This is a genomic window from Janthinobacterium sp. JF4 (genome assembly GCF_059617925.1).
Window position 1 is genome coordinate 54,507 of the sequence record NZ_JCAQAV010000017.1, and the last position, 46,539, is coordinate 101,045.

Here is a 46,539-nt window from a genome sequence, read left to right on the forward strand (position 1 = left end):
GCTGCCAGCGAAGAAGAAGGTGCGCATGGCCGTGTTGTTTATTGAAATCATGGTCTGTCCTTGGTCGTTGCCGGTAAGGCGTGCTCTGCAGTATGACGACGGCAGCAAGCAAAAAGACAAGAGAATTGCAACGGTATGTTACCAGACAGGCCATGCTGGACGCCGGTACGCCGAACATGTGCATTCCCTAACTTTCATTTAAGCTAAGCAAGTTATGCTGTGGGGTGCATGCTAGGCCCTTCTTGTCGTCCGCACCGCAGTCCCCCTTTTTTACTCTTGCCAGGCCCATAATGAAAATGCTCAAAACCCTGCCTGTATGGCCGCTTGCCGCCCCGCTTGCCGGCTGGCTGTTCCTCTTCGGTTCCACCTTCAACGTCGGCGGCGCCTACCAGATCCTGCTGGTGGCTGGCCTGATCGGCAGCGTGCTGGCCGCCGTGTACCACGCGGAAGTGGTGGCGCACCGTATCGGCGAACCGTATGGCACCCTGGTGCTGGCGCTGGCCGTGACCCTGATCGAGGTGGCGCTGATCGTCTCGCTGATGCTGGCCGGCGGGCCGGAAACGACGGGCCTGGCGCGCGACACCGTGTTTGCCGCCATCATGATCATCTTGAACGGCATCGTCGGCATTTGCCTGCTGCTGGGCGCCGGGCGCCACCGCGAGCAGACCTTCGGCCTGCTGGGCGTGAGCGCTTCCCTGGCCACCCTGGCGGCCATCGCCGTTCTGACCCTGGTGCTGCCGAATTACACATCGAGCGCCGCCGGCCCGTATTACAACTCCAGCCAGCTCATTTTCATCGCCGTCATCTCGCTGGTCCTGTACGGCACTTTCGTGCTGGTGCAGACGGTGCGCCACCGCGATTATTTCCTGCCCAAGGAAGCCGTCGGCGATGAAGAGGTGCATGCGGCGCCGCCCACGCCCACCGTCGCCTGGGTCAGCGCCGCCGCGCTGCTGGTGTGCCTGGGCGCCGTGGTGCTGCTGGCCAAATCGCTGGCGCCCGCGCTGGAGACGGCGATTGCCGCCATGGGCGCGCCGAAAACCCTGGTCGGCATCGTCATCGCCGCCATCGTGCTGCTGCCCGAAGGCCTGGCCGCCGTGCGCGCCGCGCGCGCCAACCGGCTGCAAACGAGCCTGAACCTGGCGCTCGGTTCGGCGCTGGCCAGCATCGGCCTGACGATTCCCGCCGTGGTGGTGGTGTCGCTGGCCACGGGCCTGACGATCACCCTGGGACTCGATATCAAGTCGACGGTGCTGTTGCTGCTGTCGCTGATGGTGGCCACCCTGTCGCTGGGCACGGGCCGCACCACGGTCATGCAGGGCACGGTGCACCTGGTGATTTTCGCCGTGTATCTGTTTACCACCATCGTTCCTTAAACGTCGCCGCTGCGCGACTTCTTGTCACAATCCTGTCACGCCGCTGTCATACGATGGGGGTAGTGTGGTAGGATTTTTAAATCGTTTAAATGATTTATATAGTTTAGCAACTGAATTTGCCAACTTTTTTAGTTGGCATTGCAATGACAAGACAAGAGGCCAGTATGTATGCAGCGGTGGACCTGGGGTCCAACAGTTTTCGTTTACACGTCGGCAAGCATGATGGCGACACGATCCGCGTGGTCAAGAGCGTGCGCGATCCGATACGCCTGGCCGCCGGCCTGGATGCCAATGGCGACCTGACCGACGCGGCCATGCAGGGCGCGCTGGCCTGCCTGCAGCGCTTTCGCGCCATTCTCGCCGGCTTCGAACTCGATGCCGTGCGCGTGGTGGCCACGTCGGCCATGCGCGTGGCGCGCAATGGCGCCGTCTTCCTGCCGCTGGCCGAGCAAGCCATCGGCTACCCGATCGAGATCATCTCGGGCGAGGAAGAGGGGCGCTTGATCTACATGGGCGTGGCCAATGCGCTGGCCATTCCTGGTGAACGCCGGCTGGTGATGGATATCGGCGGCGGCTCGACCGAACTGATACTGGGGCGCGGCAACGATATCGAGCGCGTCGAGTCCTTCAGCCTGGGCACCGTCAAGCAAAGCCTGTCGTTCTTCATCGGCGGGCGCATCGACGCGCCGTCGTTCGAGGCGGCCATCCTGTCGGCGCGCAGCCATTTCGAGGATGCCGCGCCGCCGTACCTTCCGCAGCACTGGAAGACGGCCTACGGCTCTTCCGGCACCATCCGCACCATCGCCGACATCATCGCCCGCAACAAGCTGGGCGATGGCTTGCTCACGAGCGCCAGCCTCGACGCGCTGGCGCGCCGCTTCATCGAACTCGGTCACACGAGCCGCATCGACATGCCCGGCTTGCGCCCCGACCGCGCCAGCACCATCGTCGGCGGCCTGGCCATTTTGATTGGCCTGTTCCGCGAACTGGCCATTCCCGCCATGACGCCGATCGAGGCGGGCCTGCGCATGGGCGTGATGTGGGATCTGTACCTGCGCTCGACCAAGCGCGACCGCCGCGAACAGTCGGTGCAGGGCTGCATGGAGAAATTCCATATCGACCAGCAGCGCGCCGGCCGCGTGGCCGAGCAGGCGCTGGCCATGTATGCGCAGCTCAAGCCCACGTCCGACGCCCTGGTGAAATGTCTGCGCTGGAGCAGCCTGCTGCACGAAGTGGGCCTGGTCGTGTCGCAGACGGGCTACCACAAGCACGCATCCTACATCGTGGAAAACGCGGACTTGCCCGGTTTTACCACGCGCGAACAGAAGACCATGAGCCGGCTGATCCTGGCGCAGAAGGGCAATCTGCGCAAGATCGGCGAAGTGCTGTCCGACCCCGATTTCGCCAAGGCCGTGCTGGCGCTGCGTCTGTCGATCTTGCTCATGCATGCGCGCATCGAGGCCGATTTCAGCGAACTGCGCCTGCGCATGAAGAGCCGCATCGAGCTCGACATCAAGCGCGGCTGGGTGGCGCACCACCCCACCGTGTCGTTCTGGATCGAGAAGGAGCAGGAATTCTGGGATGAGGTCGGGGTCGATTTCACGATCCGCGCCAGCGCGTGAGGAGGGGACAATATTGACGCAATTTGATGTGCAGCAAGCAAGGTTTTAAAAAACCGTATATATTGTTTATATTATTTATTAGATTGGAAAATCCATGACCAAACCCGTTCCAGCGAAAAAAGCCGACAGCACGCCCGTATCGATGTTCCCCACCAGCGCCTCGATCAACGCGGCAGCTGCCAAGGCCGCACCGGCCGCCAAGCCTGCAGTGAAGCCTGCCGCCAAGCCGGTGGCAAAAGCCGTCGTCAAGCCAGTGGCCGCAAAGCCGGCAGCAGCGAAACCTGCCGCCGCCAAGCCGGCAGCCAAGGCCGCTGTGGCGAAGCCCGTCGCCAAAGTCGCCGCCAAGCCGGTCGTCAAGGCGGCAGTGAAAGCCGTTGCCAAGCCGGCGGCCAAGGTTGCCGCGAAACCTGCCGCCAAGCCGGTAGCGAAAACCGCCGTCAAACCGGTAGCCAAAGCGGCCGCCAAGCCGGCGCCAGCGAAAAAGGCGCCGCTCGCCAAGGTCGCCGCCGTCAAGGAAAAAGCCCGCAAGCCGAAACTGGTGCGCGACAGCTTCACCATGCCGGAAGCGGAATACGAAGTCCTGGGCCAGGTGAAAAAAGCCTGCCTGAAAGCCGGTTTCGAGATCAAGAAAAGCGAATTGCTGCGCATCGGCGTGGCGCTGATCAGCCAGATCGACCTGGCCACCCTGCAAAACGTGCTGGCCGGCTTGCCGCAGCTGAAAACGGGCCGTCCGAAGAAGGATTGATGGCGCGAGCGGAGGGGCCGCCCCCGCTTGCCCATTCTGGTTTACCATGGGGCCTGTGATAGTTCCCCCATGGTTGCCATGTCAGAAGAAACCAGTATTGAGCGCGCCGGCTTCGTCGAGCGCGCCATCGTCCGCCACCGCGCGGGCGGTTCCATTGCCGCCATCGACCACGTCGCCGAGGAAATCCCCGTCGCGCTGGTCTTCAATGGCATTTCCCACGTCGTCATGATGGCCACCCCGCGCGACCTGGAAGCGTTCGCCTACGGCTTCGCGCTGACGGAAGGCGTGGTCGCATCCGCCGGCGCCATCTTCGACTGCGAAGTGTTCCTGCGCCCCGACTCCGCCGAAGTGGCGTTGAGCATCGCGCAGGAAGACTTCGTTCGCCTGAAGGACCGGCGCCGCCAGCTGACGGGCCGCACGGGCTGCGGCGTGTGCGGTATCGACAGCATCGACATGCTCGACTTGCGGCCCGCGGCGCTGCCGCCATCGCTGATCCACGTCGACCTGCCCGCCGCGCTGGCACGCGCATCAAGCGGCCTGCGCGAACACCAGGCGCTGATGCGGGAAACGGGCGGCGTCCATGCGGCCGCGTGGTGCACGCCCGATGGCGATATCGTGCACGTGTTCGAGGATGTCGGCCGGCACAATGGCCTCGACAAGCTGATTGGCCATCTGGCGCTGCACGGTATCGACATGCGGCGCGGCTTCGTCTTCCTGTCCAGCCGCGGCAGCTACGAGCTGGCGCGCAAGGCGGCGCGCATGCAGATTCCGCTGCTGGCGACGATTTCCGCCCCCAGTTCGCTGGCCATTTCCATCGCCACGCAGGCGGGCATGAAGCTGGTGGGTTTCTGCCGCCAGGATGCGTACGTCGATTACACGCCCGCCATCACGCTCTAACTTCACTGCGCTGCAGCAGCACGGGCACGGACTTCGATGTCGGCGTGCCGGCACCGTCGGCCGTGCTGGCCAGCGGCACCAGCGCGTTCGTCTCCGGATAATACGCGCCCAGGCAGCCGCGCGGAATGTCGTAGGCGACGAGCCGGAAGCCGTCGGCGCGGCGCGCCACGCCATCGTCCCAGGCGCCGATCAAGTCCACCAGCTCGCCGTCGGCAAAGCCCAGCATGGCGATATCTTCCTTGTTGGCGAAGACCACCTTGCGCGTGCCGTACACGCCCCGGTAGCGGTCGTCCATGCCGTAGATGGTGGTGTTGTACTGGTCGTGCGAGCGCGTGCTCATCAGGACCATCAGGCGCTCGCCGTGGCGCGCGCGGGCGCGGTGCAGAGGCGTGTCCAGCTGCAGCGGGGCGACGAGGAAGCTGGCCTTGCCGCTGGCCGTCTTCCACACGCGCTCGCGCGAGGCCACCGTCAGATGAAAGCCGCCCGGCTGCGCCACCCTGGCGTTGTAGTCGTAAAAGTCGTCGAACACCTTCTCGATGTCGTCGCGGATGCGCGCATAGTCGGCCGCGTACGCGCGCCAGTCGACCAGGGCGTTGCCCACCGTCGCTTCCGCCATGCCGGCCACGATGGCCACTTCCGAGCGCAACTGCGGTGAAGCGGGCGCATTGCGGCCGTACGAGATATGCACCATGCTCATCGAGTCTTCCACCGTCACGCCCTGCGCCACGCCGCCCTGCAGGTCGATCTCCGTGCGCCCCAGCGTGGGCAGCAGCAAGGCTTCCTTGCCGATGACCAGGTGGCTGCGATTGAGCTTGGTGGCCACCTGCACCGTCAGCGCGCACTGGCGCAGCGCGGCACAGGTCAGCGGCGTGTCGGGCGTGGCGGCGGCGAAATTGCCGCCCAGCGCAATGAACACCTTGACGTCGCCGCGCCGCATGGCGTCGATGCTGGCCACCACGTCGTGGCCGTGCGCGCGCGGCGGCGCGAATCCATACACCTGGCCCAGGCGGTCGAGGAAGGCGCTGGTCGGCTTTTCCTCGATGCCCACCGTACGGTCGCCCTGCACGTTGGAGTGGCCGCGCACGGGGCACAAGCCGGCGCCGGGCTTGCCGATCTGCCCGCGCAGCATCATCAGGTTCGACAGCATGCGGATGGCCGCCACGCTGTGCTTGTGCTGCGTCAGGCCCATGCCCCAGGTGGCGATGACGCGCTGGCCCTTGACGAAGATGTCCGTCAATGCCTCGATCTGCGCGCGCGCCACGCCCGACTCGCGCAGCAGCAGTTCCCAGCTTTCTGCGCGCAGGTCCTCGCGGAATGCCTCGAAACCACTGCAGTGTTCCAGAATGAAGGCGTGGTCGATGACGGCGGGCCTGCCTGCCTCCTGGGCCGCGTCGTCATGCTCGACGACGCGCTTGGCGACGGCCTTGATCAGGGCGAAATCGCCGCCCAGGGTGGGCTGGACGAACAGGCCGGCCAGGCGCGTGCTGCCCAGGGTCGCCATTTCCAGCGCGCTTTGCGGGTCCGTGAAGCGCTGCAAGCCCCGTTCGCGCAGGGGATTGATGGAGACGATGCTGCCGCCGCGGCGCGCGCAGTCGCGCAGTTCGCCCAGCATGCGCGGGTGGTTGGTGGCGGGATTCTGGCCGAAGATGAGGATGGTGTCGGCCAGTTCGAAGTCGGCCAGGGTCACCGTGCCCTTGCCGATGCCCACCGTGGCTGGCAAGCCGCGGCTGGTCGCCTCGTGGCACATATTGGAGCAGTCGGGGAAGTTGTTGGTGCCGTACAGGCGCGCCATCAGCTGGTACAAGAAGGCTGCTTCGTTGCTGGCGCGGCCCGATGTGTAAAACGCGGCCTGGTTCGGATCGGGCAGGGCGCGCAGGTGTCGCCCCACGAGGGCGTAGGCGTCTTCCCAGGCGATGGGCACATAGCGGTCGCTGGCGGCGTCGTATACCATCGGTTCGGTCAGGCGGCCGTGCTGTTCGAGCGCGTAGTCCGACTGTTGCAGCAGCTGCGTGACGGTATGGCTGGCAAACAGTGCCGGGCCGGCGCGGCGGCTGGTCGCTTCGGCAGCGACGGCCTTGGCGCCGTTTTCGCAAAAGGCGAACGTGGAAGCGTGGTTGCGGTCGGGCCAGGCGCAGCCGGGGCAATCGAAGCCGTCGGGCTGGTTTTGCGCCAGCAGCGCCTTCAGATTGCCGGGCGCGACCCGTTCCTGGCGCAGGCTGATGGCCACGTGTTTCAATGCACCCCAGCCGGCTGCCGGCCTGGTGTAAGGCGTGATATGGATGGCTTCCGGGACGACGTCCGTGTCTTTCATGGTCTCTTTCGGCTGGGCGAGTGTGGTAATTATGCACGATCCCCGAATGCCATTGACTTGCGTCATGGAAATGACATTCGGCTGTCATTTTCCTGACATATTAGACAAGTACGCTGGAGTCGTCTTGATCACAGGGGGATGAAACCATGCAAAACATAATCGCATCAAACGAAGCCAAGGCGCGGCCGGTCCAACTGGTGCTGAGCCAGGCCACGACAGCGGCGGAATTGCGCGAAGTCCAGCGTTTGCGTTACAAGGTGTTTATCGAGACTATGGGATTGACGTCGCTGGCCAACGCCGATGGCCTCGACAGCGATGAATTCGACGCGCACTGCGATCACCTGATCGTGCGCGATGCCGATACCCTGAAAGTGGTGGGCACTTACCGCGTGCTGAGCGCGGCCAAGGCGGCCAAGATCGGCAGGCTGTATTCGGAAAACGAGTTTGACCTGAGCCGCCTGAAGAACCTGCGCGGCCGCATGGTCGAAGCGGGCCGCGCCTGCATCCACCCGAAATACCGGGGCGGCAGCGTGATCATGCTGCTGTGGTCTGGCCTGGCCGAGTACATGCGCCGCGAGCGCTGCGACTACCTGGTCGGCTGCGCCAGCATCAGCCTGGCCGATGGCGGCCACAACGCCGTCGCCGTGTATCAGGCGCTGGCCGAAAAGCACATGGCCCCAAGCGAGTACCGCGTCACGCCGCACCTGCCTTTCCCCATCCACCAGGTGGAAGCGGCGCACAAGCCGCAGGTGCCGCCGCTGATCAAGGGCTACCTGCGTTCGGGCGCGTGGATTTGCGGCGAACCGGCGTGGGATCCTGATTTCGAAAGCGCCGACATGTTCATGATGATGCCGCTGGCGAATCTGGACGAGCGCTATGCGCGCCACTACGGGGTGGCGCCTGCCTAAGGCTGCCGGGGTTAGCGCCGGGGAGTGAGGCTTGCAGCTGGCCAGCCAGCGCCTGTGCGGCGCTGCGCAAGCCGGTGTCCGTGCTGTCGGGCGGCAGCAGTTCGAGCAGGAAGCGCAGCGGTACCGTGATCGCTTCGGGTTCGCCGATGCTGCCGTGGCGCCGCATGGCGTCGTGGTACAGCGCCAGGAAAGCGGCGCGCGCGGACGCGTCGAAGGGCTGGCCGTCCGGCACCTGCCACAGGGCCGCCAGCAGGGCGGCGCGCACGGGGGCGCCTGCGTCGATGGCGCGGTGTTCGTCCGCGTGGCGCTGGCGCGCATAGGCGATGGCATCGTGCAGCAAGTCGCCCAGTTGCGGATCGAGCGCGCGCCAGGCGCCGCTGTCGCCATGGGCTTTCAGCAGCAGGGCGCCCGCCAGCAGCTGGAAAATCAGGTCGCAGTCGGCCACGCCGCTGCGCCGCCGCGCCTCTTCCAGCGCGGCCAGACAGGCGTCCGTCATGGCGCGCAGGGCCGGCGCGCCGGAGCCTCCTTCGGCGCAGGCCAGGCGTGCCTGCAAGGCCCAGTAGCGTCCCAGCAGGGCCAGGCGCTGCGCCGTGGGCGCCAGCGCCACCAGCAGGTCGATATGCCGTTTTCCATCCTGCAGCAACTGCCGTCCCTGCGCTGTGTCGGGCACGGCCGGCACCTCGATGCCGGCGCCCGCATCGAGGCCGCACAGGGCCGCGCCCTGGCGTATTTCCAGTTCCGCCCAGTGCGCCAGCGCGCGCAAGCCCACCTTGCCGTCGGCCGCGCTGTGCGCCGCCCGGTAATGTTCGATGGCGCGCAGGGTGTTCTCCAGTCCCCCGAGGCCGGCGCGCGTGGCGGCCATGTTTTCGCGGACGTCGGCGCAGCCGAAGAAGCGCGCGCGCACGGCTTCCTCGATGCTGTCCAGCTTTTCCCCGATGGCCGCGCGACGCGCAGGATCGGCGCCCGCCAGGCGCGCGTGCAGGGTTTCCAGGTCGGCCAGCAGGTGGCCGTGGTAGTGGTAATCGGGCGCTTGCCAGGGCCGGCTCTGGGTGTTCGGGAAGCGGTAGCGGTCGTCGCCATATGCCTGGTAGGCGCCCCAGGTGTTCGAGGCAGGAAATTGCAGATACGCCGCTTCGCGCGCCAGGCGCACGGCGTCGCCGAAGTATTCGCCGCTCAGCATGGCGTGATAAAAGCTGTGCGCGAAGATGCTGGCCGCCTGGTCGTCGATGCGCCAGCCGGCCGCGATCACCGCCTGCGAGCCCATTTCAATGAAGGCCGTGGCCAGGCTGGCGGCCAGTTTCGACCACGGCGCGACGGCGTCCGGGCGCATGTCGCCCAGGTGGCAGCAATTGATGAAGACGAATTGCGGCACGCGTTTGAGCTTGCCCACCTGCGCCGCCGTCAGCCGCGTCTTCGGCCCCAGCACCAGGCCCGTATGGGCGATGCCGGGTCCCGCCACTTCGCCGTGGCCGGCCAGGTGGATGGCGAAATAGCGCTCGTCGAACAGGTGCACCAGCACGCGCTGCGCCTGCGGGCGCAGCAGCTCGCGCACCTGGTAGCCGTACGCGCCGAACATGCGCGCCACGTCCTGCGCCTCGGCTTGCGCGGCGGGTAGCTCGGGCAGGCCGGAATCGGTGTCGCCGATCACCAGCACGCTGTTGCTGGGCGGGCTGACGGCGGACGGCTGCTCGCGCAGGCTGGCCAGCTGGCGCACCATGCCGATGCGCGTCGACAGCGGGTTTTCCTCGCTGCCCGCCTCGTCGCGCATCAGCTCCCACGGATAGATGGCGGCGCTCTGGTCGACTGCCAGGATCAGGCCGCGCATCTCGGGGATGGCCGCCTTCAGGCCATTGGGCAGCATCAGTTCGTACAGCGCGCGCGACAGGCCCGGCTGGTCGGTGGTGTTGTCGGTGGCATCCATGATCAGGCCATCGACGGCTTGCCGCTGGTTCGGCTCCTCGTCGACGCTGTTGTGGGCGCGGTCCGTCAGCACGGTGAAGCGCAGGGCGCCGGAGAGATCGGCGGCGACGATCTGCACGCGGCGCCAGCCATTGTCGCCGCTCAGGCTGGGCAGGATGCGCCGGTAGCCGCCGGGGCTGTGGCGGATGCGCCGCTCGAACGCGAAGCTGCCCTGGTAGCGCGCTTCGGCCATGATCTGCTCGATGGCCACGGCGGCGGCGATGGCGCGCGCCTCGGACTGTTCGTAGATGGCGATGTGGCCGATGCGGCACGCCATGCCGGCGTCTTCCAGGCGCCGGTTGGCGCTGCGCGCGCCGTCGATCAGGGCCCGCGCGCACAGAGCGATGCTCAAGCCGCCGTACCCGGAACCGGACAGCAGGCTGGCCACGCGCAAGCCGTGTTCGCCCATCGGCGGCGCGGCCACGTGGCCGGCGGCGCGCACCTGCAGGCAGACGCACGCGTATTCGAGCAGGCCGCCGGCAAAGGCGCGCGCCAATTCGCCCGGCGTCAGCTCGCCCAGCGCGCCCAGGCCGATGACGATGGCGCCGCCGGGCCGGCGCGCCGCATCGGGCTGCAGCACCACGAGGGCGGAGTCGGGACGTTGCGGAAAGCGTCCCAGCGCGTGGATTTCCTGCAGCTTGCCCGCCAGCAGGCGGTCGAGAAAACGCATGCTGCCGCGCAGTGATTCGAACGCGTAGCAGCCGCTCATGACGGGCGCGTCGGCCGAGGCCATGCTGCCATGGATGACGGATAGGCGCAGCTGCGGCGCGTGGTCTTCCGGCGCGCTGGCGGGACCGGCGGCGCCGATGGCGGCGTCGAGCAGTTCCTGCGGCTGCGGGTACAGCGGCGTAGCGTAGGGAACGTAGGGATGGAAGCGGGGAGGGGCGCCGCCAGGCGCGTGCGGCGGGCGCCGTGGCAGGCCCGCGCCCTGGCCGTTCTCGAGCAGCTGCGCGATGGCCGGATAGTATTCCTTTTGCAGCAGCAGGTCGCCATGCGCCACCGGCAGGTAGCAGGCCGGCACGCCGTCCGGCACTCCGCCTTGCCAGGCCGTGCGGCCATCGCCGTCCGGCGACCAGGCTGTCTCGATGCCGCCGTCGCGCAGGCGCAGCGCCACCGGCGTGTCGGCGCAGCCGGCCAGGTAGCTGCAGTGGCGGGCGTCGAGCGGGGCCGCTTCCAGCAAGGCCACGGTGGCGCGCGCCGCCGCCAGCGCTGGCGCTTCGGGCGCCTGCCAGCCACCGGGCAGGCCCGCTTGCACGTCGCCGGCGGCCAGCTGCGCCCAGGCGCCGGCGTCGAAATAGTCGATGCCGCCCGCCTGCGGCCACGGCAGCATGTCCAGCACGCCGGGAAAGGCGCGCACGAAGCCGAGAAACTGGCGCCGCGTGTGCTTCCAGCCTATCCAGCAGGCCAGCATCCGCACCAGGCGGTCGCGTCCCAGCAGCACTTGCACCATCGCCTGCGTGCCCCGGTTGGCGCTGCCCACCTGCAGCAATCGGCTGCCGGGCACGGCGCCGAAGCGTTGCCAGCGGTCTTTCAGGGCCAGGCGCGCCACCAGCCCACCCATGCCGTGGGCAACGATGCGCAAGGGGTGGCCACGCTGTTCGGCATCGCGCATGGCCTCGTCGAGCACGGGCAGGAAAGCGCTGCTGGAGTGCTGCAGCGAGAGGCGCCAGTCATAGGTGAAGGGCCGCACTTCCTGGCTTTGCGCGAGAAAACGGGCAAACGGTTCATAGTACGATTCGATCCAGCCGGCGCTGACGATGTGCGGCTGGCCCACGGCCAGGCGCTCGATGCGCCCTTCGACCAGGTTGACGGGGTCGAACCAGATGCGGTTGCTGCCCACTTGCAGATGGCTGCCCATGATGTCGGGCAGCAGCAGCACGATGGGTGCGTGCGCGCGCCGTTTTGGCACTTCGCCGCCGCGCGCCAGCGCGCCGTGCTCGATGCCGGGCAGCGGCTGGTAGGCGGTTTCGTCGCCGGTGAGCGCCTGCACGGCGGCCTGGCTGGACGGCGCGCGTTCGAAGTAGTTCAGGTGGTGCGCCTGCGGCCCGCGCAGCAGCAGTTGCTGTACCGGCGTGCTGCGCGTGGCGCCGCCGGTCATCGAGGCGCAATTGACCACCAGGTCGTTTTGCCCGCCGTAGAGCTGGCCGTCGAGGCAGTCGCCCAGCCAGCCCAGCAGGCCGTCGCCGCTGCACGCACCGGCCAGCACATGCAGCGGACTGGCCACGCGCACGTCGGGCGCGTTGAGCAGCGCCACCAGGGGCGAGTCGGGCATCATCGCTTCGAGCCCAGGCAGGATGCGCGCATCGCAGCGCTGCTGCACCAGGGCCAGCAGGAAGGCCATGGCGCCATCGGGAACGTCGCCCTGGAGCAGCAGGTTGAACATCACGCTGGCCCAGCGGTCGAGCCGGCCCGACATCAAGGTGGTGCCGCGCGCCGGGCAGGCCACGCGCACGAAGCGGGCGATGCGGATGGCGCGCGTCTTCAATTCCAGGCCCAGTTCGCGCAGGCGCGCCGCATCCGCGTCGTAGCCGCCGCGTCCGCCCAGCCGCGCCTGCGCCGTGTAGTGTTCGATATCGTGGCTGTTGAACGCTTCGCCGCCCACCGTGTTTTCGCTCAGTCGCTGCAGGCCGTCGCCAGCCAGGTCGACGGCGCCGCGGCTGTCGATGCGCTGCGCCCGCGCCAGCAATTCACCCACCAGGCCGCCGCGCGAATGGGACAGCAGGTGCAGCACGGCGCCGTGCGGCAGCTGGCGCACGAGGGCCAGCGCGTTCTCGATGGGACTGTCGCTGAGGCTGCGGTGCTCAAAGCCATAGATGCGGTTGCCGTACTGCGCGGCCAGTCGCTGCGCCAGGCCGTTGCGCCACAGGCCGCCAAAGCTGCGCTGGGTCGACGAGGCCGTGCCATGCAACAGCAGCAGCACCGGTTCCGGCCCGGCAGGCAGGCTGGCGACGGCCGTCATGCTGCCCGCCTCGATGCCGCAGCGGTACAGGCCCAGGCGCTGTTCCAGCTGGCGGTCCTGGAAGGCGCCGGCCGCCGCCATCGCCGTCATGGCGGCGGCGCCGCAGCGGTACACGCGCACGGCCCGCAGCATCCAGGCGCCCAGGCCATCGCGGCTGGCGCCGGGCGGCTGGCGCGCCGCCTGCGGACGCAGGGCCAGCCCCACTTCGATGCTGGCGGGCGCGCCGTCGCGCGCCAGCGTGGCCGGCCCCAGGTAGCGTGGCAGGTCCAGGCTGCCTGCCAGCAACGAACTGCCATCGCACAGCAGCAGCTGCACCACGTCGGCCGGGCCGATATCGAGGGCGATGCGGCAGCTGCCGATGCCGCGCGCGCTGGACAGCACATGCGTCTGGCCATGCCAGCCGGGCGCGGCGGCGCAGTCGCCGGCATCGGCGAGGGGATCGCGCGTGAGCGTCAGGCGCAGCACGGGCGGCGCAAGAGGATCGCTGGACATGCGGTTGGGATCACTGGTTAAAAGCTGACCTTGATGCCTGCGCGGACTATGCGTGTTGTGTCAGATCAAGTTTGCGTGGAAATGCAGGGGGAGAAGCTGGGAGGGGGGGCGGGAGCTGGAAGGGCAGAGAAACGGTCAGCATGGTTTGGGCTGGGTCTCTTCGCTATCGTGCTCGGATGTTGTGCGGTGAGCGAACTACGCGAATGGTATGGCAAAAGTTCATGGCGCCGGGAACCTGGGTGCCTGGCATGGCATTACAACAGCGGGTAATTCAATGGACTGGCGTGGTGGACAGTTCCTTCAGTTCGCGGATGGTGATGTCCGATTTTTCATGCATGCGCAATAAAATTGTTGCACCGACCGACAGTTTGCCGTGACGAATCTTGCTGATGATGGGAGGCTGAACTTCCAGGACACGGCACAGTTCCGCATCATTTTTCAAGTTCAACTTCTCGATCAGCGTATCGAGCAGTTTGTTGGGCACAAAACTCGATGGTTCGAGCGCCCGCGCCCGGTTCATCGCTTCAATCATTTCCAGCTTCTTTTGCCGAACGTTCATTTACTCCTCCTTCAGGTTATGCAAGGGACGAGACCACACTTAGGCGGCCCCGGCTATAGTTCGTCATCGCAGTACGGCTGTCTGGGTGACGTGACAACATTCGCATTACAATATTGATAACCAAGCAAGTGTTTTAAATAATACTACGATAACAAAACTTGTGACAGATGGTCAGTTAAATTAACTGATTGTTTGATCAATTTGGTTGACGATTGTTGTATTTTGTAAGCCGCTTTTCGTCAGAATCATGGTTCTGTCCGCCATTTCGGCGGCGGCCAACGAATGCGTGACCATGATCGCGCAACTGCCGTTGGCCTTGATTTCGGCGCGCAGCAATTGCAGGATGCTGTGTGCCGTATCCGGGTCGAGGTTGCCGGTAGGCTCATCGGCCAGCACCAGCGCCGGCTTGTGCACGAGCGCGCGGGCAATGGCCACGCGCTGCATTTCGCCGCCGGACAATTGTTGTGGAAAGTCGCCGCCGCGTCCGCCCAGGCCGACCGCTTCGAGCATGCTGGCGGCACGCTCCTGGGGCAGTCCGTTGAGCAGCAGCGGCAGGGCCACGTTTTGCAGCAGGGTCAGGTGCGGCAAGACGTGGAAGGCCTGGAAAATAAAGCCCATGCGGGCGCGACGCAGCCGGGTGGCGGCGGCGTCATCGAGGCTGGACATGGCAATGCCGTCCACCAGGATAGGGTGCGCTTCGGCACCCGCGTCGGGCGTATCGAGGCCGGCGATCAGGTTCAGCAAGGTCGACTTGCCCACGCCCGAGTCGCCCATGATGGCGATGAATTCCCCTGCCTTGAAACGGCAGGAAATGTTGGCCAGCACGGGACGGGCATTGGCATAGGACTTCGACAGATGGCGCAATTCGAGCATGGTGTTAACGGCTATCGTAAAGGGAGGCACGCGGGGGAGAGGGGGGCCTGGGAACTGCAATGGCGCGCGGATTGTTTGGCCGGCAATGTGTAGTATACGACAGGCTTATGCTTTTTGCTTGGCAATACCACTTTTGTGCGCACACTGCCCGTTTGACTTTGCGTTACCTGCCGCACGGCTGGCTTGCGCGGATTCCGCTATGATAAGAAAAAGTCATCGGCAAGGCGCCCGCACACCGCTATGGCAGGGGCGGCGCGACCGGTGGCTGACCGTGCAAGCCTTTCGTGAACCTAACATTGACGACGCCAGCCCATGACCATGCCACTTGCGCAACAGCAGTCCGATTTCCGCCCCGCCAGCGCGGCCAGCGCCACGCCTGCCACCATAGCCGAGATCAGCAGCGGCCTGCTGGCGCGCGAGGCCTGGACCTCTCCCAAGTACCTGTACGACGCCCTCGGTTCGACACTGTTCGAAGCCATCTGCGCCTTGCCCGAGTACTATCCGACGCGCACGGAAGCGGCCATCTTCGCCCGCCACGGCGCCGAGATCGCCCACGCCGTGGGGCCGGGCAGCACCCTGATCGACCTGGGCGCCGGCAATTGCGCCAAGGCCGCCGGCCTGTTCCCCTTGCTGCACCCGGCCCAGTATGTGGCCGTGGATATTTCCTACGATTTCCTCAGCGAATCGCTGAGCCGCTTGCAGCAGCGCTTTCCGCACATCGAGATGACGGGCCTGGGCCTGGACTTCTCCAGCCGCCTCGACTTGCCCGACAGCGTGCGCGAGGCGCGGCGCCTGTTCTTCTATCCCGGCTCGTCGATCGGCAATTTTGCGCCTGAGCAAGCCATCGCCTTCCTGCGCCGCCTGCGCGCGAATGCGGACGGCGATGGCGGCCTGCTGATTGGCGTCGACCTGATCAAGGATGACGCCATCCTCGACGCCGCCTATGACGACGCGCTGGGCGTCACGGCCGCCTTCAACCTGAACATGCTGCGCCACGTGAACGGGCTGATCGGCGCCGATTTCGACGTGCGCGCGTGGCGCCACCACGGTTGCTTCAATGCGGAAGACAGCCGCGTCGAGATGCACCTGGAAGCGCGCAGCGAGCAAGTTGTCCATTGGAAAGGCGGCCAGCGGCGTTTCGCGAAAGGCGAGCGCATCCATACGGAAGACAGCTACAAATACACGCGCGCCACCTTCGTCGGCTTGCTGGAGCAGGCGGGGTTTTCCACCGTGCAAGTGTGGACGGACCCGCAACAGTGGTTTGCCGTTATCTATGCGCGCGTCATCAGAGACTAAAAGGCGACGATGCTGATCGATCATTACAAGAAAGTGCGCCAGCATTCTCTGCTGCTTGCCGAACCCCTGTCCGACGAGGATTGCGGCGCGCAATCGATGCCGGACGCCAGTCCCGTGAAATGGCATCTCGCGCATACCACCTGGTTTTTCGAAACGTTTATCCTGGAAAGCATGGAAGCGGCGTTTGCGCCATTCCACCCGGCCTTCCGCGTGCTGTTCAACTCGTATTACAACGGCGTGGGCGAGAAGCACCCGCGCGCCCAGCGCGGCTTGCTGACGCGGCCCGGCATGGCGCAGGTGCGCGCCTACCGGGCCAACGTCGATGCGCGCATCGCGTGCCTGCTGGCGGGCGAACTGGCGCGCGAGGAGCGCGAACGGCTGACCATGCTGCTGGCGCTGGGGCTCGAACACGAGCAGCAGCACCAGGAGTTGTTGTTGACGGACGTCAAGCACCTGCTGGCGCAGAGCGCCCTGTTTCCCGCTTACCTGAACAGTGTGACGGACAGTGCGGCGCCATCAGCGCAGCCCACGGCCTGGCTCGCTTTCGAAGGCGGCCTGGCGCAGATCGGCCATGCGGGCGATGGCTTTTGCTTCGACAATGAATTGCCGCGCCATCCGCAATACGTGGCGCCGTTCGAACTGGCCAGCGCGCTGGTGACGAATGGCGACTATCTGGCCTTCATCGAGGCGGGCGGCTACCGCACGGCGCACTGGTGGCTGGCCGAAGGCTGGGACTGGGTGCGCAGTCAGCAGCTGCAATGTCCGCTGTACTGGCAGCGCGACGGGGCGGGCCACTGGCAAGAGTTCACCTTGTTTGGCTTGCGTCCGCTCGACCTGCAGGCGCCGGCCACGCATCTGTCGCTGTTCGAGGCGGACGCGTATGCGCACTGGGCCGGCGCGCGCCTGCCGACGGAAGCGGAGTGGGAGCTGGCGGCGCAAGGCGTCGCGGTGGAAGTGGGCCAGTGGCACCCGGCGGCCGGCGCGCCGCGAGCGGGCTTGCGGCAAATGTTCGGCCACTGCTGGCAGTGGACCAGCAGCAGCTACGCGCCGTATCCGGGCTACCGCACGGCGCCGGGGGCGCTGGGCGAATACAACGGCAAGTTCATGCTGAACCAGTATGTGCTGCGCGGTTCATCGTGCGCCACGCCGGCCGGCCATGCGCGCGCCAGCTACCGCAATTTCTTCCCGGCCGGTGCGCGCTGGCAATTTTCCGGCATCCGCCTGGCGCGCCAGGTGGAATAAGCCATTTAATTCAAGCGCGGGGCGGCAGGCGCGTCAGGGCGGGGTGGCGCTTTACCGCCGGCATTTTGCTCCAGCTTGAACTGGCTGACGAGGGTTTCCAGTTCACCCGCCTGTTCATGCATGGCCGCCGCCGCCGCGGCCGCTTCCTCGACCAGGGCCGCGTTTTGCTGCGTCGTCTGGTCCATCTGCATGATGGCGGCATTGATCTGCTCGATGCCTTCGCTTTGCTCGTGGTTGGCGACGCTGATTTCACCGACGATGGCGCTGACCCGGCCCACGCTGGCCACCACTTCATCCATCGTGGCGCCCGCCTGGCTGACCAGCTGTGCGCCTTGTCCGACGCGGGTGACGGAGTCGGCAATGAGTTCCTTGATTTCCTTGGCCGCCGCCGCCGAGCGTTGCGCCAGGTTGCGCACTTCGGAGGCCACCACGGCAAAGCCACGGCCTTGCTCACCGGCACGCGCCGCTTCCACGGCCGCGTTCAGGGCCAGGATATTCGTCTGGAAGGCGATGCCATCGATGACGGCGATGATGTCGACGATCTTGCGCGACGAGGCATTGATGGCGTCCATGGTGCCGATCACTTCCGCCATGGCCGAGCCGCCGCGCTGCGCGATGGCGGATGCCGAGCGGGCCAGACTGTCGGCCTGGCGCGCATTGTCGCTATTGCTGCGCACGGTGCCCGTCAGTTCGATCATCGACGAGGCCGTCTCTTCCAGCGCGCTGGCTTGCGCTTCCGTGCGGGCCGACAGGTCGGCATTGCCGCTGGCGATCTGGCTCGAGGCCACGGCAATCGTCCCCGTGCCGCCGCGCACTTGCCCCACCAGGGTGGCCAGGTTGGTATTCATGTCGCGCAGCGCCTGCAGCAGCTGGCCCGCTTCATCCTTGCCGTCGGCCACGATCTTGCTGCTCAGGTCGCCTGCGGCCACGGCTTGCGCCACGCGCAGGGCATACGCGATGGGCGTGGTGATCGAGCGCGTGACCCGCCAGGCAAAGAGCACGCCCAGCAGCAGCGCGGCCGTGCCCAGGCTGGCCATCAGCACATTCGCTGCGGCAATATTGTGCTCGATTTGCTGGCCGCCGTGTACGACCACTTCGCGCTGCAGTTCGTTCAGGCGGTTCACCGTCTTTTGCAACTGATTCAGGGCGGGCAGGGTATCGTCGCGCACGTGCACGGCCGCTTGCGCGCGCTGTCCCGCCATCAACAGCTTGTCGGCATGGCTGAACGAGACGACATAGGCCTTGCGCTGCTGCTTCAGCGTGGCCAGCAGCTCCTTGCCTTCAGGCAGCACGACCAGGCGGTCGAGCACCACCAGCGCATCGGTGATGGTGGCCTTGTTGGCATCGATTTCGCCGTGGATGGCGTTGGCGCGGGCTGGATCTTCATGGATGAACAGTTCCAGCACCAGTGCCGCGTTTGAACGCGTGGTGCTGCGGATGGTGGCGATGGCGTCGGCCTTGGCCCAGTCTTTCTCGATGATGGCTTCGCTGAGCGCGCCGATCTTGTCGAGCCGGAGAAGGCCCGTGCCTACCAGCACTGCCATCAGCAGCAGCACCACGCCAAAACCGGCCCCCAGGCGCACGCCTATCTTCATATCCGTCAATTTCATACTGATTCCCTCGGTAGCTAATAATCTGTCTCCGGTGGTCTTATTATGAAACGATTATACGGCCGGCGATACCTGATTTGCACTACTAATTGCCAAATAGAAATGAAAAAAGCGGCACGGCGATCAAGCCGTACCGCTTTTTCTCCCTAGGAGGGATACCCGAACCGTGCTCAGGCGGCGCTGGCAGCCACGTCGGCCGCTGTTGTTTTTTCGGCGTCCGTCTGTTTGATGCGGCGGTTCACGGCAGACAGCACGGCCTTGAACGAGGCGGTGACGATATTGCTGTCGATGGCTGCGCCGAACAGGGTCGGGCCGTTATCGAGGCGCAATTCCACGTAGCAAGCCGCTTGCGCGTTGGCGCCGGAGCCGATCGAATGCTCATGGTAGTCCATCAGCTTGATGTCCAGGCCCAGCGCATTGACGAAGGCATCGATGGGGCCGTTGCCGCCGCCTTGCAGGGCCAGCGGTGTCTGGCGGTGCGACAGGCTGATGTCGATCTGCACGGATTCATCGCTGCTCGTGTCTTCCACCATGCGGTGCGCAGCGTAGGCGTACGGCGCCGTCTGCTCCAGGTATTCCTGCTGGAAGATGGCATGGATATCCTGCGCGGCGATTTCGCGGCCCGTGGCGTCGGCCACGGCTTGCACGGCGCGCGAGAATTCGATCTGCAGACGGCGCGGCAAGACCAGGCCGTATTCCTGTTCCAGCAAGTACGCCATGCCGCCCTTGCCGGACTGGCTGTTGACGCGGATCACGGCGTCGTAGCTGCGGCCCAGGTCGGCCGGGTCGATCGGCAAGTACGGCACTTCCCAGATGCTGTCCGGTTGTTGCTTGGCAAAACCTTTCTTGATCGCATCCTGGTGCGAGCCGGAGAATGCCGTGAAGACCAGGTCGCCCGCATACGGGTGGCGCGGGTGGACGGGCAACTGGTTGCACTCTTCCACGCATTTGCGCACGGTGTCGATGTCGGAGAAATCCAGGCCCGGGTGCACGCCTTGCGTGTACAAGTTCATTGCCAAAGTAACCAGGTCGACGTTGCCGGTGCGCTCGCCATTGCCGAACAAGCAGCCTTCGACGCGGTCGGCGCCCGCCATCACGGCCAGCTCGGCCGACGCGACGGCCGTGCCGCGGTCGTTGTGCGGATGCACGCTGATGATGATGGAATCGCGGCGCGCCAGCTTGCGCGACATCCATTCGATCTGGTCCGCATACACGTTGGGCGTGCTGCATTCCACGGTCGATGGCAGGTTGATGATCATCTTGTTGGCCGGCGTCGGCTTCCAGATGGCGCTGACGGCGTCGCAGATATGCTTGGAGAAATCGAGTTCCGTGGTGGAGAACGATTCCGGCGTGTATTCAAAACTCCACTCCGTTTCCGGGTGCTGCGCCACCAGCTGTTTGACCAGGGTGGTGCCGGTGGTGGCGATCTGCGTGATTTCTTCGCGCGACATGCCGAACACGACCTTGCGGAACACAGGCGCCACGGAGTTGTACAGGTGGACGATGGCGCGCTTGGCGCCGACGACCGATTCCACCGTGCGGCGGATCAATTCTTCGCGCGACTGGGTCAGCACGATGATGGTGACGTCGTCCGGGATGCGGCCTTCATCGACGAGCTTGCGGACGAAATCGAAATCCGTCTGCGATGCCGATGGGAAACCCACTTCGATTTCCTTCAGGCCGATGGCGATCAGCATCTCGAAGAACCGCAGCTTCTTTTCCGCGCTCATCGGCTCGATCAAGGATTGATTGCCATCGCGCAAGTCGGTGCTCATCCAGATGGGCGGTTTGCTGATGATCTGGTTCGGCCATTGACGGTCGGTCAATTTGACGGGAGGAAAGGCGCGGTATTTGGAAGCTGGGTTTTGCAACATCATGATCGGGTACTCCAGAAGATAGGGGGAAATCAATGGTTGTGGCGCAAGCTTGCCGGGCGGCCACGCAACACTAGGCCAGGCAAGCGATCGGTAGCGATAGCAGTGCAGCGACGATGCCAGCGGGGGCGGTCGCAGGGAGAACTACGTGTACGAATGGGGATGGTGCAAACATCATCAAACCTTCCAGGGTTTTTGAAACACGCCGGCGTGTGGCCAAGCGAAGCAATGCGGCAAACGTTATGCGCGTGCTAGCAGTAGTCGCGATAGCGACAGCAGGGAAGGGGAGGAATGTTTGAAGGAGGACATGCAGCCAATGTAAGGGAAGTGGTGGCTGGCTGTCAAGCGTTTCCTGGCGACACCTTGTGTCAAACGTAACGCAGCTGCACCGTCTGGTCCGGCATGTCCTGTGCCAGGCGCGCCAGGCTGCGTTGCAGGATGGCCGCATCGTGCGGCAGGCGTGCGGCGAAGGCTGGCCAGCCGCGCAGCTCCAGCTGTTGCGGCATGTCCACCAGGCCCGTGATGGCATCCCGGAACGCATCCCAGTTCATGCCGTAGAAGGAAGGGAAACCCAGCGCGGCGGCCAGCGCCGCGTGCAGCTGGCGCGGCGAGTTGATTTCGCTCAAGTCGATCGTCACGCGGGCTTGCCGGCTCACAGTATGCCCTTGAGCAGGTTCTGCAGGTTTTGCCGCATGCCGGCGACCACCGTTTCGTGCTGTTCCAGGATGGAGGTAGCATCCTGGAACGGCGCCGGGTCCAGGTACAGGCGCGGCAGGTCAGCCACGGCCACGCCGCGTGGGCCGCCGCGCACGATGTCGTCCGCATGCTGCTTGATCGAGTCGACGGCCGCCTGGATGCGCGGAGTGGCGGACACGGCCAGGCAAGCGGCCAGCGCCGCATCGAGGTCGGCGCGCGCAGGCGCTTGCGGCAGCACGGGCGCGGCGATCTGTTCCAGCGGCGACATGTTGACGGCCGGCTTGCGATACGCGCACAGGGTGTCGAGCGCCATCAGCCGGTGCGGGCCGCCGCGCCGCAGCCAGTCCAGGATGTGTGGCCACGGCGTGCCCAGCAGGGCCGCCGCCACGCCCCATGCTCCCGCCACGGGCGAGCCGACGTTGGCGTCGATCCAGGCGAGGGCGGCCGGATTGCCCGTGTAGGCCAGCAAGATGGCGTTCGACGAGCGCAGCGCGGGCGCCTGCGTGGCGAGGATGGCGGTCAGCCAGGCGAGGGCGCCGTCGGGCGGATAGTTGGATAGCTGTTGCGCGAACGGTTCGGCCAGGGCGCGGCTGTCGGCAAATTGAAGTTCTGACATAGCGGGAGCACGTAAAAAAACAGCTGCCAGTCTAACAGCAGAGCAGAGGCGCACGTTTCCTCTCAATATTGTCATTTATAGCCATTTAAGACTGCCTTCAGTGCCAGCGGCCCCGCTTGCGCTACAATCGGCTCTCCTTTATTGCCACTGCCGCGCGCGGTTCCCCCTCTCCACCATGTTCCCTAAACGCCTGACCCTGCTTGCCCTGGCCGCCTTTGTACTGGCCGGCTGCGATACCACCGCCCCGAAACCGATACAAGTATTGACGCCACCCGAGCCCATCGTCGTCACGCCCCGCAAGATCAAGATCGGCCTGGCGCTGGGCGGTGGCGCGGCGCGCGGTTTTGCGCACATCGGCGTGATCAAGGCGCTCGAATCGCAAGGCATCCATGCCGACATCGTCACGGGCACCAGCGCCGGCAGCGTGGTGGGTGCCATGTATGCGGCGGGCAATTCCGGCTTTGCCCTGCAAAAGATGGCGTTCGACATGGACGAGGCGGCCATTTCCGACTGGGCCTTGCCCCTGTTCGGCAAGTCGTCCGGCGTGCTCAAGGGCGAAGCGCTGCAAAGCTATGTCAACAAGGCTGTCGGCGGCGTGCCGCTGGAAAAACTCAAGATTCCGTTTGGCGTGGTGGCGACCGATTTGAAGAATGGCCAGCCGATCCTGTTCCAGCGCGGCAACACCGGCATGGCCGTGCGCGCCTCGTCGGCCGTGCCCGGCGTGTTCCAGCCCGTGACGATTGCCGGCCACACCTATGTCGATGGCGGCCTCGTCGCTCCCGTACCCGTGCGCTTTGCGCGCGACATGGGCGCCGACTTCATCATCGCCGTGAATATTTCATCGCAAACCGATACCCAGAAGGCCATCAGCTCGATGGAAGTGCTGATGCAGACCTTCGCCATCATGGGCCAGCGCATCAACCAGTTCGAATTGAAGGATGCGGACGTGGTGATCCAGCCCAGCCTGGGCACCATGAAGGGCAACGATTTCAACAGCCGCAACCAGGCGATCCTGGCGGGCGAGCAGGCGACCTTTGCCGTGATGGCGCAGCTCAAGCAAAAGCTGAAAGCCAGGCGCGAGCAGTGAGGGCTGGCGCTGCTGCGCATTTCGTATACAATTTTGCTTCAACATAACAAGGATGCACCATGCAATCGAAACCGATTTTGACCCTGGACGACGTAAAGAAAATCGCTGCCGCCGCCGAAGCGGAAGCGGTCAAGCATAACTGGGCGGTCACGATCGCCATCGTCGACGACGGCGGCCACCTGTTGTGGCTGCAGCGCATGGACGGCGTGGCGCCGATCTCGTCGCACATCGCCCCATCGAAAGCCAAGACGGCCGCACTGGGCCGCCGCGAATCGCGCATCTATGAAGAGATGATCAATGGCGGCCGCGTGTCGTTCCTGAGCGCGCCGGAAATCGACGGCTTGCTCGAAGGCGGCGTGCCTATCGTGTTCGACGGTCACTACGTGGGCGCCGTCGGCGTCTCGGGCGTCAAGTCGGCGGAAGATGCGCAAATCGCCAAAGCGGGTATTGCCGCTTTGACCGCCTAAGTAGTAGCCGCAATTGCAGAACCAGCCGCCCCGCGCAAGCCGGGCGGCTTTTTTCATGGGGCGCAGGATTTATGCTGCTGCGCAAAAAAATGCCGCGCATTCCACATTTTCTTCCTTGTGGAAAAGCTTCCTTTTGGTTATAATTCAAAGGTTTAGCCAATCACACATATACCGTAGCGACTACCCATCCCCTCATTCAAAATGACCGTTGAAACACCCTGAGTGCATCTGGCTCGGGTATCTAGGCGGTCGGTCTGACGTGGCGCAGCTACGGTAACTTTATCAGGAGTTGCCCTTGCCGCCATTTTTTTCTGGCCCTGCCGTTCCAGCCATATTAGCGCTTGCTGATGGAACGATCTTCAAAGGTTTTTCGATCGGTGCCGCCGGTCATACCACGGGCGAGGTTGTTTTCAATACCTCGATGACCGGGTATCAGGAAATCCTTACCGACCCAAGCTATTGCCGCCAGATGGTCACCCTGACCTATCCGCATATCGGCAATACGGGCGTGAATCCGGAAGACGTCGAGTCTTCCAAGGTACACGCCGCTGGCCTCATCATCCGCGATCTGCCATTGCTGGCATCCAGTTTCCGTTCCACGCTCTCCCTGTCCGACTACCTGAAAGCTGAAAATATCGTCGCCATCGCCGGCATCGATACACGCAAGCTCACGCGCATCCTGCGTGAAAAAGGTGCGCAGGGCGGCGCCATCCTGGTCGGCACGCAAGGCAACGAACCGTCCGCCGCGCAAGCGCTGGAACTGGCCCGTTCCTTCCCCGGCCTGGCCGGCATGGACCTGGCCAAAGTAGTCTCGAGCAAGGCCGCCTACGAATACCGCGAAACGGAATGGACCCTGGGCGAAGGCTACGGCCAGCTGGCTGACGCGGACGCGAAGTACCACGTGGTTGCCTTCGACTACGGCGTCAAGCGCAATATCCTGCGCATGCTCACGGCGCGCGGCTGCAAGGTCACCGTGCTGCCCGCGCAAGCGACGGCCGCCGACGCCCTGGCGCTGAATCCGGACGGCATCTTCCTGTCGAACGGCCCCGGCGACCCGGAACCGTGCGACTACGCGATTGCCGCGACGAAAGAGCTGATCGAGAAGGGCATCCCGACCTTCGGCATCTGTCTCGGTCACCAGATCATGGCGATCGCTTCCGGCGCGAAAACCTTGAAGATGAAGTTCGGCCACCACGGCGCCAACCACCCGGTGCAAGACCTGGAAACGAAACAGGTATTGATCACTTCGCAAAACCACGGTTTCGCAGTCGACGCGGCAACCTTGCCCGCGAATTGCCGCGTGACCCATGAATCGCTGTTCGACGGTTCCCTGCAGGGCTTTGCCCGCACGGACAAGCCGGCCTTCTGCTTCCAGGGCCACCCTGAAGCGTCGCCGGGCCCGATGGATGTTGCTTACCTGTTTGACCGCTTCATCAACTTGATGGCTGCGGAGGAGAAAAAGAAAAATGCCTAAACGTTTAGATATCAAAAGTATTCTGATTATTGGCGCTGGCCCGATCGTGATCGGCCAGGCCTGCGAATTCGATTATTCCGGCGCGCAAGCGTGCAAGGCCCTGCGCGAAGAGGGCTACAAAGTCATCCTGGTCAACAGCAATCCTGCGACCATCATGACGGACCCGGAAATGGCCGACGTGACCTACATCGAACCGATCACCTGGTCGGTCGTTGAACGCATCATCGCCAAGGAGCGTCCTGACGCCATCCTGCCGACGATGGGCGGCCAGACGGCGCTGAACTGCGCGCTGGACCTGTTCAACAACGGCGTGCTGGCGAAATACAATGTCGAACTGATCGGCGCGTCGCCGGAAGCCATCGACAAGGCGGAAGACCGTTCCAAGTTCAAGGACGCGATGACCAAGATCGGCCTCGGTTCGGCACGCTCCGGCGTGGCGCACTCGATGGAAGAATCGTGGGCCGTGCAGCGCACCCTGGGCTTCCCGACCATCATCCGCCCATCGTTCACCATGGGCGGCTCCGGCGGCGGCATCGCCTACAACGAAGAAGAATTCGAAACCATCTGCAAGCGCGGCCTGGAAGCGTCGCCGACGAAAGAGCTGCTGATCGAAGAATCGTTGCTGGGCTGGAAAGAGTACGAGATGGAAGTGGTGCGCGACAAGGCGGACAACTGCATCATCATCTGCTCGATCGAAAACCTCGATCCGATGGGCGTGCACACGGGCGACTCGATTACCGTCGCTCCTGCGCAAACGCTGACGGACAAGGAATACCAGATCATGCGCAATGCCTCGCTGGCAGTGCTGCGCGAGATCGGCGTCGACACCGGTGGCTCGAACGTGCAATTCTCGATCAACCCCGTCGATGGCCGCATGATCGTCATCGAGATGAACCCGCGCGTATCGCGTTCCTCGGCCCTGGCCTCGAAAGCGACGGGTTTCCCGATCGCCAAGATCGCCGCCAAACTGGCCGTCGGCTTCACCCTGGACGAGCTGCGCAATGAAATCACGGGCGGCGCCACGCCGGCATCGTTCGAACCGTCGATCGATTACGTCGTCACGAAGATTCCCCGTTTCACGTTCGAGAAATTCCCGACCGCCGACCACCACCTGACGACGCAGATGAAATCCGTCGGCGAAGTGATGGCGATTGGCCGCACCTTCCAGGAATCGTTCCAGAAAGCCTTGCGCGGCCTGGAAGTGGGCGTGGACGGCATGAACGAAAAGACCAAGGACCGCGAAAAGATCGAAGAAGAACTGGGCGAGCCTGGTCCTGAGCGCATCTGGTACGTGGGCGACGCGTTTGCCCAGGGTTTCACGCTGGAAGAAGTGCACAACCTGACCAAGATCGACCCATGGTTCCTGATCCAGATCAAGGAAATCGTCGACCTGGAACTGTGGCTGGACACGCAGAAGCTGGAAAACCTGGACAAGAACACCCTGTACAAGTTGAAACAGAAAGGCTTCTCGGACCGCCGCCTGGGCTTCCTGCTGCAGACGACCGACACGGCCGTGCGCCAGCAGCGCCATGCGCTGAACATCCGTCCCGTCTACAAGCGCGTCGATACCTGCGCGGCCGAATTCTCGACCGACACGGCGTACATGTATTCCACGTACGACGAAGAGTGCGAATCGAACCCGACCGACAAGAAAAAGATCATGGTGCTGGGCGGTGGCCCGAACCGTATCGGCCAGGGTATCGAGTTTGACTATTGCTGCGTCCACGCGGCCCTCGCCATGCGCGAAGACGGCTACGAGACCATCATGGTCAATTGCAACCCAGAAACGGTTTCGACCGACTACGATACCTCGGACCGCCTGTACTTCGAGTCGCTGACGCTGGAAGACGTGCTGGAAATCGTCGCCATCGAAAAACCGGTGGGCGTGATCGTGCAGTACGGCGGCCAGACGCCATTGAAACTGGCGCTGGACCTGGAAGCGAACGGCGTGCCGATCATCGGCACGTCGCCCGACATGATCGACGCGGCCGAAGACCGCGAGCGTTTCCAGCAGATGCTGCACAAGCTGGAACTGCGCCAGCCGCCTAACCGCACCGCGCGCACGGAAGCCGACGCTTTGGCGCTGGCACAGGAAATCGGTTACCCGCTGGTCGTGCGTCCATCGTACGTGCTGGGTGGGCGCGCCATGGAAATCGTCCACGAGCAGCGCGACCTCGAGCGCTACATGCGCGAAGCCGTCAAGGTGTCGCACGATTCGCCCGTGCTGCTGGACCGCTTCCTGAACGACGCCATCGAGTGCGACGTCGATTGCATCTCCGACGGCGAAACGACCTTCATCGGCGGCGTGATGGAACACATCGAACAGGCAGGCGTGCACTCGGGCGACTCGGCTTGCTCCTTGCCACCGTATTCGCTGGCGCCGGAAACCATTGAAGAACTGAAACGCCAGACGGCGCTGATGGCCAAGGGCTTGAATGTGGTCGGCCTGATGAACGTGCAGTTCGCGATCCAGAAGCAAGAGATCGATGGCGAAATGAAAGACGTCGTCTTCGTGCTGGAAGTGAACCCGCGCGCGTCGCGCACCGTGCCTTTCGTTTCGAAAGCCACCGGGCTGCAACTGGCGAAGATCGCCGCGCGCTGCATGGTCGGCCAGTCGCTGGCCTCGCAAGGCATCACGCAGGAAGTCGTGCCGCCTTACTTCAGCGTCAAGGAAGCCGTGTTCCCGTTCGTCAAGTTCCCGGGCGTGGACACCATCCTGGGCCCTGAAATGAAATCGACGGGCGAAGTGATGGGCGTGGGCCTGACCTTCGGCGAAGCGTTCGTGAAATCGCAACTGGGCGCCGGCGTCAACCTGCCAAAATCGGGCAAGGTCTTCATCAGCGTGAAAGCGTCGGACAAGCCGCGCGCCGTGCAAGTGGCGCGTGACCTGGTCGAGTCCGGCTTCACCGTGGTCGCCACCAAGGGCACCGCCGCCGTGATCGCTGCTGCCGGCATCGCCGTCACGCCAGTGAACAAGGTGATCGAAGGCCGTCCGCACGTGGTCGACATGATCAAGAACCATGAAATCGTGCTGGTGATCAACACCGTGGAAGAAAAGCGCAGCGCCATCGTCGATTCGCGGGCCATCCGCACGTCGGCCCTGGCGTCGCGCGTGACGACCTACACCACCATCGCGGGCGCGGAAGCGGCCGTCGAAGGCATCCGTCACCTGGATGAGCTGCGTGTGTACGATTTGCAAGGTCTGCACAAGACCTTGAACTAAGTGCGTTTGCAGTGGCCGCCGTTAGGCGGTACACTGCATGCTTATCAACCACAGAGTTCCGTGCAGAGCAGCGCGCGGCCTCTGTGGTTTTCACTTGGTAAGTCCGTTAACCGTGATGAAACACGGGCAACGGCACCGATAACTAGCAGATAGTAGAGATAACATGACCTCAGTCCCATTGACCAAATACGGCGCAGAACTCTTGAAAGAAGAGCTGCATCATTTGAAGACCAAGGAACGCCGCATCGTCATCGATGCGATCGCCGAAGCGCGCTCGCACGGAGATTTGTCGGAAAACGCCGAGTACGATGCCGCCAAGGAACGCCAGGCATTCGTCGAAGGCCGCATCGCCGAGCTCGAAGGCAAGCTGGGCGCAGCGCAAATCATCGACCCGACCGCGCTCGACGCGGAAGGCCGCGTGGTGTTTGCCGCGACCGTGAACCTGGAAGACCTGGAATCGGGCCAGAAAGTCACCTACCAGATCGTCGGCCTCGATGAAGCCGACCTGAAAATGAACAAGGTGTCCGTGACGTCCCCGATCGCCCGCGCGCTGATCGGCAAGTACGCCGGCGACGTGGTGGAAGTGCAGGCGCCGTCCGGCCCGCGCGAATACGAAATCCTGGAAGTACTGTACATCTGATGCTGGGCCGCGTGCGCATCCTCGTTGCCACCCTGTGGGCCGGCAGCCTGTGGAGCATCGGCTTCATCGTGGCGCCGACCCTGTTTGGCACCCTGAGCGACCGCGTGCTGGCAGGCAATATCGCCGGCAGCATGTTCCGCGCCGAAGCCTGGCTGTCGATCGCCTGCGCGCTGGTGTTGCTGGCCCTGTTGCAATGGAGTCCCGGTGCGCTGGAGCTCAAGCGCCGGCGCCTCCTGGCCGCGCTGGTGCTGTCCATGCTGGTGTGCGCGCTGCTCAGCCATTTCGGCATTTCACCCCTGATGGCCGAGCTCAAGGCGCAAGCGCCGTCGGGCATCATGGACGAGGCCATGCGCAGCCGCTTCGGCATGCTGCATGGCGTGTCGACCGTGATCTTTGCCGTGCAAAGCTTGCTGGCGGGTGTGCTGATCTGGAAACAGCAGTAATTGTCTGTGGTGTTGTCGGATTACGCGCTGCGCGCCAATCCGACCTGCATGGCAACACGTAGGTCGGATTAGCGAGGCCGTAGGCCACGCGTAATCCGACAAATGCCGCAGCAGCAACAAAAAAAGCGGAGCAGGGAATATCCCGTGCTCCGCTTCTTGTTTCAAGCCCGGCCGCCTTCCGGTGGCCGGGTGAACAGGCTTACTTGCTGCCCAGTGCGCTTTTCTTGGCGCTTTTCTGACGTGGCTTGGCACGCTTGATGGAACCGCCTTCGGTAACGCGCTCATTGCCCTTGATCATGACTTTCGTCACGCTGGGGCGCTTGGTGCCGCTGGCGCTGGCCTTGACGATGGTCACTTCGCGCATGCCTTTGCCGGCGCTGACCTTCTCCTTAACCACTTCTTTTTTTGGACGGTAGATTACCAGCAGTTTGCCAATATGTTGTACCGGGGCGGCGCCGAGATTGCCGCAAATCGTATCGTACATTCCGACGCGGGCTTCGCGGTCGTCGCCGAACACGCGGACTTTAATCAGGCCGTGCGAATCCAGGCCAAGGTCGATCTCTTTGAGGACAGCAGGTGTCAAGCCCGCTTCGCCAATGATGACGATAGGCTTCAGCGCGTGTGCTTCGGCGCGCAGTGCGCTGCGCTCTACGGGTGTAAGTTTTAGCATAATAATATTTAGTAATTCCCTTAAAAGCAGTATTCTACGCGAATGGCAAAGAAGAAATTAAACAAAAACTGGTTGCACGACCACATAAATGATCCTTATGTGAAGTTGGCGCAAAAAGAGGGCTACCGCGCCCGGGCAGCATACAAGCTCAAAGAAATCGATGAAGACGAGAAACTGATCAAACCCGGCCAGGTGATTGTCGACCTTGGTTGCACTCCTGGCAGCTGGGCCCAGTACACGCGGCGCAAGCTGGCCGGCAAGGACGGCGGCGGGGTCAATGGTACCCTGATTGGCCTGGACATGCTGGAAATGGAGCCGATCGCCGATTTCCACTTCATCCAGGGCGACTTCCGCGAAGCGCGCGTGCTGCGCCAGCTGGAAGTGGTGTTGCAAGGACGCAAGGTCGACCTGGTCCTGTCGGACATGGCGCCGAACCTGTCGGGCATCGCCACGGCGGACGCCGCGCGCATGGAACACTTGATCGACCTGGCCATCGAATTTTCGCAATTGCATTTGAAACCATCGGGCGTGCTGCTGGTGAAATGCTTTAAAGACATGGGTTTCAGCCAGATCGTGGAGAAATTCCGCGCTGAATTCAAGGTCGTGGTGCAGAAAAAGCCCAAGGCCAGCCGCGATAAATCGTCGGAAATCTTCCTGATGGGACGTGGAATCAAGAATCCGCTGAAAAATGCCGTGCAAGAAGATGATTCCGCCCTTGATATTTGAGATGGAATCCGCACATGGGAACGAGAAGTGCAGTAGCGTCTGATGGCATAAAAGCCTAAATTGTTTATACTGCATTTTTTTGCGTGAACGCGGTTTTTTCGCGCGCACGGATCGGCGGGCTTTGGCACGGCCCGCTTATTGCGAGTAAAATCGTGTTTCTAGCTATAGGTAAAGAGATGCGCACTGCATCCAAGGAGTCTTCGTGAATAACATGTTTTCCAAATCTGCCATCTGGGTAGTCGTATTGCTGCTGTTGTTCATGCTGTTCAAGCAATTCGACAGTCATGGCGCCACAGGCGGCAGCAAGGCCATCGCTTATTCCGATTTGCTGGATGAAGTCAAAGCCAAGCGCGTCAAGGATGTCGTGATCGAAGGTTCGTCGATCACCGCCAAGCTGATGGACGACACCAAGGTACGTACCACCGCCACCAGCCTCGACAAGGGCCTGATCGGCGACCTGCGCGACAATGGCGTGCATTTCGATGTGCGTCCGCCTGAGGAAGCGTCGTTCCTGCAAACTATTTTTGTTTCCTGGTTCCCCATGCTGCTGTTGATCGGCGTCTGGGTGTTTTTCATGCGTCAGATGCAAGGCGGCGGCAAGGGCGGAGCATTCTCGTTCGGCAAGTCGAAGGCGCGCATGATGGATGAAGCCAGCAACACCGTCACCTTCGCCGATGTCGCCGGTTGCGACGAAGCGAAAGAAGAAGTCAACGAAGTGGTCGACTTCCTCAAGGATCCGAGCAAATTCCAGAAACTGGGCGGCCGCATTCCCCGCGGCGTGCTGATGGTCGGTCCTCCGGGCACGGGTAAAACCCTGCTGGCACGCGCCATCGCCGGCGAAGCCAAGGTGCCGTTCTTCTCGATTTCCGGCTCCGACTTCGTGGAAATGTTCGTCGGCGTGGGCGCCAGCCGTGTGCGCGACATGTTCGAAAACGCGAAGAAGCATTCGCCGTGCATCATCTTCATCGATGAAATCGACGCTGTCGGCCGTCACCGCGGCGCCGGCATGGGCGGCGGCAATGACGAACGCGAACAGACCTTGAACCAGTTGCTGGTCGAGATGGATGGCTTTGAAGCGAACTCCGGCGTGATCGTCGTGGCCGCCACCAACCGCGCCGACGTGCTCGACAAAGCCTTGCTGCGTCCAGGCCGTTTCGACCGCCAGGTTTCCGTCGGCTTGCCCGATATCCGCGGCCGCGAGCAGATCTTGAACGTGCACATGCGTAAAGTGCCTATCAGTACTGACGTGAAAGCCGATATCCTGGCCCGCGGCACCCCCGGTTTCTCGGGCGCCGACCTGGCCAACCTGGTCAACGAGGCAGCCCTGTTTGCGGCCCGCCGCAGCAAGCGCCTGGTGGAAATGGCCGACTTCGAAGATGCGAAGGACAAGATCTACATGGGTCCTGAGCGTAAGTCGATGATCATCCGCGAGGAAGAGCGTCGCAATACGGCTTACCATGAGTCCGGTCACGCCGTCGTTGCCAAGCTGCTGCCGAAGGCCGATCCCGTGCATAAAGTGACGATCATGCCGCGCGGCTGGGCCCTGGGCCTGACCTGGCAGTTGCCGGAACACGATAACTTGTCCGCCTACAAGGACAAGATGCTGGAAGAAATTTCCATCCTGTTCGGTGGCCGTATCGCCGAAGAGATTTTCGTGGGACAAATGTCCACCGGTGCGTCGAACGACTTCTCGCGTGCCACCAAGCTGGCCCGTTCCATGGTGACCCGTTTCGGCATGTCCGACAGCATGGGCGTGATGGTCTACGAAGACAGCGAAAACGAAGGTTTTTTCGGTGGCGCCACCAAGACGATCTCGGAAGCGACCCAGCAAAAGGTCGATGCTGAAATCCGCAACATTCTCGACAAGCAATATGCCTTGGCGCGCACTTTGTTGGAAAGCAACCGCGACAAGGTCGAAATGATGACCAAAGCCTTGCTGGAATGGGAAACCATTGATGCAGAGCAAATCAATGACATCATGGCCGGCCTGGAGCCGCGTCCACCCAAAGTCATTCCGCCACGCCGCAATGCGGGCGGTGATAGCGGCACGGGCGGCATCTCGCCAAACGTGACGGCGCCAGCCTGATAACGGCCGCCCTGACGGGCGGCGCGCAAGGGTATGGCAAGAACGAGGGTAAGGAGCAATCCTTGCCCTTTTTCGTTGCCGCGCCAGATTTTCATGACGACTACAAAGATTCACATGCGACACTATTTGCAATTCGGCCGTTTCGGCTTCAACCTGCAGGGCACGCAGGCGCTGGTGATGGGCATCCTGAACGTCACGCCCGACTCGTTTTCCGATGCGGGCCAGTATCAACACCTGGAATTTGCCATTTCGCGCGCCGAGCAGATGATGGTTGATGGCGTCGACATCATCGACATCGGCGGCGAATCGAGCCGTCCCGGCGCGCCGCCGCTGCCGCTGCAGGACGAGTTGCAGCGCGTCATGCCGGTGCTGTACGCCTTGCGCGATTGCAGCAAGCCCCTGTCCGTCGACACGTACAAACCTGAAGTGATGCGCGAAGCCATCCTGGCGGGCGCCGACATGATCAACGACATCAACGGTTTCCGCGCGCCGGGCGCCATCGACGCCGTGCGGGACAGCAATTGCGCGCTGTGCATCATGCACATGCAAAGCGTGCCGCAAACCATGCAGGACCAGCCCCAGTACGAGGACGTGGTGCGCGAAGTCACCGACTTCCTGCGCCAGCGCATCGACACCATGACGGCGGCCGGCATCGCCCGCGAGCGCCTGTGCGTCGATCCCGGCTTTGGTTTCGGCAAGACGGTGGAACAGAACTATGCCTTGCTGCGCGCCACGCGCCAGCTGCGCAGCGAGCTGGACCTGCCCGTGCTGGCCGGCCTGTCGCGCAAGTCGATGATCGGCGCCGTCACGGGACGCCCCGTCGAGCAGCGCCTGGCCGGTAGCGTTGCCGGGGCGCTTGCTGCGGTAGCGCAAGGCGCGGAAATTATCCGTGTGCATGATGTAGCTGAAACCGTCGATGCCCTGAAGGTCTGGCGCATGGCGCACTGAACCTGTAAGATTCATTATAAACAACAAAAAGAGAACTTTATGACGCGTAAATATTTTGGCACCGATGGCATTCGCGGCCTGGTGGGCACGGCTCCGATCACCCCCGATTTCGTCATGCGCCTCGGTTATGCGGCCGGCAAGGTGCTGGCCAAGTCGCAAGGCGGCAAGGCGCGCCCGACCGTGCTGATAGGCAAGGACACGCGCATTTCCGGCTACATGCTGGAAGCGGCGCTGGAGGCGGGCCTGTCGGCCGCCGGCGTGGACGTGATGCTGGCCGGCCCCATGCCGACACCGGCAATCGCTTACCTGACGCGGGCGCTGCGCCTGGCGGCCGGCGTGGTCATTTCCGCCTCGCACAATCCCTACCATGACAATGGCATCAAGTTCTTTTCCGGCCAGGGCACCAAGCTGCCCGACAGCGTGGAACTGGAAATCGAAGCGGCGCTCGACGAGCCCATGGCTTGCGTGCCGTCGGACAAGCTGGGCCGCGCCAAGCGCCTCGATGATGCCCAGGGCCGCTACATCGAATTTTGCAAGGGCACCTTCCCGAACGAGCTGGACTTGCGTGGCCTGAAGATCGTCGTCGATTGCGCGCACGGCGCCGCCTACCATATCGCCCCGCACGTGTTCCATGAGCTGGGCGCGGAAGTGATCGCCATCGGCAACAAGCCCGACGGCTTCAACATCAATGCGGGCTTCGGCGCCACGGCAACCAAGGCCATGGCCGAAGCCGTCGTCGAGCACGGCGCCGATCTCGGCATCGCCCTCGATGGCGACGCCGACCGCCTGATCATGTGCGACGCCACGGGCCGCCTGTATAACGGCGACGAGCTGTTGTACGTCATGGTCAAGGACCGCCTGGCGACAGGCCCCGTGGCTGGCGCAGTCGGCACCTTGATGACGAATATGGCGCTGGAAGTGCTGTTCAAGCAGCAGGGCATCGGCTTTGCGCGCGCCAAGGTGGGCGACCGCTACGTGCTGGAAGTCATGAAGGAGAAGGGCTGGATACTGGGCGGCGAAGGTTCCGGCCATTTGCTGTGCCTGGACAAGCACACGACGGGCGACGGTATCGTCTCGGCGCTGCAAGTATTGTCCGCGCTCAAGCGCAGCGGCCAAAGCCTGCAGCAATGCCTGGCCGAACTGGTGCTGTTCCCGCAAACCCTGATCAACCTGCGCGTGGCGCCCGGTTTCGACTGGCAGAAAAATGACGCCATGGTGGCCGAGAAGGAACTGGTCGAAGCCGAGCTGGGCGACACGGGCCGCGTGCTGATCCGCGCTTCGGGCACGGAACCGCTGATCCGCGTGATGGTGGAAGCGAAAGACAAAGAGAAGGCCGAGTCGATGGCGCGCCGCATCGCGGATAAAGTGACCGCGTGACAGGCCGGAACCGATAGTTATTTCCATCTATTTCGTCTAGGGCAATTGACGAAATAGGGTGGGGGCGTTATTATCTTGTCTTCGGAGTGTGGCGCAGCCCGGTAGCGCACCTGGTTTGGGACCAGGGGGTCCAAGGTTCGAATCCTTGTACTCCGACCAAAGTCATAAACGGGCTGTCAGAAATGACAGCCCGTTTTCTATTCCGCGCAGGCATTTCATTGCTGGCGCGCATGGACTAAAATACTGCACCTTTCCGCCCATCGTTCAACGGATAGGACAACGGTCTTCTAAACCGTGAATGGGGGTTCGATTCCCTCTGGGCGGACCAGCTTATGCTGGTCATGCAAGCGACAGCCTGTCGCCAGCCATCACTCTTCATCTTCCATCGCTCGCCTGCCTGCCATGTCACGGCTGCGCAAACAGCACCACGCTCAGCAAATACAGCAGCGGCGCCGCGCACAGCAGCGCGGTGAATACCGATGCCATTTTCTTGCTGGCCAGCCGGGCCAGGCGCAGCCGCTCCCGCACGGGCAGATGCTGGCGGATCACGCTGCGTGCGCGTGGCTGAAACGGTTGTTCATGCATGAGTTTTCCCTCCTCGATCAGCAGTAGATGCCGTCGAGCATAGCGAGGGAAATCTAAAAATGGTGTAAAAAGCCGGCCTGGCGCCGCAAGCGCGGCGTAAAGATGCGGCTGGCATGGAAGGCGGCAGCGGGCGCTGGTGCGCCGCTGCCGCCGATGATGCTTACGATGCTTGCTTTCCCAGGCGGCGGCGTGCCAGGAAGCCCAGCATGCCCAGGCCGGCGAGCAACATCGCATAGGTTTCAGGTTCCGGCACGGCGGAAATGAAAGCCCTGTAGTTGCTCAGTTCCTTGGGCAGGCCCGACACCGTGAAGGTGGTGCCGGCAGCCAAGGGAGCGGCCCAGTGGAAGACCAGTTCGCCCTGGCCGAAGTGGATGGCCAGATAGTCATAGGCGGCCGCGCTCGTATACGAATTGACGCCGCCGCTGAAGTCTGCCGTGGTGCCGGCGGTGCAGCCAGAGGTGGCGTTGTCGCAATACGAGACGGCAGCGCCCAGACTGGTGCCGAACACGCCATTGATATAACCCTGGATGTCCGAGGGATCCTGTGGCACGAGATTATCGTCGTAATACTTTACCTGTAGTGCCGGAGAGGGCGAATAAGTCACGACGCTGCCGTCAATGACGAAACCGCTGGCCGGCCCCACATCCACCCAGGTGGCAGCCTGTGCTGCGCCAGCCAGTACCGTCACGGCGGCCAGCATGGATGCCTTGATGGCAATGCTCTTTATGCTTTTCATGAAAATCCCCTTTTTAGAAGACAGTCGCTTCATTTTGTCGGGACGCGTCCCTGCCTGCCCGGGAAGTCATCCCATTGCCGTTTTTACCTATTTCCTGCGCGTAGTGAGTACGCAAATGAAAGCTTACTCTTGATCTAAACTAATACAATTTTAATAATTCTATTGGTTTGCTTGACAACATCGCATACGGCTATGTCTGGCTGTGTTAGCGACAGCCAGCATGGCGGTTCGACATGGCGTGACAAGGCGCGCCAGCATGTGCTAAGCCATTGCCTGGCGGCGTCTCGGCTTGGGGGCGGGGAGCTTCAGTCGTTGTTGTTGCTGACGCCAAACAGGCGATCCTTGGCGTTGAGCAATTTTTGCACCTTGGCGCCCATTTTCATCAGTTGCGCCATCGATTCGGGCGACAGGCGCTGCAAGTCGTCGAACCAGGTGTTGGCCAGGTCGACCAATTCATACATTTCGCGCATGCGCTCCTGCGCATACTGGTCGACGGGTTCCGTGGCCGGCGCCAGCAGCGATTCGCGCAGCACCGTCAGGGTGGGCGCCACTTCGCGGCGGCGGCGTTCGGCGGCCACCACGCGGAAGATTTGCCATACATCGCCCAGCGAGGAAAAATACTCGCGCCGGTCGCCGGGGATGCGCGACTGGCGGATCAAGCCCCAGCCCTGCAACTCCTTCAAGCCGATGCTCACGTTCGAGCGTGAAAAACTCAGGTGTTCCGCGATTTCATCCGCGTGTAAAGGATGCTCCGCGACAAACAACAAGGCGTACACTTGTCCCACCGTACGGTTAAAGCCCCAGCGGCTGCCCATCTCGCCGAAATGGCTGACGAAGGTCAGGATCAGCGGCGTCATTTGGATATGTTGAGTTTTCATAATTATCTGAATTTTTTCACGCCATACTGGCAGGGTCAATTGATATATGTCATGTTTCGCAGTATTATACAAAAAATCGAATTTACAGAAAATTCTGAAAACTCAAGAAGTATAGAAGATGCCCACTACGCCCCTGTCCTTGCCCCGCTTTGTTCTTCCCCGTGCCGCCAGCCTGGCGCAGGGCGGTGCCGCCTTGCTGTGGCTGCCGCAAGCGGCCTTGCTGGCCTGGGCCGTGCAAGCCATGCTGGGCGGTGCGCCATGGCGCGCGGCCCTGCTGCCGGCCGCTGGCGTGCTGCTGCTGGGCGTGCTGCGCGCCGGCTGCGAAGCGTGGGGCGCGCGGCGCATGTATGTGGCCGCGCGCGAGCACCTGTCCACCTTGCGCGCCCAGGTGGCGCAAGCGCTGGCGCGCCGTTCGCCGCTCGACCGCCAGCGTGCCCAGTCGGGCCAGGCGGCCAGCGTCATCGCCGAGCAGGCCGAAGCCATCGTGCCGTATCTGGTGCGCTACAAGTCGGCACGCTGGAAAGTGATGCTCGTGCCGCTCGTGATCCTCGCCGTGGTGACGCCGCTGTCGTGGATCGCCGCCTTGATCCTGCTCATCGCCGCGCCGTTGATTCCCGTCTTCATGGCCCTGGTGGGCATGGGCGCGCAAGCGGCCAGCCGCGCGCAGATGGTGGAAATGGGCAGCATGAACGCCTTTCTGCTGGACCGCCTGCGCGGCCTGGCCACCTTGCGCGCGCTCGATGCCGTCGACGCCACGGCCGAACGGCTCGATGCCTCGTCGCAATCCGTGCGCCGGCGCACGATGGTGGTGCTGCGCATCGCCTTTTTGTCGTCCGCCGTGCTGGAACTGTTTTCCGCGCTGGGCGTGGCCATGGTGGCCGCCTTCATCGGTTTTTCCTTGCTGGGCAGCATCCATTTCGGCACCTGGGGCCGGGAATTGAGCCTGGGACAGGGCTTGTTCATCCTGCTGCTGGCGCCCGCGTTTTTCGAGCCCCTGCGCGAACTGGCCGCCGTCTGGCACGACAAGGCGGCCGGCGAAGCGGGCCTGGCCGGTTTGCACGATCTGGCGGGCGAGGGCGTGCCCCTGCCTGGCGCGGAGGTACTGCCTGCCGTCGTCTCCGCCACCGCCATGGCGGTGGCGCCGCCACCGGCCATTGATATCCATCAACTGCGCTTTGCCCATCCCGGCGAGGCGCCCGTGTTCGACGGCTTCGACCTGACCGTGCGCGCCGGCGAGCACGTGGCCCTGCTGGGCGCCAGCGGCGCCGGCAAGACCACCTTGCTCTCTTTGTTGGCCGGCCTGCTGCCCGCCAGCGGCGGAGACATCCGCGTCGGCGGCGTGCGCCTGAATGACAGTACCGTCAATACCTTGCGCCAGCGCATGGCGTGGATGGGCCAGCGCCCCCATGTGTTTGCCGCGTCCGTCAGCCAGAATGTGACTTTGGGTCGCGTGGGCGCGCATGCCGCGCAAGTGACGCAGGCGCTGCACCTGGCCGACCTGGCTGGCGTGGCGCAGGCGCAGCCGGCCGTCATGCTCAGCGATGGCGGCCAGGGTTTGTCCGGCGGCGAAGCCGTGCGCCTGGCCCTGGCCCGCGTGGCCCTGCATCCGCATGCCGACCTGTTGCTGGTCGATGAACCGACGGCGCACCTGGACAGCGAAACGGCGGCGCGCGTCACCGACGCTTTGCTGGCACTGGCGCAAGGCAAGACGATGCTCGTCGCCACGCACGACCCCGTGCTGGCTGGCCGGCTGCAGCGCACGGTGCAGGTCGATACCGGAGCCCTGGCACAGGAGTTGCGCGCATGAAAAATTCACTCATAGCGAACCCCGTGCTGCGCCAATTGCTGCTGGCCCAGCCCGGCAAGCTGATCGGGGGGGCCTTGCTGGCGGCCCTGACGGCGGTGGCCGGCATGGCGTTATTGGGCTTGTCCGGCTGGTTTATTACCGCCACCTCGATTGCCGGCCTGCATGCCTCGACGGCGCTTCTGTTTGACGTGTTCGGCCCATCGGCCGGCATCCGCCTGCTGGCCATCGGCCGCACGGGTTCGCGCTATGCGGAGCGCCTCGTCACGCACGACGCCACGTTCGCCGCGCTGGCCTGCATCCGCGTGCAACTGTTTCGCGGCTGGTCGCGCCCGGAAGCGGCCAGCCGGCTGCTGCGCCAGCCCGCCAAGCTGCTGTTCCGTCTGACGGCCGACATCGATGCGCTCGAATCGCTGTATTTGCGCCTGCTGGTGCCTGCCTTCACGGCACTGTGCGTGGCCTTGCTGGCCGGCGTGGCGCTGGGCGTGATGCAGTGGCAGCTGGGCCTGGGCCTGGCCGCGTGGCTGCTGGCTGCCGGCGGCGGCATCAGCTGGGTCGTGGCGTACCGCGCCCGCCGTCCCGCCATCGTGCGCTCGCGCGCCATCGAAAAACTGCGTTCCGGCACCATCGATCTGGTGGCGGGCCAGACGGACCTGGTAATGGCGGGCCGCATCGACGTCCAGTGCGCCGTGCTGGGGCAGATCGACCGCTCGCTGGCGCAAGCCGATGTCGCCCTGCAGCGCCTGGAGACGGCGGCCGGCGCCGCGTATGGCGTGGCTGGCAGCGCGACCCTGGCTGGCGTGCTGCTGGCCGTGGCCGCGCTGGTGCAGCAGCAAATGCTGAACGTGCCGCTGGCTGCGCTGGCCTTGCTGCTTGCGCTGACGGCCGTGGAACCGTTTGCGGGACTGCGCCGCGGCGCGCTGGAAGCGGGGCGGATGCTGCTGGCAATGCGCCGCCTGGCGCCGCGCCTCGATAGTGAGGTACCTCAGCCGCCTGTCGCTGCCGCACCGGGCTTGCGCCTGGAACACGTCAGCGCCGCGCATGCGGGCAGCCATATCGCCATCTTGCATGACATATCGCTGCACATCGCGGACGGCGAGCGCGTGGCCTTGATCGGCCCCAGCGGCGCGGGCAAGTCCACCTTGCTGGCCCTTGCCGCGCGCGAGCTGGCGCCGCTGTCGGGCAAGGTGAGCGCGCCGCGCGCCTGCCTGTTTACGCAGAAGACGGAATTGTTCCAGGACAGCTTGCGCGACAACCTGCGTCTGGCCGACCCGTCCGCCAGCGATGCGCAGCTGTGGGCGGCGCTGCAGGCAGCCGGCCTCGATGACGAGGTGCGTGCCTTGGCGGGCGGCCTGGACACGATGCTGGGCGAGGGCGGCCTGGGCTTGTCGGGCGGCCAGGCGCGGCGATTGGCGCTGGCGCGGCTGTTCCTGCACGAGTCGACCTTGTGGCTGCTGGACGAAGCGACGGAAGCGCTGAATGCGCAGGTGGCCATCGATGTCCTGCAGCGCCTGCGCGCGCGCAGCGAAGGACGCAGCTTGCTGATCGCCACCCACTTGCGGCGCGAAGCGGCGCAGGCGGACCGGCTGGTCAGCCTGCGCGATGGCCGCATCGTGGGCGACGCGCGCCGGGGCACGCCAGCCTTCGAGATGGCCCTGGCCGGTTTGCGCGGAGATTAAGAAAGAATGGAGACAGGCGGTACCGCAGGCCAGCCCGAGGGCGGCGGAACCAATCGAATCGCATCAGATAGATGCCAAGTTTACACACAGTAGGGAAACACCAAGGAAATCATATGGACTTCGATATTGTCGCTTTATCCAGACTGCAGTTCGCGCTGACAGCTCTGTACCACTTTATTTTCGTTCCGCTGACGCTCGGCCTGTCAGTGATCCTCGCCATCATGGAGACGGTCTATGTGATGACGAACCGCCCCATCTGGCGCGACATGACCAAGTTCTGGGGTGTCTTGTTCGGCATCAACTTCGCCATGGGCGTGGCGACGGGCATCGTCATGGAATTCCAGTTCGGCATGAACTGGAGCTACTACAGCCATTATGTGGGCGACATTTTCGGCGCGCCGCTGGCCATCGAGGGCTTGATGGCCTTCTTCCTGGAAGCGACCTTCGTCGGCCTGTTCTTCTTCGGCTGGGACAAGCTGTCGAAGCGGGGCCATCTGGTCACCACCTGGCTGGTGGCCATCGGCTCGAACTTCTCGGCCCTGTGGATCCTGATCGCCAACGGCTGGATGCAAAATCCCGTCGGCGCGGCCTTCAATCCGCAGACCATGCGCATGGAAGTGACGGATTTCGGCGCCGTGCTGACGAACCCGGTAGCACAGGCGAAATTCGTGCACACGGTGTCGGCCGGCTATACGGCGGCGGCGATTTTCGTGCTGGGTATTTCCGCCTGGTATCTGCTGAAGGGCCGCCACGTGCAGCTGGCCAAGCGCTCGATGACGGTGGCAGCCTCGTTCGGCCTGGCCGCTTCGCTGTCGGTGGTGGTGCTCGGTGACGAAAGCGGCTACCTGTCGTCCGAACACCAGAAGATGAAGCTGGCAGCGATTGAAGCCATGTGGACCACGGAGCCGGCGCCCGCCGCCTTCACGGCCTTCGGCTTCCCTGACGCGCAAGCGCGCGAGACGCATTACGCCGTGCACATCCCGATGGTGATGGGCTTGATCGGCACGCGTTCGCTGACGACGGAAATTCCCGGCATCGAGCAGCTGGTCGACCGCGGCGAGCTGCTGATCAAGGATGGCATCAAGGCGTATGACGCGCTGCAAACCATCCGCGGCGTGGCGCCAGGCAGTCCCGTGCCGCAGGATGCGAAGGACATGTTCGAATCGAAAGGCCAGTCCTTGGGCTACGCCTTGCTGCTGAAGCGCTATGTCGACGATCCGCGCCAGGCCACGCCCGAGCAGATCCGCAAGGCCGCGCTCGATACCGTGCCGCCCGTGGGGCCATTGTTCTGGTCCTTCCGCGTGATGGTGGGCCTGGGCATGTTCTTTATCTTGCTCACCGGTACGTTCTTCATCCTGTCGACGCGCCGCACGCTGGACAAGCACCGCTGGCTGCTGAAACTGGCCGTGTTCGCCATTCCGCTGCCGTGGGTGGCGATTGAAGCGGGCTGGATCGTGGCCGAAGTGGGCCGCCAGCCGTGGGTCATCGAAGGCGTGCTGCCAACGGCCGTGGCTGTCTCTAACCTGGGCGCGACGACCTTGCTGATCACGATAGCCGGCTTTGCCGCCATCTACACCGTGCTGTTGATGATTGAAATGAAGCTGATGCTCAAGGCCATCCGCAAGGGGCCGGAAGAGAATGCGCCGGCCCCCGCGCCAGCGGCCGCAGCCATTCATACTCAACGCGCCTAAGGAGGGCCAGACCATGATTTTGCATGAAATGATTTCTTACGAAACACTGCGCCTGATCTGGTGGCTGCTGATCGGCATCCTGCTGGTGGGCTTTGCCATCACGGACGGCTTCGACCTGGGCACGGGCATCCTGCTGCCCTTTGCCGGCAAGACGGACCTGGAACGCCGGGTCATCATCAACAGCATCGGCCCCGTGTGGGAAGGCAACCAGGTGTGGCTGATCCTCGGCGGCGGCGCCATCTTTGCTGCCTGGCCGCAACTGTATGCCGTCTCGTTCTCGGGCTTTTACCTGGCCATGTTCGTCATCCTCGTGGCGCTGATCGTGCGCCCCGTGGCGTTCAAATTCCGCAGCAAGCGCGAAGACCCGCGCTGGCGCGCCCGCTGGGATGCTGCCCTGTTCGTGGGCGGCTTCGTGCCGGCCCTGATCTGCGGCGTGGCGATTGGCAACGTGCTGCAAGGCGTGCCTTTCCGTTTCTCGCCAGACATGCACATCTTTTATGACGGCACGTTCTTTGCGCTGCTCAACCCGTTCGCCCTGCTGTGCGGTCTCGTCTCGGTGGCCATGCTGGTGATGCACGGCGCCACCTGGCTGCAGCTGAAAACGGACGGTGCCGTGGCCGCACGGGCGCGCCGCTACGGCAGCGTGGCGGCGCTGGCGACCGTCGCGCTGTATGCGCTGGCTGGCGTGGCCCTGTGGCTGTGGGTTGATGGCTACCGCATCAGCAGCACGGTGGTGGTCGACGGTCCGTCGAATCCGATGCTGAAAACTGCGGAAGTGCACGTGGGCGCCTGGTTCCTCAATTTTGCCGCCCATCCGTGGACCTGGATCGCTCCGGCGCTGGGCCTGCTTTGCCCGCTGCTGGCGTTCGCCTTCCAGCGCGCGCGCCGCGAAGTGCCCGCCTTGCTGGCCAGCGCGGCTGGCATCGCCGGCATCATCCTCGGCGTGGGCGCGGCCATGTTCCCGTTCATCCTGCCGTCATCGATCGACCCGCGCGCCAGCCTGACGGTGTGGGATTCCTCGTCCAGCCACATGACCCTGTTCATCATGCTGGTCGTCACGGCCGTCTTCATTCCCCTTATCGTGGCGTACACGACCTGGGTATATAAAGTACTGTGGGGCAAGGTTGACGGCAAAGCCATCGAAGACGAAACCGGTCACGCTTACTAAGAATTAAGGAAAGGAAATAATTATGTGGTATTTCGCCTGGATACTGGGTCTTCCGCTGGCGGCGACCTTCGCCGTGCTCAACGCGATGTGGTATGAAGTCGCCGATGGCGACACGACGCCCGAGCAGTACCGCGACACGCCGAACTAGGCGCGTCTTGGCTTGACTGGTTCCGCCCGGCGCTTGCGTGCCCGGCCGAGCCCATGAGATGGTCACCCTCCACCCTATCAGTTGCCAAACTTATAGGGTGTTTTCATTTCTGAAGGAGGCCGCCATTGGCCGCCTCACGTTTGGCCAGGCCCGGGCACCGCCCAGGAAACGTTCTACCCGCCACGTCCTTTTGTTCGCAAAACTGGCGCACGCCGATGCCTGGCGTTTTCCACCATGGAACCCATTCAAGCGAGAACACGTCGCCGTTGCCGTGGAACCGCATCGCGCCGTGCCGTACCACCGCTTTCCTGTTACCCGCTCCCATGGTCGTTGATCAGGCCTGTGTTCGCCGCAGATTTTTGCTTAAATTTGTGTTTTTTGTGTTTTTTGTTTAATTAAACTGAATTTTCATTAAATTCCAACAAATTCGATGTAGAATAAGTTGCCTGTGATGAAAACAGAATGACTGTTTGGTAAGGAGTCGCGGCTCGAATGATCACCTGTCATACCTGCCATACGTGCGAGAGCCGTGTCACCTCGGTCGGTGAACCAGAGGCAAGCGCAGCTAATAAAGGAAACATCATGAATTTGTTACGCGTACTTAAACTGTCGCACCGTCTGGCTGTGTTAATTGTGATCTTTTCAGCCGGCTTCCTCCTCTATGGTCTATGGTCGTTCAAGACTTTGCACGAATGGAAAGTGAACGGTCCTGTCTATCAGACACTTGTGCAAAGCAAGGATCTGATTGCGGACGTGTTGCCACCGCCACAATACATACTGGAATCCTATCTGGTCAGTTTTCAGCTGATAGCGAACGAGGATCATGCCGAACAGGCGCCGTTAATCGCACGATTTAAGACGCTGAAACATGATTACGATGAGCGCCATGAATTCTGGAAGGGCGCGAAACTGGATGCCGATATCGCCGAGCTGTTGCTGAACAAGGCCCATGCGCCGGCACAGGACTTTTATGCGGTGGCACTGCAACAGTTCATCCCCGCAATAGAGGCACAGGATAAGGCTGGCGCTGCTGTTGCGATGAAAAAAATGACAATGAGTTACGCCCAGCATCTGCAGGCAATCAAGCAACTGGTCGAGATGACCACCCAACGCGCATCGACGATAGAGGCGGAATCGGGCGCGCGCATCACGGTGGCGAGCAGCTTGCTGCTGGCGATACTGGTGCTCTCGCTGGGTACGGCGATCATGGTGGCTGTGCTCATTACGAGGAGTATTACCAGACCACTGCAGGACGCCGTGAACGTTGCCCGCCTTGTCGCTTCCGGTGACCTGCGTAGCCATATCGCGACCGATTATCGCGACGAGCCGGGCGAATTGATGAGTGCTCTGCAAAGCATGACCGAGAGCCTGCGTCATACGGTGGGCCGTGTGCGTGGCGGTACTGAAACCATTTCGACTGCCTCGAAGCAAATTGCTGCTGGAAATTTGGACCTCTCGGCTAGAACGGAGGCTCAGGCCGGTGCACTGGAGAAAACGTCGTCGGCGATGCAGCAGTTAACCAGCACTGTGCAGCAGAATGCCGAAAGCGCCCAACAAGCCAATAAACTGGTCTTGTCGGCTTCGGCGGTAGCGGTGCAGGGAGGGGAAGTGGTCGACCGTGTCGTCGCGACCATGGGATCCATCAAGGACAGCTCGAACCGTATCGTCGACATCATTTCCGTGATTGATGGCATCGCGTTTCAGACCAATATTCTGGCCCTGAACGCGGCTGTCGAAGCCGCCCGCGCCGGTGAGCAGGGGCGCGGTTTTGCCGTGGTTGCATCGGAGGTGCGTACCTTGGCGCAACGCTCCGCCAGTGCCGCCAAAGAAATCAAGCAGCTGATTGCCGCGTCGGTCGAAAAAGTCGAACTTGGCAGCAATCTGGCCGATGAAGCGGGCGGCACGATGAAGCAAATCGTGTCCTCGGTCCAGCAGGTGGCGGGCATCATGGCGGAAATTGCCGTCGCCAGCCATGAACAGAGCGACGGCATCAAACAGGTGAATCAGGCCATCAGTCAGATGGATGCGGTGACTCAGCAGAATGCCGCCCTGGTTGAACAGGCAGCAGCGGCAGCGGCCAGCATGCAGGAGCAGGCGGACAATATGATGCAGGACGTGCACGTGTTTAAATTGCGCGCGTGTCTTCACTGATCGGCCTTGCGCGCCAGGACGGCGCCCACCGGCCAGGATAGTCGTGGCGCTTGCCCTCGACCCCGGGAGCGCTGCGCGCTCGGCCCAAGGATATCGCGATAGCGCCTTCTTTTTCATCAAGATGCCAGCAGCCTGTCCCGGAAATCCGTGAAGAATTTTTTTAAAGCAAAATGAATTCGCCGCGGATGCGCAGCTTCATGCCGCGCGGCGCGTCGGCGCCTGCCGCCACGGCCCAGGCCGTGATCCATTGCGCGCAGCGTTCCCGCTCGGCCGCATCGTGCAAGTGTTGCAGGCGCGCATCGGCCCGGTCGATGCGCTGGGCCAGATACAGGCGCTGATCCATGGGATCCGTCTTTTTGCTGTAATGCTGCATGGCATTTCCTTCCCGTGTGGCAACTTCATTCGCTCATGGCATAGCCATGTACGCGCGGGCCGGGCGCCTGGATTCAGTTTCTTGAAAATAAAAGGCTTTGTCCTCGGCAAATAGGGGAAATGCCGGAATCTTCTCTTGGCAGTGCTGTCTGAC

The 46,539-nt window shown here is 63.3% G+C and carries 37 protein-coding genes and 2 tRNA genes (1 of these 39 cut by a window edge); 25 read left to right on the forward strand and 14 right to left on the reverse strand.

Annotated features, from left to right (window positions below; genetic code table 11):
* Nucleotides 1-51, reverse strand: the start of a protein-coding gene (locus tag AC54AF_RS14795) for a hypothetical protein (protein WP_496637140.1). The gene continues 288 nt to the left of window position 1, outside the view; the window shows 51 of its 339 coding nt (coding positions 1-51); its start codon is at nt 49-51; its stop codon lies off the left edge, out of view.
* A gap of 239 nt (nt 52-290) precedes the next feature.
* On the opposite strand from AC54AF_RS14795, the gene AC54AF_RS14800 reads away from it, so the two are divergent.
* The 4 genes from AC54AF_RS14800 to fdhD all read left to right on the forward strand — a co-directional run bounded on the left by AC54AF_RS14800 (nt 291) and on the right by fdhD (nt 4,637).
* A complete protein-coding gene (locus AC54AF_RS14800; RefSeq protein ID WP_496637141.1) occupies nt 291-1,373 on the forward strand; it encodes a calcium:cation antiporter in 1,083 nt (360 codons plus the stop codon).
* A gap of 164 nt (nt 1,374-1,537) precedes the next feature.
* On the forward strand, nt 1,538-2,995 hold the full coding sequence (locus AC54AF_RS14805) for a Ppx/GppA phosphatase family protein (protein ID WP_496637166.1): 1,458 nt from the start codon (nt 1,538-1,540) through the stop codon (nt 2,993-2,995).
* Nucleotides 2,996-3,089: 94 nt separating this feature from the next.
* Nucleotides 3,090-3,740 carry a hypothetical protein gene (locus tag AC54AF_RS14810; RefSeq protein ID WP_496637142.1) on the forward strand — a complete coding sequence of 217 codons (651 nt, stop codon included), beginning with the start codon at nt 3,090-3,092 and terminating at the stop codon, nt 3,738-3,740.
* A 78-nt stretch (nt 3,741-3,818) separates the two neighbouring features.
* Nucleotides 3,819-4,637, forward strand: coding sequence for a formate dehydrogenase accessory sulfurtransferase FdhD (gene fdhD / locus AC54AF_RS14815; protein WP_496637143.1), 819 nt, complete (start codon nt 3,819-3,821; stop codon nt 4,635-4,637).
* Here fdhD and AC54AF_RS14820 read toward each other — a convergent pair.
* Nucleotides 4,627-6,948 (reverse strand): FdhF/YdeP family oxidoreductase, encoded by a 2,322-nt coding sequence (locus tag AC54AF_RS14820; protein ID WP_496637144.1) that lies wholly within the window; start codon nt 6,946-6,948, stop codon nt 4,627-4,629. The genes fdhD and AC54AF_RS14820 overlap by 11 nt on opposite strands.
* Nucleotides 6,949-7,094: 146 nt before the next feature.
* Between AC54AF_RS14820 and AC54AF_RS14825 the strand changes: the two genes are divergently transcribed.
* Nucleotides 7,095-7,856: a GNAT family N-acyltransferase gene (locus tag AC54AF_RS14825; protein ID WP_131686656.1), complete on the forward strand. Its 762-nt coding sequence runs from the start codon at nt 7,095-7,097 to the stop codon at nt 7,854-7,856.
* Here AC54AF_RS14825 and AC54AF_RS14830 read toward each other — a convergent pair.
* The 3 genes from AC54AF_RS14830 to AC54AF_RS14840 all read right to left on the reverse strand — a co-directional run bounded on the left by AC54AF_RS14830 (nt 7,789) and on the right by AC54AF_RS14840 (nt 14,698).
* On the reverse strand, nt 7,789-13,266 hold the full coding sequence (locus tag AC54AF_RS14830; protein ID WP_496637145.1) for a CHAT domain-containing protein: 5,478 nt from the start codon (nt 13,264-13,266) through the stop codon (nt 7,789-7,791). The two genes, AC54AF_RS14825 and AC54AF_RS14830, sit on opposite strands and share 68 nt — an antisense overlap.
* Before the next feature lie 271 nt (nt 13,267-13,537).
* The gene (locus tag AC54AF_RS14835) at nt 13,538-13,825 is read right to left on the reverse strand and encodes a hypothetical protein (RefSeq protein WP_131685816.1); all 288 of its coding nucleotides are present in this window, start codon (nt 13,823-13,825) and stop codon (nt 13,538-13,540) included.
* Between the two features lie 180 nt (nt 13,826-14,005).
* Nucleotides 14,006-14,698, reverse strand: coding sequence for an ABC transporter ATP-binding protein (locus AC54AF_RS14840; protein ID WP_034757401.1), 693 nt, complete (start codon nt 14,696-14,698; stop codon nt 14,006-14,008).
* Between the two features lie 312 nt (nt 14,699-15,010).
* Between AC54AF_RS14840 and egtD the strand changes: the two genes are divergently transcribed.
* Both egtD and egtB read left to right on the forward strand, forming a co-directional pair.
* On the forward strand, nt 15,011-15,994 hold the full coding sequence (egtD, locus tag AC54AF_RS14845) for an L-histidine N(alpha)-methyltransferase (RefSeq protein WP_496637146.1): 984 nt from the start codon (nt 15,011-15,013) through the stop codon (nt 15,992-15,994).
* A 9-nt stretch (nt 15,995-16,003) separates the two neighbouring features.
* Entirely contained in the window at nt 16,004-17,236 is a 1,233-nt protein-coding gene (gene egtB, locus AC54AF_RS14850; protein ID WP_496637147.1) for an ergothioneine biosynthesis protein EgtB, read from the forward strand.
* A 5-nt stretch (nt 17,237-17,241) separates the two neighbouring features.
* On the opposite strand, the gene AC54AF_RS14855 is transcribed toward egtB, so the two are convergent.
* The 4 genes from AC54AF_RS14855 to AC54AF_RS14870 all read right to left on the reverse strand — a co-directional run bounded on the left by AC54AF_RS14855 (nt 17,242) and on the right by AC54AF_RS14870 (nt 22,032).
* Nucleotides 17,242-18,846 carry a methyl-accepting chemotaxis protein gene (locus AC54AF_RS14855; RefSeq protein ID WP_496637148.1) on the reverse strand — a complete coding sequence of 535 codons (1,605 nt, stop codon included), beginning with the start codon at nt 18,844-18,846 and terminating at the stop codon, nt 17,242-17,244.
* Between the two features lie 170 nt (nt 18,847-19,016).
* Nucleotides 19,017-20,723 (reverse strand): 2-isopropylmalate synthase, encoded by a 1,707-nt coding sequence (gene leuA, locus AC54AF_RS14860; protein ID WP_496637149.1) that lies wholly within the window; start codon nt 20,721-20,723, stop codon nt 19,017-19,019.
* A 365-nt stretch (nt 20,724-21,088) separates the two neighbouring features.
* The gene (locus AC54AF_RS14865) at nt 21,089-21,376 is read right to left on the reverse strand and encodes a barstar family protein (protein ID WP_496637150.1); all 288 of its coding nucleotides are present in this window, start codon (nt 21,374-21,376) and stop codon (nt 21,089-21,091) included.
* Nucleotides 21,373-22,032, reverse strand: a complete 660-nt coding sequence (locus AC54AF_RS14870) for a hypothetical protein (protein ID WP_496637151.1) — start codon at nt 22,030-22,032, stop codon at nt 21,373-21,375. Before AC54AF_RS14870 ends, AC54AF_RS14865 begins: the two co-directional genes overlap by 4 nt.
* A 175-nt stretch (nt 22,033-22,207) precedes the next feature.
* Between AC54AF_RS14870 and AC54AF_RS14875 the strand changes: the two genes are divergently transcribed.
* The 6 genes from AC54AF_RS14875 (at nt 22,208) to AC54AF_RS14900 (ending at nt 29,366) form a co-directional block, all read left to right on the forward strand.
* A complete protein-coding gene (locus AC54AF_RS14875; RefSeq protein WP_131685826.1) occupies nt 22,208-23,119 on the forward strand; it encodes a patatin-like phospholipase family protein in 912 nt (303 codons plus the stop codon).
* Nucleotides 23,120-23,178: 59 nt separating this feature from the next.
* Nucleotides 23,179-23,586 carry a GlcG/HbpS family heme-binding protein gene (locus AC54AF_RS14880; RefSeq protein ID WP_077402812.1) on the forward strand — a complete coding sequence of 136 codons (408 nt, stop codon included), beginning with the start codon at nt 23,179-23,181 and terminating at the stop codon, nt 23,584-23,586.
* Nucleotides 23,587-23,881: 295 nt separating this feature from the next.
* The gene (gene carA / locus AC54AF_RS14885) at nt 23,882-25,060 is read left to right on the forward strand and encodes a glutamine-hydrolyzing carbamoyl-phosphate synthase small subunit (protein ID WP_152252394.1); all 1,179 of its coding nucleotides are present in this window, start codon (nt 23,882-23,884) and stop codon (nt 25,058-25,060) included.
* A complete protein-coding gene (gene carB / locus AC54AF_RS14890) occupies nt 25,053-28,283 on the forward strand; it encodes a carbamoyl-phosphate synthase large subunit (RefSeq protein WP_077402818.1) in 3,231 nt (1,076 codons plus the stop codon). The genes carA and carB overlap by 8 nt, the downstream gene beginning before the upstream one ends.
* 163 nt (nt 28,284-28,446) lie before the next feature.
* Nucleotides 28,447-28,923, forward strand: coding sequence for a transcription elongation factor GreA (gene greA, locus AC54AF_RS14895; protein ID WP_131685828.1), 477 nt, complete (start codon nt 28,447-28,449; stop codon nt 28,921-28,923).
* Nucleotides 28,923-29,366 (forward strand): DUF4149 domain-containing protein, encoded by a 444-nt coding sequence (locus tag AC54AF_RS14900; protein ID WP_496637152.1) that lies wholly within the window; start codon nt 28,923-28,925, stop codon nt 29,364-29,366. The genes greA and AC54AF_RS14900 overlap by 1 nt, the downstream gene beginning before the upstream one ends.
* Nucleotides 29,367-29,565: 199 nt before the next feature.
* Here AC54AF_RS14900 and AC54AF_RS14905 read toward each other — a convergent pair whose 3' ends face one another.
* Entirely contained in the window at nt 29,566-30,036 is a 471-nt protein-coding gene (locus AC54AF_RS14905) for a YhbY family RNA-binding protein (protein ID WP_010397237.1), read from the reverse strand.
* Nucleotides 30,037-30,078: 42 nt separating this feature from the next.
* Between AC54AF_RS14905 and AC54AF_RS14910 the strand changes: the two genes are divergently transcribed.
* From AC54AF_RS14910 to AC54AF_RS14935, 6 genes are all read left to right on the forward strand, one after another.
* Entirely contained in the window at nt 30,079-30,762 is a 684-nt protein-coding gene (locus tag AC54AF_RS14910; RefSeq protein WP_496637153.1) for an RlmE family RNA methyltransferase, read from the forward strand.
* Between the two features lie 202 nt (nt 30,763-30,964).
* On the forward strand, nt 30,965-32,848 hold the full coding sequence (gene ftsH, locus AC54AF_RS14915) for an ATP-dependent zinc metalloprotease FtsH (protein ID WP_071077941.1): 1,884 nt from the start codon (nt 30,965-30,967) through the stop codon (nt 32,846-32,848).
* Between the two features lie 114 nt (nt 32,849-32,962).
* Nucleotides 32,963-33,796, forward strand: a complete 834-nt coding sequence (folP, locus tag AC54AF_RS14920) for a dihydropteroate synthase (RefSeq protein WP_496637154.1) — start codon at nt 32,963-32,965, stop codon at nt 33,794-33,796.
* 39 nt (nt 33,797-33,835) lie between these two features.
* The gene (gene glmM, locus AC54AF_RS14925; RefSeq protein WP_496637155.1) at nt 33,836-35,173 is read left to right on the forward strand and encodes a phosphoglucosamine mutase; all 1,338 of its coding nucleotides are present in this window, start codon (nt 33,836-33,838) and stop codon (nt 35,171-35,173) included.
* Between the two features lie 82 nt (nt 35,174-35,255).
* Nucleotides 35,256-35,332, forward strand: a tRNA-Pro gene (locus tag AC54AF_RS14930).
* 94 nt (nt 35,333-35,426) lie between these two features.
* Nucleotides 35,427-35,501: transfer RNA gene (locus tag AC54AF_RS14935), tRNA-Arg, on the forward strand.
* A 77-nt stretch (nt 35,502-35,578) separates the two neighbouring features.
* Here AC54AF_RS14935 and AC54AF_RS14940 read toward each other — a convergent pair.
* From AC54AF_RS14940 to AC54AF_RS14950, 3 genes are all read right to left on the reverse strand, one after another.
* Entirely contained in the window at nt 35,579-35,758 is a 180-nt protein-coding gene (locus AC54AF_RS14940) for a hypothetical protein (RefSeq protein ID WP_496637156.1), read from the reverse strand.
* A gap of 160 nt (nt 35,759-35,918) precedes the next feature.
* Nucleotides 35,919-36,494, reverse strand: coding sequence for an FxDxF family PEP-CTERM protein (locus AC54AF_RS14945; RefSeq protein WP_496637157.1), 576 nt, complete (start codon nt 36,492-36,494; stop codon nt 35,919-35,921).
* Between the two features lie 305 nt (nt 36,495-36,799).
* On the reverse strand, nt 36,800-37,351 hold the full coding sequence (locus AC54AF_RS14950; RefSeq protein WP_175560510.1) for a GbsR/MarR family transcriptional regulator: 552 nt from the start codon (nt 37,349-37,351) through the stop codon (nt 36,800-36,802).
* A 139-nt stretch (nt 37,352-37,490) separates the two neighbouring features.
* Here AC54AF_RS14950 and cydD point away from each other — a divergent pair, with 139 nt between their 5' ends.
* The 6 genes from cydD to AC54AF_RS14980 all read left to right on the forward strand — a co-directional run bounded on the left by cydD (nt 37,491) and on the right by AC54AF_RS14980 (nt 46,013).
* On the forward strand, nt 37,491-39,179 hold the full coding sequence (gene cydD, locus AC54AF_RS14955) for a thiol reductant ABC exporter subunit CydD (protein WP_496637158.1): 1,689 nt from the start codon (nt 37,491-37,493) through the stop codon (nt 39,177-39,179).
* On the forward strand, nt 39,176-40,855 hold the full coding sequence (locus AC54AF_RS14960) for an amino acid ABC transporter ATP-binding/permease protein (RefSeq protein ID WP_496637159.1): 1,680 nt from the start codon (nt 39,176-39,178) through the stop codon (nt 40,853-40,855). Before cydD ends, AC54AF_RS14960 begins: the two co-directional genes overlap by 4 nt.
* A 113-nt stretch (nt 40,856-40,968) precedes the next feature.
* Nucleotides 40,969-42,546, forward strand: coding sequence for a cytochrome ubiquinol oxidase subunit I (locus AC54AF_RS14965; protein ID WP_496637160.1), 1,578 nt, complete (start codon nt 40,969-40,971; stop codon nt 42,544-42,546).
* Between the two features lie 13 nt (nt 42,547-42,559).
* Nucleotides 42,560-43,714 (forward strand): cytochrome d ubiquinol oxidase subunit II, encoded by a 1,155-nt coding sequence (gene cydB, locus AC54AF_RS14970; RefSeq protein ID WP_496637161.1) that lies wholly within the window; start codon nt 42,560-42,562, stop codon nt 43,712-43,714.
* A gap of 22 nt (nt 43,715-43,736) precedes the next feature.
* Nucleotides 43,737-43,862: a cytochrome bd-I oxidase subunit CydX gene (gene cydX, locus AC54AF_RS14975; RefSeq protein WP_070222085.1), complete on the forward strand. Its 126-nt coding sequence runs from the start codon at nt 43,737-43,739 to the stop codon at nt 43,860-43,862.
* 582 nt (nt 43,863-44,444) lie between these two features.
* Nucleotides 44,445-46,013 (forward strand): methyl-accepting chemotaxis protein, encoded by a 1,569-nt coding sequence (locus AC54AF_RS14980; protein ID WP_496637162.1) that lies wholly within the window; start codon nt 44,445-44,447, stop codon nt 46,011-46,013.
* A gap of 160 nt (nt 46,014-46,173) precedes the next feature.
* Here the strand turns inward: AC54AF_RS14980 and AC54AF_RS14985 are convergent, their stop codons facing one another.
* A complete protein-coding gene (locus AC54AF_RS14985) occupies nt 46,174-46,386 on the reverse strand; it encodes a hypothetical protein (protein ID WP_496637163.1) in 213 nt (70 codons plus the stop codon).
* Between the last annotated feature and the right edge of the window lie 153 nt (nt 46,387-46,539).

Bases quoted from the DNA above. Each gene is read 5' to 3' on its own strand.
- AC54AF_RS14800 (WP_496637141.1), top strand. From the start codon at position 291: ATGAAAATGCTCAAAACCCTGCCTGTATGGCCGCTTGCCGCCCCGCTT.
- AC54AF_RS14805 (WP_496637166.1), top strand. From the start codon at position 1,538: ATGTATGCAGCGGTGGACCTGGGGTCCAACAGTTTTCGTTTACACGTC.
- AC54AF_RS14810 (WP_496637142.1), top strand. From the start codon at position 3,090: ATGACCAAACCCGTTCCAGCGAAAAAAGCCGACAGCACGCCCGTATCG.
- fdhD (WP_496637143.1), top strand. From the start codon at position 3,819: ATGTCAGAAGAAACCAGTATTGAGCGCGCCGGCTTCGTCGAGCGCGCC.
- AC54AF_RS14820 (WP_496637144.1), bottom strand. From the start codon at position 6,948: ATGAAAGACACGGACGTCGTCCCGGAAGCCATCCATATCACGCCTTAC.
- AC54AF_RS14825 (WP_131686656.1), top strand. From the start codon at position 7,095: ATGCAAAACATAATCGCATCAAACGAAGCCAAGGCGCGGCCGGTCCAA.
- AC54AF_RS14830 (WP_496637145.1), bottom strand. From the start codon at position 13,266: ATGTCCAGCGATCCTCTTGCGCCGCCCGTGCTGCGCCTGACGCTCACG.
- AC54AF_RS14835 (WP_131685816.1), bottom strand. From the start codon at position 13,825: ATGAACGTTCGGCAAAAGAAGCTGGAAATGATTGAAGCGATGAACCGG.
- AC54AF_RS14840 (WP_034757401.1), bottom strand. From the start codon at position 14,698: ATGCTCGAATTGCGCCATCTGTCGAAGTCCTATGCCAATGCCCGTCCC.
- egtD (WP_496637146.1), top strand. From the start codon at position 15,011: ATGACCATGCCACTTGCGCAACAGCAGTCCGATTTCCGCCCCGCCAGC.
- egtB (WP_496637147.1), top strand. From the start codon at position 16,004: ATGCTGATCGATCATTACAAGAAAGTGCGCCAGCATTCTCTGCTGCTT.
- AC54AF_RS14855 (WP_496637148.1), bottom strand. From the start codon at position 18,846: ATGAAATTGACGGATATGAAGATAGGCGTGCGCCTGGGGGCCGGTTTT.
- leuA (WP_496637149.1), bottom strand. From the start codon at position 20,723: ATGATGTTGCAAAACCCAGCTTCCAAATACCGCGCCTTTCCTCCCGTC.
- AC54AF_RS14870 (WP_496637151.1), bottom strand. From the start codon at position 22,032: ATGTCAGAACTTCAATTTGCCGACAGCCGCGCCCTGGCCGAACCGTTC.
- AC54AF_RS14875 (WP_131685826.1), top strand. From the start codon at position 22,208: ATGTTCCCTAAACGCCTGACCCTGCTTGCCCTGGCCGCCTTTGTACTG.
- AC54AF_RS14880 (WP_077402812.1), top strand. From the start codon at position 23,179: ATGCAATCGAAACCGATTTTGACCCTGGACGACGTAAAGAAAATCGCT.
- carB (WP_077402818.1), top strand. From the start codon at position 25,053: ATGCCTAAACGTTTAGATATCAAAAGTATTCTGATTATTGGCGCTGGC.
- greA (WP_131685828.1), top strand. From the start codon at position 28,447: ATGACCTCAGTCCCATTGACCAAATACGGCGCAGAACTCTTGAAAGAA.
- AC54AF_RS14900 (WP_496637152.1), top strand. From the start codon at position 28,923: ATGCTGGGCCGCGTGCGCATCCTCGTTGCCACCCTGTGGGCCGGCAGC.
- AC54AF_RS14905 (WP_010397237.1), bottom strand. From the start codon at position 30,036: ATGCTAAAACTTACACCCGTAGAGCGCAGCGCACTGCGCGCCGAAGCA.
- AC54AF_RS14910 (WP_496637153.1), top strand. From the start codon at position 30,079: ATGGCAAAGAAGAAATTAAACAAAAACTGGTTGCACGACCACATAAAT.
- folP (WP_496637154.1), top strand. From the start codon at position 32,963: ATGCGACACTATTTGCAATTCGGCCGTTTCGGCTTCAACCTGCAGGGC.
- glmM (WP_496637155.1), top strand. From the start codon at position 33,836: ATGACGCGTAAATATTTTGGCACCGATGGCATTCGCGGCCTGGTGGGC.
- AC54AF_RS14940 (WP_496637156.1), bottom strand. From the start codon at position 35,758: ATGCATGAACAACCGTTTCAGCCACGCGCACGCAGCGTGATCCGCCAG.
- AC54AF_RS14945 (WP_496637157.1), bottom strand. From the start codon at position 36,494: ATGAAAAGCATAAAGAGCATTGCCATCAAGGCATCCATGCTGGCCGCC.
- AC54AF_RS14950 (WP_175560510.1), bottom strand. From the start codon at position 37,351: ATGACGCCGCTGATCCTGACCTTCGTCAGCCATTTCGGCGAGATGGGC.
- cydD (WP_496637158.1), top strand. From the start codon at position 37,491: ATGCCCACTACGCCCCTGTCCTTGCCCCGCTTTGTTCTTCCCCGTGCC.
- AC54AF_RS14960 (WP_496637159.1), top strand. From the start codon at position 39,176: ATGAAAAATTCACTCATAGCGAACCCCGTGCTGCGCCAATTGCTGCTG.
- AC54AF_RS14965 (WP_496637160.1), top strand. From the start codon at position 40,969: ATGGACTTCGATATTGTCGCTTTATCCAGACTGCAGTTCGCGCTGACA.
- cydB (WP_496637161.1), top strand. From the start codon at position 42,560: ATGATTTTGCATGAAATGATTTCTTACGAAACACTGCGCCTGATCTGG.
- cydX (WP_070222085.1), top strand. From the start codon at position 43,737: ATGTGGTATTTCGCCTGGATACTGGGTCTTCCGCTGGCGGCGACCTTC.
- AC54AF_RS14980 (WP_496637162.1), top strand. From the start codon at position 44,445: ATGAATTTGTTACGCGTACTTAAACTGTCGCACCGTCTGGCTGTGTTA.
- AC54AF_RS14985 (WP_496637163.1), bottom strand. From the start codon at position 46,386: ATGCAGCATTACAGCAAAAAGACGGATCCCATGGATCAGCGCCTGTAT.